The following is a 57,671-nucleotide window of genomic DNA, read 5'->3' as shown; positions in this document are numbered from 1 at the left end:
AGAAGTGGACACCTTAATTGCCACGTATTTGATGGATTCTATGGATGACATGGGGTTTATTCGACTAGATATCGATGAGCTATTGCAAAGCTTTGATACCATGGCAAACTTCTATCAGTGGGATGAGCGGGTTGAGTATGACGAAGTCATGGCGGTGCTGCGTGTCATTCAATCTTGCGATCCATTGGGTGTGGGTGCGCGCCATCTGAATGAATGTCTGGCAATTCAGTTGTCCAAACTCGATACAAATACGCCATATCTAAAAGAAGCACACGCGCTATTATTGGCCAGTGAGCATTTGGTCAGCAATAATATCAAAGCACTCACTGAATGCACTGGTCTTGCACCTAAAGACATCACACCTGCGCTCAATCTACTACGCACACTAAACCCCTCGCCAGGCCTGTTATTTCAGAGCAATCAGCCAGACTATACTCGCTCGACTGACAGTTATGATATTCCTGATGTGTTGGTCACGCCCATTCGCCGCCGCGATAGTAATGGCGACTCAGAGGCCCAAGAAACGGGCTGGCATGTGCGCCTCAACCCTGATACGTTGCCAAAACTACAAGTCAATCAAGAGTATGCCAATCTAGTCAGACGCGGCGATGATAGCCCAGACAATCAATATCTACGTGAACACCTTACTGACGCCAGGTTGTTCATTCGCAGTATCGAAGAGCGCAATCAAAACCTACTCAAAGTCGCAACCAGCATCGTTCGTTATCAACAAGATTTCTTGCAATACGGTGCGACGGCAATGCAGCCCCTTATCTTAAAGGCTATTGCAGAAGAAGTGGATTTACACGAATCCACGGTCTCACGTTTGACCACCAGTAAAACCATTTTGACGCCGCAAGGATTGTTCTCCCTCAAGCATTTCTTTTCATCTCATGTCAGCAGTGCAGACGGTGACATCTCATCGACTGCCATCAGTGCAATGATCAAAAAAATGATCACCGATGAAGACCTCAAAAAGCCCTTATCAGACAGTCGCATAAAAGATTGTTTATTGGCAGAGGGAATTGATATAGCCAGAAGAACAGTGGCCAAGTATCGTGAAGCAATGAATATTGGCTCATCTACCCAGCGTAAACAGAAATATTAATGCTGATAAGGTAATGAATTATAAGCCAATTTGTCCTATATCTATTGATAAACCAGTCAAATATAAAAAATAAAATTTTTTGATTATATAGAAACATTTATGAAACAACAGCGTTTTTTACATTTAATTACAACTTAGCGTCTTGCTACTATTTCAGTTTCATGACAAATTAGAGCCATACCAACAATGAATCGCTAATCATTGTTCTACAGTAATAAAGAAAGCATGACGAAAGGAGACGTCTTTCTTATATTCCAAATGTTTAGATTATTGTTGGTAAGGCAGGATGACAAAGGCAAGAACGCTGGCTCATCTGTTGATTAAAAGTAACAATGCAAGTAATAATAAAAGGACAATAATATGAATGTTTCTATCAGTGGTCACCATATCAGTGTTACCGAAGCTATGGACACAGCGGTTCGCGAAAAGCTTGTAAAAGTTGAACGACACTTTGATCAGATACAAAGTATTCAAGTGATCTTATCTTTAGACAATAGCGGCGCGAGTGATGGCGGTCAAAAAAGCCATAAAGCTGAAGCGATTATGCGAGTCTCAGGTCAAGAAATGTTTGTCCAAGCCTGTGAAGATGATATGTACAAAGCTATTAACGAAATGGCCGACAAACTTGATAGACAGGTGCGTAAGTATAAAACGCGTCAAGAACGTAAGAAGACTCAGGGAGCAGGGCGCGATCATCGTTATGAAGACTTGACCGTTGCTGATGCTGAACCAGCCGTCTGATTATATTGAGGTTTGGGAATATCAAATGAGTGTGGGTTAATAGTATAATAAGTATATAAAACCCCGTGTCATTTTAATTTTCGAGACCCCAATATCTACAAAAGACCTCAAACGTACAATACGTTGAGGTCTTTTTTTATTAGTGACTTTTGATTAATATGGCTTCTGATTAATGTTATTCACTCTTAATACTGTTCAATAAATAGTCGTGCAGAACACTTATTCAGCAAATATACTCTACAGTAAACAATACGGTCGTGGCTTAAGGCGACGTATAAACTTGATCCAGTGATTAGCCACCACCGACTGCTTGGACGACTTCGATATTCATACCTTCAACGATATGTAATTGGGTCAGCTCGCTTTTAGGAATAAGCTCACCATCGACTTCTACCGCATAACGGCCTTGACTCAATCCAAGCTCATTAATGACCAATTGCACGGTCTGATGCGTGGTTTGTAAGTGTTTGCCATTCACACTGATATTACTCATACAACGATCTCCTTGATAATTTGGTAGTCCTTATTGCCAATCCGTTCTTACCATCGACTTGACCTAATAGCGAATCAATTAACTGCTGGCGTGACCCAAACGAAAAGCCGATACGGCAAGCCATAGCCAACCTGCAATCATCAAAATACCACCAATAGGGGTGATGGCACCAAACCAGCGCGGTGCACCCAGCGTCATGGCATACAAACTACCAGCAAATATAATAACGCCAATCTGTAATAACCACGCTGTGGTGTGAGAGATATATTTCAATTGAATCAATAAACCCACGAGTAGCAAACCAAGTGCATGGACAAATAGATATAAGGTTGCCGTATGCCACCATTCAAGCTGCTGAGCACTAACCAAGCTTTTTAACCTGTGAGCACCAAAGGCGCCTAGAGCGACTGCTATCGCCATATTGATCGCAGCAATACCTATCCAATTTATCATGGCAACACTCATATTATCTAAAAGCCGGTAATAGCGTATCAATATATTCAATGTATACAGCTCAAAAGGTCGTTAACCGCCACAATCATCGACAGTTATTGTCCAAACCTAGCGATGACTGCTCCTTGCTACTGAATGTCTTCTGGCAAGATAACACTATCGATGGTCATCGCGTCACGAATTTTATCCATGGCGTTTTTCTCGATTTGGCGTACCCGCTCTGCCGAGATGGAGTAGACCGCTGCCAACTCATGCAAAGTAGATTTTTGCTCAGAGAGCCAGCGCTGCTCGACGATATCACGCGAACGATCATCCAATGTGCCCATCGCTGCTATTAAGGCGGATGAATTGTTTTCTTCCCAGTCTTCTTCTTCTAACTGTTCAGCAGGATCAATACCATCTTCTAAGAACAGCTGCGGTGCATAGCGGCCATCGTCATCATCACTCGATTGTGCTTCAAACGATGCATCGTAAGAAGTAAGGCGAGATTCCATTTCGAGCACTTGCTTACGCGTTACATTCAAGTCAGCAGCAATCGCGTCCGCTTCTTCCAACGTCAGTTGGTTGTTGGTTTTTTTGAGACTACGAAGGTTAAAGAACAGTTTGCGATGCGCTTTGGTCGTCGCAACTTTAACAATGCGCCAGTTACGAATGACGAATTCATGAATTTCAGCTTTGATCCAATGGACAGCAAAAGAAACCAGACGCACGCCTTTATTTGGGTCAAAGCGCTTGACTGCCTTCATGAGTCCCAAATTGCCTTCTTGAATCAAATCTGCTTGCGGCAAGCCATACCCTGAATAGCTACGGGCAATATGAATCACAAAACGCAAATGCGACATAACCAGCAGTCGCGCAGCTTCCACATCACCTTCATCGTAATAGCGATGCGCCAATTCCTGTTCTTGTAACGGGGTCAAAATTGGGATTTGATGCACAGTATTGATATAAGCACCCAAGTTGACGCCAGGCGCTGACAAATGAGTCGGCATAGCCGGTACTAAATCACGAGTACTGGTGTCGCCAAGCGCGCTCGCATCATAAGGGGGTCGCTGGGCAGCGGCTTTTAACGCGGCGTCACGTGCGTCATTTTTTATGGGTGCTGCGCTGTCTTTTTTACTCGTTTTTGCAGCATCAGTAGTAGTATTAGCCATATTCTTGACCTTGATTAGATAGTTACACAAATAGTCAGATAAAAATCTTTATAGTTCTAATTGTAAAGGATAGCAACGTTTAGTTGCTATCAGTTTTGGTAATGATGAAGTGATATATTGTATCGAAATGCTGGGTTAAAGAGCCATCAGTCGGCGGCTCATTAGTGTACTTATTCACAGTTAATAATAACGGGTTTTCTGTATTCGATTGCTGGCTTTGACGACAAAAAGCGGTGATGTCTGCTTGTGAGTTGGCATCAGTGGCGACTACATATAAAGATTCGCCATTTACAACATCGCGCAGTCCCACCTTAGTCTTTAGTAATGGCATCGGACAGGCAAGTCCTCGGCCATCGACAAAGCGCTTGATAACGATAGTCTGTTGGTTTACGTCCGCGTCATGGCTTGGCGTATTAGTCGCTGCCTGTAACAATGCTAGTAGGCCATTGACCTTTTGCTCGTCAGCGTCAGACAAAGTGGCTGCCAAGCTGATAGAGGGTAGCGCGTTCGTGGTGGATAACTGACTATCAGTGGACATAAACTAAACCTTATAAATATCAATCAGTTGGTATGTGTTACTATGCTTATGAGCAGTATTTGGGGTTTAGGGTGGCAATGTTTATAGTAACCATATCACTGTCTGATATCAGTTGTTATAGTGCATTGAAGTATTATCCCTAATCAACCAGCAGTCTGACCCTATTGCTATTATACCAAAGAGCCGATACGCAATTGCAGTTGAATATTATCAACACAATATTCGGTTCATTAGAATTACACAGTCATGTTTCACAATAGTGACGCGCCGCTAAGTGATTGGTAGTTAAATGCATATGAGAATTGACCTAACATAGGCAAACTCGTATAGTCGAAAAACATCTTTCACTTGCATAGGATGCGTACTTGTCCCGAGCTGATAGACAGTCGATATTTGGTGGAGCAACCATGAATTTTTTCAATACATATACGATTACCAAAGGCTTGCTAAAAACCACATCGCCTTTATACAATCGACAAAAAACCCGTCTGTCTATGGCAGTATCAAGCGCTATCAGGTTTGGTGTGTCCTCAGTATTGTTGGTAGCGACGAGCGCCAATAGTAGCGATATCAATAATGTCATTAGTAATAATGATATGAGTAATAGCGGTAATAACCAAGCATCATCATTTGCTTATAATTCATGGAGCACCACTGACCCAAAAGAGTTAAGTTTACCGAGCTTACGCGGACAGGGCTTGAGCTTCGATGAGCAATATCAAAATAAATTGCTCGGTGAATGGTCACTACGAAAAGCCAATAGTCAAATCAAGATGGAGCACGATCCTTGGATTCAAGAGACGGTAAAAGACATGACGTGGCGTTTGAATGCGCAAGCGCGGCAGCAAGCACCAATGGCTGTGGTGATTATCGATAGTCCAAGTATCAATGCGTTCGCAGCACCAGGCGGGGTCATTGGTCTCAACACAGGGACGATACTGGCCGCCAAAAGTATGGATGAGCTTGCCAGTGTGGTGGCTCATGAGGTCGCTCACATTAGCCAACATCATTATGAGAGTGGGGCAGATGAACGCAGAAAGGCCATACTCATGCAGCTGGGCGGTATGCTGGCTGCTATTGCAGCATCAGCGGTCGATGGCGATGCAGCTGCGGCAGTCATGATGGGCAGTCAAACGGCTACAATGAATAGCAGTATGGCGTTTAGTCGTAGCAATGAGCGTGAAGCCGATCGCGTAGGCATGCAAATCATGACCCAAGCGGGCTATGACCCAAGAGCCATGCCACGGTTTTTTGCTACCATGAATCAACAAAGTCAGCTCAACCAAGTCGAAAATCGGTTTTTACCCAGTTTTGTTCAATCGCATCCGCTCAGTAATGAGCGTTTGAGTGAAGCACAGAGTCGCGCGCAGAATTATCCTTCTTTATCATTGAAACAGCAGCAGCGCTATCAGACCTTGTTTGATTTGCTCTACTGGCGCGTAAAAAGTACGGGTAAGCATGCTTCTGAGACAGAATTAATTACGGCTGCTAAAAATAGTGTGGGTGCGAAGTTGGCACTAATGCATTGGTATGGTGAACAACAACGCTTTCAAGATGCCAATGAGGTATTGGCGAGCATCAACGCATTGCCAGCGGTGCAGCGTCAAGCCTTAGAGCCTTTGCTATCCATTACCCAGAGCCAAATTTTAAGTGAACAAGACAAATGGACACAGGCTGCTGACATTTTGGAGAGCCAGCAGCGTTTATATCCTGAGCGTCGTGATTTACGTCTTTATCTCGCAGAAGCGCTGACCAATAGCAATGAGCCAATGAAGGCTCAAGCGTTACTCAAACCATTGACGCAGCAGCAGCCAAGTGATCGTTTTGCTTGGCAAAGCCTACAGTTGGCCAATGAAAAACTTGCTAAAACCACAACCTCGCCAGAGCTTGCCAGTATCGCGACTATCAACGCGTTGCGCTATCGCAGCCATGACCAACTATGGAGCGGTCGCTACGAGCGCGCCCTCACGTCGCTCACACAAGCCAAACAACTGGCGGAGAACTTGCAAAATACGCCTCAAGCCAATAGCGCACGCCCGTTACTCGCCAATATAAATGCCGAGCTCAAAGCCATAAAAACCGCCAAAGACTTTGAGCCTTAGGCGGTCATTTTCATAGTACTGTCTTTATGAACGCATTGGTTTATTGCAGACTGTCTATCGCTCTACCCTTGGAGTGCGTCTTTTACCAGTTTTGAGATCAAAGCTGGATCCGCACGACCAGCCGTTTTATTCTTCAATACGCCCATGACGCTGCCCATATCACGCATTGATGTGGCACCTTGTTCAGCGATTTCGGCATTGACTAAAGCACTGATCTCGTCATCACTCATTTGTTTTGGCATAAACTCATTGATGATATCAATCTCAAACTGCTCTTTGGCCGCCAAATCATCACGACTGTTTTCTGTAAAAATAGTCAGCGACTCTTGACGTTGCTTGAGCTGTTTTTGTAGCACTTCTAATACTTGCGCATCGTCAAGCTCTGTTTGACGGTCAATCTCAATTTGCTTGATGACGGCTTGCACATTGCGCAAAACTTTAACACGCTCAAGCTCACGAGCTTTCATAGAAGTTTTGATGGTGTCTGATAACGTCTGTTTAAGTTGGCTCACTGTTATTATCCTTGTACGTTAAATTTTATTTGATACATGCTATTTGTGAATATTTGGCTAAACGCCTGCTGATGCGGTTTTTAAGCAAAATGATATAAGCAATAATAACAAAAATTGTAGCATAAAAAACGCCACTGATATCGATGGATAACAGTGGCGTTAGTGTAGCGCTTGTACTTAACTAATCAGAGTATTGATTAGTACATACGAGTGGTACGAATAGTTTCGCGTTGTAACTTTTTCTTATAACGCTTTACAGCAGCTGCTTTTTTACGCTTACGTACTTGCGTTGGTTTTTCATAAAACTCACGCTTACGTACGTCTGATAATACGCCAGCTTTTTCACAAGCACGCTTGAAACGACGGATAGCAATATCAACTGGTTCGTTTTCTTTAACCTTAACTGCAGGCATGAAGACTCCTCGATTAGGATGAGATATAAGGGCATTAGTTTGGCTGTGTATTAGTATTTAGCCGTAATATCTCAAGATTACAGGCATCAGCTCAAACTAGGACAATCTTGCGCATTGGTGCAAGGGCACGTATTTTAATCAAAAATACCAACAAAGTCAATGATTTTAATGGATTAATCCCTATTTATCATTAAGTTGCAGAAGAAGATTGCGACAATCATAAAGGTGTATGAGAGGTATGAAACTTCTAGAGTATGGCTTACAAATGCACGAAAAATAACGGAAAAGGATGGTGAGTCGTCTGATAGAGCAATAATAAAAAACCCTACTGTCTATAACGGTTTGTCTAGACTTTATGCTATGATATTTGCAAATAGTAGTCAGCATATCAACCGTTTTATATGCATTTTATTGAGGATGTTGGAATGAGACAATCTGTACTGAATACGGCACTAAGCACCACTCTTATCGTCATGCTTGGTTTTGGTGTGAGCGCTTGTAGTAGTGACAAAGAAGGTGAACATGAGTCACATGAAGTATTAGCAATAGATCGCGTAGATGAAGCAGCTGAAATGGCTCGTGCAAAGGCGCCTGAAGCCGAAAAGATGGATTTTCCAGAAGCCGCAGCGCCAATGCCAGCAGCTGAAGGGGATGCGGCAGCAGGCACAGCAACTACAGATATGGCCACGACAGAAACAGGAACAGCTGATACCGCGACTGCTACTGACAGCACAGATGCAGCCATGACTGGTACGGACGCTGGTGCTGCTACAGATAGTGCTGATACCGCTGCTACTACTGAAACGACAACAACTGACGCGGCTCCTCAATAAGCGCTAGATGCGTATGTTAGATAAGCGTGGCATAAGCCAACATTATGATAAGCAGTAGCCAATATGAATGATCGAATAGAGATGTCAGCATGAGACAGAAATCGGGTACACACATATTTAATTTATCTGCTGTCGGTATAAGCGCGCTACTGCTACTTAGTGCCTGTAGTAGTGATAGTGGTAATGACGGTAGTGATCAGCCTGCTGAAGACTCGACCGCGTTGAGTGACTCTGTCGCTACCGCTGAGGTGACAGAAGCAGCACCGACCGCTGAACCCGACACTGCTATACCTGAAGCTGACGCAGAGCCTGCTGTCGAGCCTGTCATTGAAGAAGCGGCAGAGCAAGCTGAGCCTGAAATGTTGGCTGCGGATGCAGGCGCGACTCTATATGAGTCCAACTGCAAAGTGTGTCATGACGCAGGATTGTTAAATGCGCCCAAATATGGTGACCAGATGGCATGGTCAACGCGTCTGACCAAGGATAAAGAAACCCTTTATATGCATTCTGCTAAAGGGTTTAATAAAATGCCTGCACAAGCGGTAAACGGTGTCACGGACGCGCAAGTAAAAGCGGCTGTTGATTATATGCTGGCGTCGGTCAGCTGATACGGTGTATATAGAGTATATCAGCCATTGAAATTTGCTAAACTGACCGTCATTGTGACTGACAATGACGGTTTTTTTAAGCCCGTTTTTATCAATGCCTTGCTCACAAATGTCATCGGCAGTTTTAAACGCATTTGGTGTAATAACTGTGATGATGACACTCATTTTTTTACTACTGAGATGTTAGCAAATGGCATAAAATAAAAAACGCGGCACAAGACGATACAAAGGCAAAAGTATGAAGGTATTGGGGTTAGAAACATCGTGTGATGAGACGGGACTTGCGATTTTTGATAGTGAGCAGATGGATAGAGACAATCAAGGTTTGCTCGGTCAAGTGTTGTATTCGCAAATAGAGCTGCATGCGCTTTATGGTGGTGTGGTGCCTGAGCTTGCCAGTCGTGATCACATACGTAAGCTTGTGCCTTTATTAAATGAGTTATTAGCACAATGCAACATTAGTAAAAATGAGATTGATGCGATTGCCTATACCAAAGGGCCTGGATTGATTGGGGCTTTGATGACGGGTGCGTTATTTGGACGTAGCTTGGCATATGGGTTAGATATTCCAGCGATTGGTATTCACCATATGGAGGGGCACTTGCTTGCACCGCTGATGGGCGCCAATCCGCCAGCATTTCCTTTTGTGTCGTTATTGGTGTCGGGCGGCCACACTTTGCTGATCGCTGCTCATGGTGTGGGTCGCTATGAGATATTGGGCGAATCGATAGATGATGCTGCAGGGGAGTGCTTTGATAAAGCCGCCAAGATGCTTGGCTTGCCGTACCCAGGTGGCCCCAATATCGCCAAATTGGCCGAAACTGGCAATCCAAATGCTTACGACTTACCGCGTCCCATGCTACATCGCGGCTTGGATTTTTCTTTTAGTGGTATGAAAACAGCGGTACATAATCTGATTAAAGATACTCCACTCTCAGGCGGCTCAGGAAACAACGGCTCTGATAGCGACCCACAAGTTCGTGCCGATATTGCTGCCAGCTTTCAACATGCCGTGGTCGATACCTTGGTAAAAAAATGCGTCAAAGCGCTCAAGCAAGCAGATATGAGCCGATTGGTGATTGCCGGCGGTGTCAGTGCCAATACGCATTTGCGTGAGACGTTAGAAGCTGAGCTGGCTAAAATAAATGCCACGGTTCATTATGCGCCGCCTGCCTTATGTACTGATAATGGCGCGATGATTGCCTATGCAGGTTACGAGCGCTTGCAAGCTGGGCAGTCAGATGATTTGGCGGTAAGCTGTGTGCCTCGTTGGCCAATGACCGAGCTACCGGCCGTATAGCTGCTTTATTTGGCCATACATTTATTAATGGTTATTTGATTTAGGAACCGTCTATGCAGTGGCTCGCTATTGGTTTGGGAGCAGCATTTGGTGCTTGTTTGCGTGCGTGGTTGTCGCGCTTTAATGCGTTACACAACTGGATACCACTTGGCACGCTCGGCGCCAACATTTTGGGCGGACTGCTGATAGGACTAGCATTGGTATGGTTTGAGCGTATGGGAAGTGGTCTGTCTGATAACGTTCGTGTGTTTGTGATTACTGGGTTTTTGGGTGGGTTAACCACCTTTAGTACGTTTAGTGCTGAGACCTTTGCTTTGATAAATGATGGTCGTCTATTGTCAGGCTTGATGCTAATAGGTCTGCACGTTGGACTGACGTTGCTGGCGACCGCGCTTGGTTTTTATTTCTTTAAGTGCGTACTTTGAGCTTTTATCGATATCACCTGCTTAATTAGTGATCTGTTTTAAGTAGTTACCGAAATACAGTCTGTTTTAAATGGTTTGTCAGTAAGTTTAAAGGGCAAAATGACTGGTTCCGTTGGGGTATACCTTAGTTAATTTTTAATACACTACATAATCTGCAATATCTGCTGTTTATAATTACTGCTCAATTCCCTGCGGATCGCATTTTTTGATCTTGTACTATCTAAGCTAGCTACCATCTCAACTGCGCCACCTCTATCTCTATGACTAATAACTCGTCCTATACCTTTCATATTTGATAATATTTTGTGAAATGTCTCTATCTCTAATTCCGTATTAGATTGTTCAGTTGAAGGCTTTTGGAAGAGAATATGTATGGTGTTACTGATCTCATTAATCTCGTTGCTTTCATTATCAAGATCTCTCGTCCTATCTTGAGTACCGCGACTTCTCATATTAAAATCTCTAAGAATAAGATGTCTAATAGACTTCATCTCTTCCATAAGAAGATCTTCTTTAGTAACCTCTTCTGTCTCAATTTTTGCTATTTTAAAAGTTCCAAAGTGTTTTAAGAAAGTGCTGTAATCCTTATCGTTCACTGATTTTCGATAAGTACTTTCTATTTTACTTGCTAGTTTGTCTCCAAAGTCTTTTATCTTAGAGAATCGTAAATCTCTAGGGTATTCTAAATGTTCAATGGGAGATGTATCAAAACTATAGCTAGTCTTATCATCTTTTATAATAATAGTGGGCTTATCAAAAGCTAATCTAAGTCCTAACTCAAACATGACATTTGGATTTTTGGCACTGACATCACATACAACAATAGGATTTTCATATAGATTTTGGACAATACGTTTTTGTATTACTCCAATATCTTCAGAATTACTTACAAGATTAGGTGTGAAACCAGCAGATTCAATTGAATCTGAAATAATAGTGTAAATCTCATCCCAATGTGACTTAGGTAATCCCTCTATTTCGGAAATCGGCATAACAATACCGCATACTTTTTTTTGATTTATATTTTCTTTTTCATCACTTGGAGCTTTCATTTTATCATTGCTCATAAGTAGTCCTTAGTCTATGGATTCATGAAATGGCTGATCGCATCAAGAAAGATCCCGATTTTTCAATAAAAAATGACCAACCTGTGGATATCTTAAAGGTTAACAATATATAAATTATTTATAACCCAAACTTTGTATAAGCACTTTGCGAGTAGACGGTAAGTGCATGTAAATCGTTTTTCTTATGAACACTGAACTGGGCTACCGCATCAAAGATAGGTAGTTTTTTGAAAGGTATATGAATGCATTTAGCTGTGTTATTTTCAATACCTACTCTCAATTCGTGAGGCCAATAGCCTTCTAAGAAAGCAGGTTTATGTATTGGCTGCTGCACACTTGCATAACAGACAATAATAGGAATACCTAATTCAATAGCCTTTTTTATCTCGTAGTTCAATAGCTCCCGATTGGGTCTTGTATTGTCAGTTAGTATGAGAATCATGTTCTTAGAATGGCTAAACCGTGTTCTCAACACACTTTTTAGGTGATTTATGGTTGCATAATCCCTTACTTGATTGGTCTTCTTATGACTATCACTAAAAATAAAATCAGCAGAGTTATTAATCTTCCATCCTTTAAGCAAGTTAAAATACTTGATATCACCTAGAATAGGACTTGTAGTACCTAGGCCATCAAAAGCTACGTATGTTCCGTTCCTATAAGCCATTAATTAATCCTTCAATACTAGTCAAGTTAATAGTTTTCATTTTTTCAGGGTAAATCACTATCGTTAGCTTTGCTGGGTGAGTGAATTTCATTTCGCTAATCTTAAAAGTCCAAAGCATGACCCCTGCCGTCAAATCCGTACAACTAAACTTGGGAGATTTTAATTACGCAGCCTGACGATAATAGTCAAACCACACCTGTCTTGGCGTTTTATAGCCCAAGCCCTTTTGAATTCTAGTTTGGTTGTACTCAAGCTCAATATATTTAGTGATATCGTTGATGGCTTCGAATCTTGTTTTATAGTCTTGGTGATACACCAGCTCATTCTTTAATATGCCCCAGAAGCTCTCTATGGGCGCGTTATCAAAGCAGTTGCCTTTACCACTCATCGAGCCTGTAAATTGGTGGCACTTAATGATCTTATGATACTCATTGCTACAATACTGACTGCCTCTGTCAGAATGTAAAATCAACCCTTGGCTAGGTCGCTTGTTTTTGATTGCCATATTAAGTGCACGGCATACCAAATCAGCGGTCATGCGCTTATTGATGACATAGCCGACGAGCTCTTTAGTATATAGGTCTTTAACACCTGCTAAGTATAGCCAACCTTCATTTGTCCAAATATAAGTGATGTCACTGACCCAAGCCTCATTAGGACGATTGGCATTAAATTTCTGTTCTAGACGGTTTGGATAGACCAGCTTGTTGTGATTAGAGTTGGTGGTGACTTTAAAGCGCTTGTGACGACGGCATTTAATGCCGCATTCTTCCTTTATACGTCTAACCATATACTTACTTATGGCATATCCTTGCCCTGTAAGGTAAGCATACAGTCGCTCATAGCCATAGCGCTGCTTAGTCTCATCATGAGCCACTCTGACTAGCAACTCACACTGATTGCGATGGATCTGCTGATTACTGATGCCACGATTTATCCAGTTGTAATAGCTTGATGGCTTAACATCTAATACGTGACACATGCAGGTGATGCTAAATATTTTCTGGTTATCCTTGATAAAGACGTACTTCATCAACTGTGCTTCGCGAAGTACGCCGTCGCCTTTTTTAGAATGTCTCGCTCCTCCTGAGCAACCTTGAGATCACGTTTAAGACGTTTATTCTCTTCTATAATGGCCATGAGTTCAGGATCATATTGCTTAGTGCCGACAAGCTTGCCTTCATTCGCTTTATTCTGCCAGTTAGATAAGGTCTGCATCGCTATACCTAGCTGCTTTGCAGTCGCTGAAACATTGCCATTATTATCTGCTATCTTTTTGACGGCTTCAGCTTTAAAAGCTGCACTGTAGGTTCTGACTTTCTTAGTCATGATAAACTCCTGTGAATACACTTAGTTTACCAAGTTTGGTTCTATAGTTTTTTCAGCATAGCTCAGCATTATTCTTAATAAATGCTCATCTGTTGTGTTCTTATGCTCCTTTATTCTTGTTATACCTGAACCAAATATAGGCACACTTACAGATCTTGCCGCATAAATTGTATTAACCTCATCCCAAAAATTAATTAGAAACTCAAGATACTCTGGCATAGTTAATCTAGCTTCATTTCTATCATTAAATTTTGCAAAAGCTGTTAGGATGTACTTGTCCGCATACAGACATACAGTTCCTGTTTTATATTTTTGCTTATTACCTCTAACTCTGTTTACTACTTCTAGCTTTTGCCTACTGTCAATATTGCTCTCAATAAATAAGTCTAGAGCATCAACACTACCTTCTAAAATATTGTTTATAAAAAGCCCGTTTAGGGACTTTTTTGCAATGATCTTGTCATCTACAATCGTGTCGAAATACTCGTTAAAGGCTATAACTATAAGATCTTCTTCCTCAAACAGATCACCTGCTTTAATAACAACATTAGTAGCATCAACTTTAATTGATATTTTCTTTAACCTGTTTGCTTTATACCACATGAAGATATAAGCAATAACCAAAAGAGTAACTACAACTATCGCAGCCGAACATTTAGTATTTATAGCTATATTTTTGGGTAGAGTTATACTTTCAGGAAGATCGATAAATAAGAAAGCTAGCCCTAAAGTTCCCCCTACAGCTGTAAAAAATTTGTAAAACTTATTTCTTAGATAAACATCAAAAAACGCTACTTTGTATTTTTCACTCAACTTTTCCTCCCAAGTTGTCCTACACAACTGTTTATAAATAGCTATTATAATTTTTTACGCACACCTAATGTCATTATTAATCATCACTCTATTTTTGTATTAGATGGTTGCGGCCCCCTGCGTAAGGGCGAAATAACGATTCTATCTGCTTCTCTAGACTTTGCTTATCGGGCAAGTTCAGTTTATATTCTTATATAACTATTTTATTTATGTTCAAAAGGACACTGCTATGTACACTGAGCTGCTACAAATAATTTAGAGTACTGATAACAATAGCGCATAGTTAAAGGTTCAAGCCCTCACTAGGGAACCATCATTGCTCCCAGCGCCTATCATAACGTAGGAAAGCGGACGATATATCATAACCAAGAAATGTAATAAACAGTGGAGTATTAAACTGGCTTTACGATTCCTGCCAATAAACTGGCAAATCCTTGCATGTAGGCAATATCCTGACTAGCGGTACGTGTGGCGGCATAAAGCTGGCAACGTACGCCATCGCCCAGTTTTCGTGAGACCACCCAACCTTTTTTCTCATATTCGGCCACTACCCAATCGGGCAGGGCAGCCACACCGCGCTCACTCGCAACCAATTGGATAAGCATGGCGGTCAATTCCGTTGTGCGGATACTCTTAAAGCTTGCTTGCGCGGGTGTCATAAATTTGGCAATGATATCGAGACGCTTCGCTTCCACTGGATACGCAATCAATATCTCATCAATCAAATCTTCAGGGTTAATATGGTCTTGTGCTGCCAGATCATGGGTGGGTGAGAGTACCAAGCGGCTTTCATACTCAAACAGGGGCTGATAGCTGATACCTTCTATTGGCAAGTCACTGGTGGTAATCAGCAAATCAATATCCCCCTCCATCAATAAGTGGTGCGGCTCAGGTTCAAAACCAGTAGCAAAATCCAGCTCTACATCTGACCATTCGCGGCGATAATGATTGAGAATCGGCATGAGCCAGTCAAAACAACTGTGACACTCAGACGCGAGGCGCAATCTGCCTGCTTGACCATGAGCCAAGCGTTTCAGATTGGATTTGGTACGAGTCACCTGCGGCATGATACTGTCTGCCAGTGCCAATACCATTTTGCCTGCGGGTGTAAAAGTGAGTGGGCGGGTACGACGGTTGACTAGGCTAATGTCGTAATAATTCTCTAGCTCTTTTAGCTGGTGTGAGACAGCAGAAGCAGTCACGTGTAACTCATCGGCGGCCGCGGCAAGCGAGCCGTGTGCTCGTAGCGCTGTTAAGGTATTGAGATGGCGGAGCTCTAACATAAGATAACCTGACCACTAAGATGAGAAGTATTCATTATAGTCCATATAGCGCTGACTTTCACTCAAAGCTTATGGCTGATAGCCGTTATTTAATTGGTTAGCGTCGACGTAACAATAGCTGTGAGATAATGACCAGCACTAAAGAAGCAGCAAGTAGCAGTGTTCCGATAGCATTGACTTCTGGTTTGAGACCCACGCGTACCATGGAGTAAATACGTAGGGGTAAAATCTCATAGCTAGGGCCTGTGACAAAGGTCGACACCACCACATCATCTAATGATAAAGTAAAGGCAAGCAACCAACCGGCCATGACGGCTGGTAGAATAACCGGAATCAGTACGGTACGTACCATCGTTGATTCACTAGCACCCAAATCGCGTGCCGCTTCCATCAGACGCTCATCCAAACTGCTCAAGCGAGCAAAGACCGTAATGACCACAAAAGGTAGGCAAAACGTGATGTGCGCCAGCAGTAGTGAGACAAAGCCCAACTGCATACCAATCAATAAAAACAGTGCCAGTAAGGAGATGGCAAGGACAATCTCAGGCGACATCATCAACACAAACAGCAGGCCGTTAAGCAAACCTTTACCATGGAATTTGTACCGATGTAGAGCAAGCGCGGTCAAGGTTCCAATCAAGGTTGAAACAGTGGCAGCAACCAATCCGAGCACAATAGAATGCCAAAAAGCGTCAAGCATGGCTTGATTGTTAAAGAGCGACTCATACCACTTTAAGCTGAACCCGCCCCAGTTATAGCCAATTTTTGACTTATTGAATGACATCACCACCAAGACAATGATGGGTAAATATAATAACGCGTAAATCAGTCCCAGATAGCCTTTTGCTGCCATACTGCCGATCTTGAACGAGCGTTTGTGTTTGATGGATGTGTGACTAGGCGAGTGGTGTAATGAGTTATTCGACATCAGGCCACCTCATTAAAGTCAGTTTTACCAATACGGCGACTGCTGGCGCGATAAGCCAGTAATAGCACTGCCATCGCCACTGTCAGCAGCACGCTAGCCGCTGCCCCAAACGGCCAATCGCGCGCATCCAAAAATTGGTTTTTGATGATATTACCAACCAGTAGGTTGCGTGAACCGCCCAAAATATCGGCCACATAGAACATACCCATCGCCGGTAACAATACCAAAAGTACGCCTGAGATAATCCCAGGCGTGGTCAAAGGCAGTACCACATGCCAAAAGGTTTGCGTTTTTGACGCGCCCAAATCTTGTGAGGCAAGCAGCATATCGTTGCGCAAATCCGTAAACACCGCATACAAGGGCAGTACCATAAAAGGAAACAGTAAATAGGTTAGACCAGCAATCACGGCCCCTTGCGTATATAAGATATCAATAGGTGCATCGATTACACCGATGGCCAATAAGGATGTATTAATCAAACCGTTATTGGCAAACAGCAATTTGAGGGCATAAGTCCGTACCAACGAGTTGGTCCAAAACGGCAGGATTAATAGCATCATGAGCAGAGGCTGCCAGCGCACTTTTGCCTTGGATACCAGCCATGCAAAGGGATAACCCAGCAATAAACAAATAACGGTTGTGATACTGGCCATCCATAATGAGTGGACAAACACTTCAAAATACAGCGGATCCATCATACGGATATAGCTATCAATGCTGACCGGCAAGCTGATAAATGCACTGCTGTCACGCGTCAAAAAACTGACCGCTATGACCAATATGTTGGGCAGTAGTGCAAAAATCAGCAACCACCCCCAAATCAGCCAAAGAGTCGCCGTACGAAAAGGACTTTTATTGCCTAAGCTAGTACGTGCCATTAGCTGCCATCCTTTTGTACGGTTAGGTTTTGTCCATCACCTATTTGCTCAGCATTAGGATCGTCAGGCAATACCCACTCCCAGCCGTCAACCCACGAGACTTTGACCGCCTCATTCAGCTTATAATCAAAACTTGGATCGTCTTCATCAAAAAATTCAGACGCTTTGATAACATGACCATTTGCCAGTTCAATAATCGAATCTAAGGTGCTGCCTTTATAGTTACTCTCAATGACGTGACCCAGTAAGCCCGTATGCGTCAGATCTTTGGGATCATAAATCCGTAAATCCTCAGGGCGCAGTAGCAAGTTTACGATATCGCCCACTTGCACCCCATTCGCAAAATCAGGAAGACGTAAGTTGCGTAAGGTGGTTGGACCTTCTTGCGCTTGTGCCTCGCAGACCTCGACCTCGATACGTCCATTGGTCACTTTACCATCACGGTCAGGCTGGTCTGGATACACGCCTTTGACCTCTGCTTTGAAGAGATTGGTCTCACCAATGAATTTAGCAGTAAATAAATTGGACGGTGTTTCATAAATCTCAATTGGTGTGCCAATTTGTTGAAACTTACCGTCTTTCATCACAGCAATGCGATCTGACATAGAAAGCGCTTCTTCTTGGTCATGAGTCACAAAAACAAAAGTAATGCCAAGCTCGCGTTGCAAACGCTTTAGCTCTGATTGCATTTGTAGGCGTAGCTTATGATCGAGTGCGGACAAAGGCTCATCTAACAATAAAAGTTTGGGGCGATTGATGACGGCACGTGCAATGGCAACTCGCTGCTGCTGACCACCTGATAAATCTTGTGGCTTACGATTGGCCAAGTGCTCTAGCTGCACCATGGCCAGCATTTCACGTACGCGAGTTTGAATCTCATCTTTGGGTACTTTTTTGAGCTTAAGACCATAGGCCACGTTTTGAGCGACGGTCATATGCGGAAACAGAGCATACTGTTGAAACACCGTATTAACGGGTCGTTTATCCGCTGGTAACCCTGCCATCTGCGCGCCATCCAAATAGATCGCTCCAGCATTTGGCTGCTCAAACCCTGCAATCAAGCGGAGCAAGGTGGTTTTCCCGCAGCCTGATGGACCAAGCAGGGTCAAAAATTCACCATGCCTAATATCAAGGTTGATATCGGTCAAGACCTCAGTTTGGTCATAGATTTTTTTGAGACCAGTTAGCTGCAACAGCACAGGACTTGCGCCTGCGAGCGCAGAGGCTTTGTGTGTGTTCAAAGATGAGTTGGTCATAGTATCTGTTCCTAAGCCGCCAATATGCCAGTGCAATATTTAACATAGATTGCTGTAATATCGATAAAGGGCATGAGCATGAGCGTGGTCGTCTGATTGCTGCGTATTATAACAAACCCGTGATATAAATCAGTGCAAGTTCGTTAAAGTAGTACGATCGACGATGAGAGGGCGCTTTTAGTTTATGACGTTGTTAACACGTATTGATAGGTCAAAGAACGTTATGGCATTTGTATCTCTTGCACGATTAGTGATTATTGTCAGCATATAGCCAGTTTTAAAGACAATAAATGCAAATATGATAACGGTCCACTGGTATCAATTTTCCTTGCTTGCTGTGCGCTTCGCATTCCAAAGATGTCGCAAAAGTGATACCAGTGACGCTGTATTTACTGCATAGTAGATCGATTATATAACGACATTAAAACAAAATTTTTTGTCATTTTTTGGCTTTTGATCCTATACAATTACTTGGTGGCTAAGCCATATAGTAAGCCTTTACGCTTTATTAAATCGTATCATCAAGATACTAAGAGATAAATCTTAAAGCAAAATTAGAACCATACATTATTTTAATTGTCTGATAACAAAGGATTTCCCATGCCTAATGATAAACGCCCAAACACAGGTCAAGAAGCACTTGAGCTTTTAAAAGAAGGTAATGCACGTTACGTTGATAGCCTTAGCAGCACAGACGTTTTGATGCAGCGACGTCCAGAATTGGTCAAAGACCAAGACCCATTGGCTATTATTTTGGGTTGTTCAGATGCACGAGTGCCAGTTGAGATTGTATTTGACCAAGGTTTGGGTGATTTGTTTGTCATTCGGGTTGCGGGTAATATAGTAGCACCTTCACAGATCGGCTCGATTGAATTTGCCGCCGAAAAATTCGGTACAAAGCTGGTTGTTGTATTGGGGCATTCACATTGCGGTGCAGTCACGGCTTGCGTAGATGCGCTTATCAACCCAGAACAAAACTACTCTCCTAACTTACAATCCATCGTCGATCGTATTCGCCCAAGCGTTTACAACTTGCACGAACTGGCGACTGCCAATGGCCAAGATGTTGATGCCGATGAGTTGGTTGATCGCTCTATTCGCGCCAATGTCCGCATGTCAGTCAGTCAGCTCAAGCATGGTTCGCGAGCGCTAGAGGATTTAACCAACAGTGGTCAATTGCTTGTCGTTGGTGCAGAGTATGACTTAGAGACAGGAAAAGTGCGGTTCTTAGACAGCTAATGTCGCTGTTATATTAGTGCTATCAAATGTATTTTCTTACAAAACCCCCATCAATCTTTTGTCTATTTTTTATTATGATGACAGGGTCAAGCGAGTCATGACAGACATGGCTCGCTCGTTTTTCACCTTTATATTCTGTAAAAACTAGGATAATGACCATTATGTCTACTTCAGTGACCGACAATAATAATCAAACAAACATCGCCCAGCCTGAGAGCAGTATCAAGGCCGAAGGCGTCCAAGCTATCTCTGCTCAAACCACGGGCTTTACGTTCAATCACACCATGCTACGAGTCAAAGACCCTGCAAAATCCTTAGCGTTTTATACGGGTGTGCTCGGTATGACGTTGCTTGCCCTAAAAAAATTCCCTGAGATGGGATTTGACTTGTATTTTTTGGCCAAGCTTACGGAGAGTGAGAGAGAAAACTTACCGACAGGCGATAATTTAGAAATTTTTGCCTTCCGTCAGCGTGGTATTTTAGAATTGACCCATAATTATGGTACCGAAACCCAAGCGGATTTTAGCTATCATGATGGCAATCAAGACCCACAAGGTTTTGGTCATATCTGCTTTAGCGTGCCCAATCTAGAAGAAGCAGTGGCTTGGTTTGACAAAAATGACGTCGAGTTTAAAAAGCGTCCAGAAGATGGCAAGATGAAAGGCATTGCCTTTATCAAAGACGTTGATGGCTACTGGATTGAGATCGTACAAGCCGAATTGATGCGTTAAAATAAAAACAGACTGAGCCATGCTTTTGATGGCAATTTTATATAGCCAGTAAGTACAAAGTAAACGAACCAAGCAAATCGAGGGAGTAACGTTGACATGCCTACCTCTGAGGCAGAAACAGCAGCCAATGTTTCGACAGCGGTCGAAACCGTACCACCTGAGGCGCTGACCTATCACAGCATCATCAATTCAGCAAATGAGATAGTGGTTGGCTTTCTTGAACGTATTCCTTATTTTGTAGCATCAATCGTCGTTATCCTGATTTTTTGGTTTTTATCGATTATCTTTAAAAAAGTGGTGCAAAAAGTTTTAGGCAGTCGCATTCACCATCAAAACTTGGTGAAGGTGTTTCAGCGTGTAGGCGGTGCCCTGATTATCTTTGTGGGTGTGATGATTGCTATGGTAATTGCGGTGCCAGGATTCACTCCTGCCAAGTTGATTGGCGCACTTGGTATTGGCTCTGTGGCGATTGGTTTTGCTTTTAAAGATATTTTTCAGAACTTATTGTCAGGTATCTTGCTACTTATCTCAGAGCCGTTTCGTATCGGCGATCAGATTGTGTCGGGAGAATACGAAGGGACCGTTGAGGACATCAAAATTCGTGCTACAACCATCCGGACTTATGATGGGCGACAAGTGGTGATTCCCAATTCTGATTTGTACACGTCAGCATTGACCGTCAATACTGCGTATAAGCAGCGCCGCTTACAGGTCGCGGTTGGCATTGGCTACGAAGATGATATCGAGGCGGCAAAAGCGGAAATCATACAAGCACTTAATAAGGCTGATAGTGTCTCTAAAAAAGCAGAGCCGAGTGTAATAGCAACTGGTTTTGGTGATTCCACGATTGATTTGATGGTGCGCTGGTTTATCGAAGATGGTACGCAAGCCAACAAAGTTGCCTCCATTCACGAGGTTATTGTCGAGATTAAGACAGCCCTAGATACTGCAGGAGTGAACATACCATTCCCTATTAGGACGATTGATTTGAGTGATCCATCAGTGACAGCCATTGTCAAAAAACTCAATGACGAGCGTGCCATCAATCATGAGCAAAATACGAAGAGTGATAAAGATGCGAATGAATTTGCACTAGATTGAATTGTTTGGTACAAAATAGAATGACAAAAACCGCTGCATCACACGATGGAGCGGTTTTTTAGTGAGCGTAAACAAGGAGCATTTAGTTGGCTTTGGCTCGAAACTCTGTATGACAAGATTTACAGCTTGCACCCACTTCACCGAAAGCAGGGGCGACATCATCAACACTGGTCGCTGTCTGTGCAGCAGCGCTTAGCTCCGCCGTGACTTTTTGGAAGTTGCCAGACTCAGCACTGAAGCCATCGGCATTAGACCAGACTGCTTCAGTTGCATTACCCGCAGCTTCTTGGTTTTCAAAGTGACTCCAAGGTGTTGAGGAATCTTCTGCCAAAAAAGCGGCTTGTTCTTTAAATACAGCAGCGTCAAATGTATCAGGTGCTTTCACCATATCACCCATAACACCCATTGCATCACCCCAGCTTTTCATACTGTCTTGACGGGTTTTTACGTCAGTATCGGTTGGGCTGCTACAAGCGGTGAGACCTAAGGCAGCTGTCATCAATGCAATACTAATAACAGACTTCAATGATTTGTTGGTATAAACCTGTGTCATATAAATTACTCCTTTAAACATGACTGATAATAGGCGGGCTATAAAGTGCTGGCCTCATGTCAAAATATTATTATAAAAATGCTATTTAAACCTAATCTAGAAGCGCCGTCACTCCTACATCATTTTTCGAGAAAATATAGGCCATTGTAACCATTATTGACGCAACAATAGTTAAGATAGTTGTTATATCCTCGTAAAATTTACACCAGTGATAGGGTCATTAGGGTTAATTTAAGTTGACTATATTCGAGGTTGTTGAAGCGACTATCATTATTGAAGCTACTATCATTATTAAAGCGATGATAAAAAGACCCGCTATAAAAAAGGCCAGCAATAATAGCTGACCTTATATATTTTAAAAATACTGATGTTGATGACTGTTATGCAAAGTAACTTTTACCCTTCAGAGAGTGATGCTAACTATGGTGTTAACCAATCACGCGGTTTTAGATAGTAATCGGTTAATTCAAACTCAGGGGTGCCCTCAGCAGGTTCTAGACGATAATGCCAGCTGGCGAGAGGCGGCATACTGACAAGTATGGACTCAATACGACCATTGCTTTGCAGTCCGAATAAGGTACCACGATCGTAGACGAGGTTATATTCTACATAACGTCCACGACGATAAAGCTGAAACTCACGCTGCTCATCGGTATAAGGGGTGTTTTTACGCTGCTCAAAAATCGGTAGGATGCCATCAAGATAGCCATTACCAACGGCTTGCATAAAATTAAAGCAAGTCTCAAAGTCCCAGCCGCGACTGTCAGTATTGACATCATCATAGAACAAACCACCGATGCCACGCTGCTCATCACGATGGCGCAAATGAAAATACTCATCGCACCACTGTTTGAAATCTGCATAGACATTGTCACCAAAAGGCGCACAAAGATCATGACAGACTTGATGCCAATGGACGCAGTCTTCGAGCACCGGATAAAACGGCGTCAAATCAAACCCACCACCAAACCACCATATCGGCTCTTCACCCGCAGCTTCTGCGACAAACAGTCGTACATTGGCATGACTGGTAGGGACATTTGGGTTGATGGGATGAACCACCAATGAGACGCCCATGGCCTGTGCTTTACGACCAGCAATATGAGGATGACGAGCAGTAGCGGAAGCAGGTAAGTTGTGCACATGGATATGACTGAACATGACGCCCGCTTTTTCAATAACTTTGCCACCTGCTAATACGCTTGATCGTCCACCGCCTCCCTCAGGGCGCTCCCAATCATCAGGGACAAAGGTTGCATTGCCACCACCCGCACGCTCTTGCGCTTCTAACGCTTGGCAAATACGGGCTTGTAAATCGACTAAAAATTCACGCACGCGCACGATATCACTATTAGTGGGTGTCGTCGCGTCATCTGCTGCTGGCAGATTTTGCTTATTATCTAAAGTTGGCATACTCATAACATCTCTGCCTATTTATTAAGGTGTAGGGCGGTATTGAAGTCTTTATCCAGCAAATGTCCCATGCGGTCACGCTTGGTCGCTAGGTACTCAGCGTTCATATCATTTACCCCAACCAATAATGGCACGCGTTCAACAACATCAATACCATGTTCAGTCAGATATGCCACTTTGTCTGGATTATTGGTAATGAGTCTGACTGCATCTACACCCACATGTGCCAGCATCGGTCCACACATATCATAGATACGCGCATCCGCGGGCAAGCCCAACATGAGATTGGCATCTAACGTATCATGGCCTTGATCTTGAAGAGCGTAAGCACGAATTTTATTGGTCAGACCAATACCGCGGCCCTCTTGACGCAAATACAAAATAGCCCCGCAGCCCGTCTCTTGTATTGCTTGCATGGCAGTATTGAGCTGTGGTCCACAGTCGCATTTTAAGGAGCTAAAAGCATCCCCAGTCAGGCACTCTGAATGAATGCGAATCAACGGAAGCGGTCGCTCTATTGGCGTGTCATCTTGACGCACGTCTGGGATATGATCTTGGTTTTGGTCGACCGCAAACAAGCCAACGGTCAGCATCACATGCTCTTGACCATCATCGTTTTCAAAGATATGAATATCAAACTCGCCATGACGAGTTGGTAGTTTGGCGCTAGTAATAAATTGATATGACATTAATGTCCTACATAATCCGATAATCGTGTCGGTAAAGGGTATGTTATCACCACATTAAAATAGCCATGTGATCCGAGACATCTTATTTCCAAGACACATTATTATAGTTATTAAGGTTAATAGTATAACCTGTTTGTAGAGACAGCGTGCTGATTGTCTTTGTGATGAAAACACACAAAGTTCACAAACGACGCACGATGATTAAAGCGACAATTAAAAAAAAATGCTATTATGCCATACTATTTTGACGGATACAGTGACAAGTCTTTGTCCTTACATTACTATGTCGTCACTTACATCCGATATTGATGCCGATGAATTCAGGCATAATATCAACCATCGGCGTTGAAGTATCATAGCTATGATTCATTACTGTCCACTATGACAGTGTATTTATGTTAAAAAAGCACAGATAGCACCCTAGTATTTGTAGGCACGTTGAAAGAGGCACGTTCCACGTTGTCCAAATAATTATATAGTCAATTACATCAATAATGATGTAGATATTATTGACGTCGCTTAGTCCGCATTATGCACTAAGACAGCGTCTTATCAGCAGATTGGTAGGTATCGTACGGTTTATGCAGCAGTCACCTTCTTCCCCACAGTCTCATTCCGTATCTGCGTCAGCGTTTGATTCTGCTGCCCAGCTGTCGAATTTACAGCAAACTTATACTGTTATTCCGCGCGTGCGTCCTGAAACGCCTCTGCTTGATGGTATTGCTACACCCTCTGATCTCAATGATTTTACAACGGCTCAATTGATCACGTTGGCTGATGAGCTGCGTCTGTTTTTGTTGTATTCAGCAGGACAAAGCGGCGGGCACTTTGGTGCCAATTTAGGGGTGGTTGAGCTGACCATCGCCTTGCACTATTTATTAGACGCACCAAAAGACCAGATCGTTTGGGATGTGGGACATCAAGCTTATGCGCATAAAGTACTAACGGGACGCCGTGAGCAGATTGGTACTATTCGCTCAAAAGATGGCTTGACTGCCTTTCCTGAGCGAGCAGAATCCGCTTATGATACTTTTGGGGTTGGTCATTCATCGACATCCATATCAGCGGGTTTGGGTATGAGTCTGGCGCTGCGTTATCAAGGCCTGACGCAGACCGTTGCTTGTATTATTGGTGATGGTGCAATGACGGGCGGGATGGCGTTTGAGGCCATGAACGACGCGGTACAGCAAGACGCTGATCTTTTAGTTATCTTGAATGACAACGATATGTCGATATCGTGTTCTATTGGCGGTTTTTCACGGCATTTAGCGATGCTTTGGGAGTCGGGTTATCAGGTAGATATCTCTGACGCAGGCGAGCCTATTTTATGTCGTCGCCCTGATATGCAAACGTTCGATCGTCGCAAACGTCATAAAGAGATGCGCGATGTGCCGCAGCTAGAAGACAACTTATTCAAAGCAATTGGTTTTACGTATTTCGGCCCTTTTGATGGTCATGATATCCCTGAATTGCTGCGCGTATTATCGATTGCCAAGCAGCTAAAAGGTCCCGTTTTAATCCATATTTATACCACTAAAGGCAAAGGTTTTGCGCCTGCTGAGCTGGATCCAGTCGGTTATCATGCGATCAGTAAGTTGCCTGTGGAAACTGAGAACGAGGCACAGAGCAAGGCGACAGAAGCTTCAGACATAACAGCTGCTTCAACAGTAACAATGAAACCTGCTTTGAAATACTCGCAAGTATTTGGGCAGTTTTTATGTGATAAAGCAGTTACAGATGACAAATTGCTAGCCATTACGCCTGCTATGGAAGAAGGCTCTGGCATGATCGACTTTGCGCGTCGTTTTCCAGAGCGCTTTTTTGATGTGGCGATTGCTGAGCAGCATGCCGTCACGCTGGCAGCTGGCATGGCAACGCAAGGTGTCAAGCCTATCGTAGCGATTTACTCGACGTTTTTACAGCGCGGTTATGATCAGCTGATTCATGACGTAGCACTACAAGATTTAGATGTGATGTTTGCCATTGATCGTGCAGGCTTGGTTGGCGAAGATGGGGCAACCCATGCAGGGGTGTTTGACTTAGCGTTTTTACGCTGTGTGCCTAACATGCTGATTGCTGCGCCAAAAGATGAAAATGAATGCTACCATTTGCTCAACACCTGCTATGAATACCAAGGCTGTACGGCCGTACGTTATCCACGCGGTACGGGTACAGGAGCCGTTATTACTCAGCCGGCACAAACGTACAACATCGGTGAGGCCGTAGTAGAGTCGATTCTTGGTAATGATACTGCACCCAAAAAACTGGCGTTATTAGCGTTTGGTACGACCGTGGCAACCGCTCAGCAAGCCGCCCAAAACCTTATCAGCGAGGATGTATCAGCAGATTATCAGGTGCAAATCGTTAATATGCGCTGGGTAAAGCCTTTGGATTCGGCATTGCTAGAGTTCTTATTGGCGCAAAGGGTGACTCATATTGCGACGTTGGAAGAACATGTGATTATGGGCGGCGCGGGTAGTGCGGTGAATGAGTATTTGCTCAATGAGTCGCCATCTTTTAAACGCCATCATCCGATTATTTGCAATATTGGTATTCCTGATCGCTTCATTGCCCATGGTTCGCCAGCAGAGCAGCTTGCTGATTGTGGTTTAGACGTTAATGGTGTGGTTAAACAACTCAAGCAGCTATTGTCGTAAGCAATATTTTTAAGACATGTTTTCAAGATTTGCCATGCGTATTAAAAGCGTGGGTTTTAATAGAAAAAAGCTCGATAGAGCGAACGCCTACTAGCCGTAGGTGCTGACTTTTTTACAACTTGGGCAGTATGTGATGACCATCGAAGTATCGGTTGGTTTGATGCGTATGGTGGTTTTTTCGTTTTTTTCGGACAATTTTAGTATAATGCGATGATTCTTTTAAGAAGAGCGTTTTAAAAGGCTCTTTTTTAATCGCATGAATACAGTGTGTGTTAGGTACGATGTGATGCAACGGCTCATTGGCATGTTGTGGACACAGATTTGGTCTTATCGTTTTTATATTCATTCATCAAGCAAATAGGTTATTTATGGAACCCATGGTCGTCATCGCAGCACGTACTGCTGAAAAAGTTGGTAAAGAAATTTTATATGCGCATCAAAACCGTCATAAAATTGAATTGGACATTGAGTCTAAAGGACTGGATGGCCTAGTCACGCGTATTGATCGTTTTAGCGAAGAGCTGACGATTGAAACCCTAAAAGCCAGCTACCCAAATCATTCATTTTTGGGTGAAGAGTTCGGTATGCAAGAAGGTCGCGGCGAAGATGCGGACTGGTGCTGGATTATCGATCCATTAGATGGCACCAAAAACTTCGTCCATGGTGTGCCGCAGTTTTGTGTGTCTATCGCAGTACAGCATAAAGGTGTCACGCAACATGGTGTTGTCTATGACCCAGTTCGTGATGAGATGTTCTCTGCGAGCCGTGGTAAAGGCGCTCGTCTGAACCAGCGCCGCATCAGCGTGAGCGAACGCAAAACCATCGACGGTGGCTTATTTACGACTGGTCATCCTCTTGAGCGTAAGCGCAATGGTGAAGTAATCTCTTATGCAAAACAGCATTTTGAGAGCCTACAAAAAGTCTCTGAAGCGGGTGGTCAAATTCGTCGTCTAGGTTCAGCGGCATTGGATCTATGCTATGTGGCTGCTGGTCGCTTCGATGGTTATTTTGAGATGTCTATCAAGCCTTGGGATATCGCAGCGGGCGAGCTTATCGTAACAGAAGCACGCGGTGTGGTGGTCGATCATACTGGCGCACACAACTCTATGACTTCAGGCTCTATCTTTGCTTGTAATGTCAAATTGTTGAAACCATTGATGCAGACGGTCGTTCCTTCGTGGGGCGATGCATTATAAGTACGAGTGTTTAAGAACGCTGGTATGTGAGTAAAAGCACAACCCCTAAAAAGCTGGTTCCATTATGGAGCCAGCTTTTTTGTTTTTCTGGTGCATTTATCTTCAACCGTGATCCCTTGAAACTCAAGCTCTTTACTCATCGTCTCTAACAGTGTCAACTCGTTTTCTATAAGCGCCAGCATATCTTGTACGTGTGGCAAGGCCTTACTGCAAGCGGTAATGCAAAACTCAATCTTATCCAAATAACTGGCTAAGGTAATGTTCATTGCTTGACCATTGAAGACGATAGAAGCAGGGTATAGGGACTGTAGGCGTGCCCCATTCCAATACAGAGGTTTTTCAGAACCGGGAACGTTGGAGATGATAAGGTTGAAGGCTTGCTTTTTAGGAAACAGCCCCGTTGCCACGTTAATTCCTTCCCAAGCATAAGCGATCACACTGTAGTTGATGACTTGCGCCTGATTCATACGGCGAAACCGGCGTTTGCCATTATTCATACTGCGGTGAATAAGCTCTATCCTACGTAGTGGGTTATCCAAATGGGTGCCTAAGTTTGCCAATACAAACGATAACTGATTGCCTGCAATACTGTTGTCAGTACGCAGTGACATGGGCACAAAGGCAATTAAAGGTTTGCTTGGTAGCGCGTCCATGGCTATCAAATACTGACGAATGGCACCAGCACAAACGGCCAGTACGACATCGTTTTTACTGATTTTTAATCTTTCAGCAATAGCGTTGAAGCGCTGTATGTCATAAGACTGTGCAGCAATTCGCCGTGAGGCTGAAATTCGCGTATTCAACACACTCATTGGGGCATCAAAAGTGCCGACATAACCATCGTCGCCATAATTTTTAAAATTGTCGAGCAATTCGGTAAAGACAGGTTTGATGGTAGAGATTTGCTCTTTGATGATGCGCTGTACAGATCGCTTGGCAGGCAGCATAGCATTGACCTGATTGCGATGGCGCGTCATCAATGACCACACGGGCAGCGTAACTGGCTCATCTGGCGATTGCGAGAGAGATCGTTGTACCAACCGCATGGCTGCTATGCCATCGACCAGCGAGTGATGAATCTTAAAATATAATGCAAACCGCTCAGGGCTGTGCTCGTTTTCTGGTTGAATGCCTTCGATGATGTGACATTCCCATAGCGGCATCGCACGATCTAGCAGACGACCATGCTCTCTTGAAATGTACATCAGTAGCTCGCGAATACGACCGGGACTTGGTAGCGCAACATGATGAAAATGATGCTCGACATCAAAGTTTTTGTCTTTTTTCCAAAAAATCAGATGCTCTAAAACCTGATTAAAAGGAAAGCTTGGCGGTACATCGGATTCTTGCATTTGTTTGACTAACTGATAAACAAAATCGCTGTCCGCCGCTTCTGGTTTTTCAAATAAGAACAAACCACCGACATGCATAGGCTGTTTACGCGACTCAATAAGTAAAAATAACTGATCAACTGCGGTGAGAAGTCGCATAATAAATCCTTTTATGATGATAAGTTGAATGAGAAGTCATCATTGATAAATCTCCATTAATCAATTCTCAAATGGTTATTAAAAAGAGCGTCTTGATATAAATAAGTCTTATACCGTTTCTTTATTATTATTTTATAATTGCTCTTTTCTCTAGAGAAATAGAGGTATCAATCTATTGAAAAAAGTAGCCAGTCTGCGGTGAGCTGGCTGTTGCCATCTTACGCATAGGCATACGACCGGCCAAAAAGGCGGCACGACCTGCCCATATAGCGTGTTTCATAGCATGACCCATCATCACTGGATTTTGCGCATTGGCAATGGCTGAATTCATCAATACGCCATCACAGCCCAGCTCCATTGCCAGCGCTGCATCAGACGCAGTACCCACGCCTGCATCAACCAATACGGGTACTTTGGCATTTTCAATAATTAAGCTAAGCGTGTGACGATTGAGCAGACCCAAACCTGAGCCAATCAAGCTACCAAGCGGCATAATAGCAACGCAGCCCATGCTCTCTAATTCTTGGGCAACGATAGGGTCATCTGAGGTATACACCATGACTTCAAAACCATCATCAATCAATACTTTGGCAGCTTTTAGGGTTTCGGTCACATTGGGGTAAAGGGTTTTTTCATCACCCAACACTTCAAGCTTGACCAAGTTGTGCCCGCCTAATAGCTCGCGCGCAAGCTTACAAGTACGAATCGCTGTCTCTGCATCAAAGCAGCCAGCCGTATTGGGTAAAATGGTGTATTTGTCAGGCGAAATCACGTCAAGCAAATTAGGCTCATTGCTGTTTTGTCCAATATTGGTACGACGAATCGCGACTGTCACAATCTCTGCTCCTGAGGCAGCAATAGCGTCACCCGTTTCAGTCATGTCTTTATATTTGCCCGTACCTACCAACAGCCTAGAAGAGAAGGTGCGACTGCCTACGGTAAAAGTATCTTGTAAAAGGGGTGTCGGTTGGATAATGCTAGCGTTCTCTGACATAACGAAAAATCCTAATAGCGGGCGGGCAAGGTAAAAGGCAAACAATATGCCATTTAAATGTGATAAAAATACGTGCTGTGGCTAATCATAACGTACTGTTAGGAAAAGGACTACCTGTACCTATGCACGCCACTTCTTTGTATCAAATTCAAATGGCATTGACGGTGATTTTTTTGTGAATATGCTAAAAATAAACGGAAAACGATGGGTCTACAACGCCTTCTATATAAAGTCATACTCATTTGAAACAAAATGCTATTATAACAAACTCATGCAATCTTACTTACACTCTTTTTGGGTCAGCCAGCCAAGCACAATGCGTTTGCGCTACTTATATAGTTGGGTCGAAATAAAATAGATACGTGAATAGTCGCGTGCTACTGGTATAAATGTTCCTTGTGTGCTGCTAAACAGAGGCTGCGCAACATTCATCTCAGTAGCAGGGTATCGGTTTTAGAGTAAATAGATTATATGATGCTTGGACACGATTTTTTCTGAAATCATTTTCCTTTATCAGGCCGTCTTTATGCTGCAATTACCATACAGTTTCGCAAAACGTCATCAAATTCTGGTCATGCTGGCAATCGATCCTGAGCTGCCGCCGACATTGCTACTGACCAAAGCCACTCCTTTATCCGCCATCAATGAGGCGGTACGATTTTTACAGCAGCAAGGCGTGCGCGCTGTACCAACTTACGAAAGTGTCAACGCAGACGACTTTGAAAGGCGCATGAACGCCGCCTACGCCGGTAATACGGGAGAATCACAGCACATCGCTGCTGGGCTAGAAGATCATCCCGATCTTGATAGTTTGGCAGACAGTGTCCCTGAGACGGAAGATTTGATGGATCAGCAAGACGATGCCCCTATTATTCGTCTGATTAATGCGCTGTTGTCTGAAGCCATACGCCTGAGTGCCTCAGACATTCACATCGAAACCTTTGAGAAGCGATTGGTGGTACGTTTTCGTGTCGATGGGGAGTTAAAGGAAATCATCACCCCAAAACGACAGTTGGCACCATTATTGGTCTCACGTATTAAAGTCATGGCCAAACTGGACATCGCTGAAAAGCGTGTGCCGCAAGATGGGCGTATTAGTTTAAGATTGGCAGGTCGTGAGGTCGATGTGCGAGTATCGACATTGCCTTCAAGCTTTGGTGAACGAGTGGTCATGCGTTTGTTAGACAAGCAAGCAGGGCGTCTCAATATGACGTATTTGGGGCTGTCTGATAATGACTATAGCGAGCTTAAACGTTTGATTCATCGGCCACATGGCATTATTTTGGTGACAGGGCCGACAGGCTCAGGCAAAACCACGACGCTGTATTCGGCATTGACGGACTTAAATGATCAAACCCGCAATATCTTGACCGCTGAGGATCCCATTGAGTTTCAGCTCGATGGTATCGGGCAAACGCAGGTCAATAATAAAGTCGATATGACCTTTGCCAAAAGTTTGCGAGCGATGTTGCGTCAAGATCCAGACGTAGTGATGGTGGGCGAGATTCGCGACCTTGAGACAGCAGAGATTGCCGTACAAGCGTCTTTAACAGGACATTTGGTATTATCAACGCTGCACACCAATACGGCCATTGGCGCAGTCACACGATTGCAAGACATGGGCGTTGAGCCATTTTTATTATCGTCGTCGCTCATTGGCGTGGTAGCGCAGCGCTTGGTTCGCACGCTTTGTACGCATTGTCATGGCTGGCAAGCAGCCGACACAGAGCAAGCCAAGTTGTTTACTGAGATTGGTGTGGAGATTGAGAAGGGAGTCGATAGCGCTATCCAATTGCCCAAACCTATTGGCTGTGATAAATGTAATCAATCAGGTTTTAAAGGGCGTACGGCGATATATGAAGTCGTGCCTATTGATGACACGTTACGTCGCATGATTCATAGTAATACCGCTGAGTACGAGCTAGAAGAGTACGCGCGTTTGCAGACACCATCGATTCGCGCCGATGGTCTGCGCAAGGTCATAGAAGGGCGTACCACGTTAGAAGAGGTACTGCGAGTGACCAAAGAAAGCGCGCTCACTGACGAGGCGATTATTAGCTAACCGTGCTTTTCTAGGGCGATATTATTTTACTGCCATACACTCAATCTCGACACTAGCACCAGCTGCCAATTCTGACACGCCAAAAGCAGAACGTATGGGATAAGGTCTGGTCATCTCAGCTCTATAAACGTCGTTAAAGTCGTCAAAGTCATCCATGTCAACAAGCATTGCCACACACTTGACGATATCTGATTTTTGATAGCCGTATGTTAATAAAGTGGCATTGATATTGTCTAAGGTTTGTTTGGTTTCAGACTTGATACCGCCTTTGACCAGCCTACCTTCTCTCATACCAATCTGACCAGATAAGTATAAGGTATTGCCGACACGCACCGCTTCTGAAAAAGGATAATCGCTACCTTCGCCAAGAAATACAGGGCCAAATTTTGTGGTAGTGGCGGTGGCTGTTCCTACTGGCGCTGCATGGGTCGCCATCGTAAATCCTAAGGCGCAGGCAGTAAAGAGCACCGTCTGAGACAATGTTTTAACCAATACTTGAGCTTTTTTGGACATCACTGTCTCCTTCATTATTATTATTTTTGATTATCGATACACCAAGTACACGCTATCGAACTATTGGCGCATGGCTTTTATAGGTATGAAGCGAAAGCCTGCTACTTATGAGCAGCAGGCTTGGTCGAATGATTGAATCACTTTTAAAATCAGTAACGGTTTTTAAGACGGTTCATTGTTTTTGCCTTGGCGACGCGCTTCTAATTCCGCTTTAGGTATCCATGCCCACGTCATCTCAACCACAATAGGATCGCGCTCACTATCAGACTCGCGATCATGAATCACGCAAGGAATCACCATCTCACCCTTTGGAGTGTTTAAAATATCTAGACGCTGCTCATCCGATAAACTGGCGATGGCGGCTATTTGTCCTTTTTTGATTGGACGATAAAAATTGACCGAATACGACTTAATTAGTAGCACGCGATCGGACGGCAGATTTAAACCCAAAATAAAACCTGTGGCGGTCTCTGCCAGTAACGTGATGGCCACAGCATGAATAGAGCCGATATGGTTTTGAACCGTTTTGGTATTGTTTAAGCTGACCACGACTCTATTGGGCTCGACGATTTCGTAATAAACCCCCGTCGTTCCTACGTAGGGCACCACTTTACCAAAGGCTTTAGACAAGATGCTAGAACGCGCGCTGTTAGGCAAATATTTGGTGACAGATAAGAGCTTGGTGAATTGGTTACTGATTGGCTTAAGCGTACTATTTGGTTGTTCGACTGGCAATCCTGCATTGTCAGAAACTTTGGTTGACGATTTTTTTGCCAGTTTGATAGGCAGTTTTTTTAATAGTCCTGACATACAAAATTCCTTAAGGTGAAGTGGTTTTAACGTGTTATTGACAGGGTATAGTCAGCTCAATATAAAAGAGCGCTGCGTGCGACTAGGATTTGTTTTTTCGTGCTGCTAATACAGAAACTACGCAAAATTTATCCCAATCGCACCGTCTCTTTTTTAAAGTCAATCGGCTATCGTTCAGGTAAGCGGCGCTCATGAAAAGTTGTACTCAAAACGATTAAAAAGCATAACCTTACAAGCTTTATCCTAACAGCTATTTGGACTATGTTACATTAACGCAGGTATCTCGACCATTATTACCTTGAACTGCTGCGCTCATAAAACTGTAGTCATGCAATGCGATGGCTGAGCCATACTCTCTAGACAAATACATAACATACAATTAAGCCAAGTAAGTACAAAAAATGGCTCAGTCACACCAGTCGCTCACGTATCGGCACTACTAGATGCTAGATAGCGAGCCGCGCTATAATAGTGAGATTTTAGCGTGCTGTATTTGTTTCTCACGCGATTGTTGACTGCTGGATAATACCATGCCTGATATGTTTCCTCATAAGCCCATCAATATCATTTATACAGGCGTCGCTGGTACGGGTAAAACCTACCGACTGCTACAAATCGCTAAAGAATATACTGATTACCTGCCTAAAACCAATCATGAGGATTTGCTGGTACAGCTCTTACAAGAATTGAGCTGGCGCGAAGTAGTATGTTTGATATTTTTGGAGTTTCAATCCAGAAAGCAAGACTTGGTAAAAGTGCCTGAGCTTGTCAATCATGAGTTTTATATTGCAAAAGCCTCGCTAAATGCCCGTGACAATCACTTGAGAAACACGGCATGGGCGGTGCTACAAACACACAGTCCTACCGATTCCAAAACAGTCGTTTCTAAAAATCGAGCCAGCCAAGCTTACTTTGATAAAGATCATAGCGGCGCGTGGTATTTGTTGCCCGACAGCCTCACACTATTAGAGGATTTGTCGCAGCAGTTGGCCGAATTTCAGCAGGCGCAGCGTGACTGTCATAAAAGTCAAGATCAGCATTTTAGTCAGCAGCGGTTTAGTATGGTTAGCTTTCATCAAGCCTATGGTTATGAAGAGTTCGTGGAAGGGATTCGCCCCGTTATGACAACCTCTCATTCCCATAAAGACAGTCATATACAGGCCAATAATATGCCTGCCCAAATGAGCTATGCTATCCAAGAAGGCGCATTTTTAAAGCTCTGTCAGCGCGCGGCTAACGACCCTGAGCAGCGTTATGCGGTGCTGATTGATGAGATCAATCGTGCCAATGTCTCACGAGTGTTTGGGGAGTTACTTAGTCTGATTGAGCCAGATAAACGGGCCGGTATGCAAAATGCGATGACGGTCAATCTTGCCTATTCTGGACGTCCCTTTAGTTTGCCTGCTAACGTCGATATTTATGCCACGATGAATACGCAAGACCATTCGTTGGCACCACTTGATATGGCGCTGCGTCGTCGTTTTCGTTTTGTAGATTGCCCACCGCAGCCCGAACTGTTGCCTATCATCAGTCTTGGCACAGAGGCACAAACTGATGATGCTGTAGAGACCATTGATTTGTCCAAATTATTGATGAATTTAAACGCCCGTATTACTCAAATATTAGGGTCAGAGGCACAGCTCGGACATGCTTTTTTATGGTCGGTGAACACCCTTGAGCAGCTACAAATAGCGCTGTGTGAACAAGTTATTCCACAATTGGCACAAGCGGCAGGTGGACAAGTGGCCGTCTTACAGTATATTTTTAAAGATGAGCCGCAGCCGCTGAGTGCGCAGTTTATTCAAGACCATCAAGCGCTGATAGACCATGGTGCAAGTCATCATATGGATAGCCAAAATAATAACGCTGCTCAGCATCCAATGTTTTCAGGACATAACGCTTTTCTGACGCAGTCGATGACTACAGGTAATTATAGAATCAATACGGATCTCATCACCAAGACAGGCGAATTTGCCAAGCCTTTTGTCTATCAGCGTTTGTATGACTAAGGGTGTGTCGTAGTGATAAATAGCCAAGCGTCCTATCAGAATCCTACGTTGAGGCAAGCGAGTCGCACCCATATTGAGGGGCTTACTACCAACAGTCATGGCAATCATGTCATTACGGTGTTTGAGCATCAACGTCTGACAGCACAGGACTTTATACACAGCGCTGATTTTTATTGGCTGATGGCACAAGAGTTTGCAGTATTTACTATCAAGCGTGAGCAAGGGGCGTGGCAGTTAAAGGTTGGGCATTATATCGGTATCGTCTTACTACCGAGTGGCATGATGCTTGAGATATTGCCAAAGCTGGCGGCTGATAATGAAAACCCTCGTAGGCAGCTACAACCTGGTCATACCGCCTCGCATCAAACCCAGATAGGAAAAACCCGTCAATGGGTGCAAAATATGTTGTCTGATCTGACTCATGGTAGCGATCATCCTTACTCTAAGTTACCAAATACAAAAAATCTGGGTCAACTGAGTCATCATTTGACGGCTTTGCCCATAACGACATTGGCACTGCCTGATTGGCTGATTGAGCAGTTCTTGCAGCGATTGGTGCATTATCAACCCACCAAACACTATCAGTCACAGACGCATAATCAAGCTTCATTACAAGGCCGTTTGCTCATCAAGGAGCAGCTGCATCATAATAGTATGCAGCCACATAAATTTATGTGTGAGAGCAGCGTGTTAAATCAAGACATGCTAGGCAATCGCTTGATTAAAAGTGCCTTGGTTTTATTGGCACCTATGTTTTCTAAATCTATGTCACTCAAATGCCTACAAGCGTGGCAAAAAGTGCCTATGCTGACCCAGCATGAGAGGCAGCAGCTAACGTCAATTTACCAGCGAGCAAAGCGGCAGATCGAGATACAGCCACTACAAGCGAAGCTATTACAAGCGGCGCAGCAATTATTAGACTTGGCATATTGGTTATTACAGCAGTCAGATATGGCAGCGGGTAATGGTATTGACCCAAAAAAAACCTCTAAGAATAATCTGTCTCAACCGCGCTTGTGCCTGTTGCTTGATATGAATCAAGCGTTTGAACAATGGGCAAGTCAGCGCATTGCATCGACATTTATGCAGGTAAGTAGCCAATATCGACCGTTGTACCAAACGCAGCGGGTTTGGCTCAGTGACGAAGAAGGGCAGGCATGCTTGTCCATTCGTCCAGATTTACTAATGTATGAAGCAGCCACTAGCCATGAGCATTACCACAGTCAGAACCATAAAAACGATGTACCTAATGCGAAAGCGTTAGGGCGTTATAGTCATGTCATCGATATCAAATGGAAACCGCTATCCCATGCAGCTGCGATTAGCGCAAGTGATGCTTATCAATTGACAAGTTATGCACAGGCGTATCAAGCACAGCAAGTGTGGCTGGTTTATCCTGTTCAAGATGATGAGCGGCAACCCATTGCACTCAAACAAGTACGGTATGAGAACGAAAATGCTGATAATGAACCCAGTCTTGCTCAGTTATGGCTTATGCCTTTCAATGTCCTGACAGGGTCGATAAACAGCGACTTGCTTCCCGCATTAGATGTAGTATAATCACGCTACGGGCGATGGCATATCATGGCTGGTAAGGTTTTTTGGTTTCACGTATTTTGATAAATGATGCGTATTTTTCAAATAATTGCGAATTATTTTAAATTAATTAAAAATAGGTGTTGACACAATAGGCTTTAACCCTTAATATGTGCACCTCGATAGCGAGGAACATTAACAAGTTAGCGGCATTGCCAATAACCAGTTAATCAACAAACTATCGTGATAATAGAGAATTTCGGAGTGTGGCGCAGTTTGGTAGCGCATCTGGTTTGGGACCAGAGGGTCGTAGGTTCGAATCCTATCACTCCGACCATCTATTTTAAGAGCCTTACAGGCTTTTTTTTATGTATAATGATTTAGTTTAGAGTATTCCTTAAACTGATGTAATATATAAAAAGCCCCTAAGAGCGCCTGTAGCTCAGTTGGATAGAGCACCTGCCTTCTAAGTAGGTGGTCGCAGGTTCGAGCCCTGCCAGGCGCACCATTTAGCCTGCATATTTTGCCAGTCCTTGGCAACAGTTATGGCGGTTGTAGCTCAGTTGGTAGAGCCCCGGGTTGTGATCTCGGTTGTCGTGGGTTCGAGTCCCATCAGTCGCCCCATTTTTATTCTGCAAAAACTCCTCTCTGTTTCTATAGATCCTATCTTATTACATAATGTGCTATTGTTATCAGCCCTTGCCATCTTTGGCATTTTTGCGTGTCTGATTGGTTTTACATTAAATTCTATATATTCGTATTTATGAATATAATGAGTATTTGCTTATTTTAATTTATTAATTTCCTTATGATTCGCACTTATCACAGGTCCATAACGAGTGTTGCTGCGTTTTTTCCCATTATTTGACAATCACTTTCACAAAAAGCAACAAACGGTCAAGTGTTGTATTAGAATAGAACGGTAACCCAATTGAATACCCATACTTTGTTAATTGATATAAGATTCAACCGCTATCATATGAGTCTTAATCGAACTGGTGCAAAAATATAATGGAACATCATATATTGAACATTGAGCGAGTTTAGGGCGGTAGCAATTAGTAGGTAGGTGTTTGCTTATTTTTTACAAGCTACTACTGACCTTGTACAACTAAGGAAGTGATTGATGGACGCATTAAGTGTATTGTTGCAAAACGTGCATTTGTTTGAAACCAAGTATTATCGTTTGAATGGTAATGGAAATTGGTCTTATTCTATTACCAGAAAGGATACCCTTTTATTTTACTTAGTCATGTCTGGAAGCTTTTGTATTGATGTTGGTGATGGCCTAAGACAGGCACATGCTGGCGATATCATTATGATTCCAAATGCCTATCAGCATGTCAGTTACGCACTCAATCACAATGGCAATGATGCTAAACCGTTAGATGAGATGCTGACTCATTGTAAAGAGCACACGCTTGAAATCGATGGCGATGGTGAGCCCAATTCGTCTTTGATATTGATAGAATGCAAATATGATAAAGAGATGATTCGTCCTTTATTGTCTATGTTGCCGTCTATTTTGCCTGAGCTTAATGATAAATCAGGCAGGTTTGAAGTCATTGATGTTGAAATCAAGCTTCTGACGTTGGAGGCAGAGAGCGAGCGCATGGGCAAAACAGCCATTATCAATCATTGGGCAAGCATTATGATGATTGAATGTTTGCGTGTATATATTGAAAAATTGCCAGAGGCGACAGAGAATTGGTTAAAAGCCATGAAGGATCCTTTTTTGACCAAAGCACTGGCAGCGATGCATGAAGCGCCGAGTCAAAACTGGACCATCCATAGACTTGCTGAAACGGCAGGCATGTCGCGCTCAAGCTTCGCCCAGCGTTTTAAAGATACGGTTGGTGTGCCACCGCTGACGTATCTTATCGATTACCGTTTACGGCTGGCAGCGCGGTATCTGCGCTTGCAACAAAACAGTATCAGTCGTATCAGTGAGCTGGTCGGGTACGCTTCTGACTCTACGTTCAGCCAGGCCTTTAAACGTGTTTATGGCGTATCGCCAAAAGCGTACCGTCAGCAATATCGTTAACAAAACATCGCTTAGCTAAGCAAAATCAGATATCTTAGACTATAGACAGGCATTAAGGCAGTTACTGCACCCTTAATGCCTGTTTTTGCATATGCGCATGACTTTTTGATAAGGTTAGCAATCTGATTCTGACACGTGGTATTTTGATGATGCACAGCTGACAATGTGTGTGTGTTCAGGTACTATGGAGGGATGAGTCATTTAGACAAAAATGTTTGTGAGCGCGCTATAGTTACTGATAGCGCTGTCTGATAGCATGATCTAGACGATGTTTATTTTTGCTGCTGATGGTACGTTATGACTGAACCGACCGCAAAGCCAAACGCACACCCGAATAACCAACAGGGCAATGCTGCGTCTGCCAAAGAACCAAGCAAGACGAGTGACAATCATACTGAGATAGAAAATAAGGACAATCAAGATTTGGTAGAGCCTTCGCCAAAGGGTCACATGACTGAAACGCTCGACAAAGCGGCGTTATTGGCATTGTTTATATTACCAGATACTGAAGAACACATTACTGGACAAACCAGTGCTGAAAATACCAAAGTTCGAGAAAGTGCAGAGTCATCTACTGCGCTGACTGAAAGTAGTATCGCTGAGCAACGAGTGGCGCTTTATCACACTCAACATGAGCGTACACGGTTACTGTACCTCGCATCAGCTGCCATACGTCCCACTTATTTGGTCCAAACACTCAAATCGCAATTTGCAGAGTATCATCAATATCTACTAGCCCAGCAACTTGATAAGCGTGGTCTGATGGATACGGATGGATTGGATCGTTTGTGGCAGCAGCTGCACGTGGTCGATGATATCATCGCTGACATTGTGCGCCATATGCCAGCGCAGCAGCCAGCAGGGTGGCAACTCACTATTCAAGATGGACACAATCCACTGTGTCTTGCGACTGTCGGTAAGCTCAAACATGGCAAACCGATTCGAGATCAAGGCAGTTTAAATAGCTACGTACTCGGTCATTTTGGTGTGAGTAGCTTTACCTATGATCGCGGCTACTATATAGGGCATGTGGTTGGGTATTTATTCAGTTGCTATTTTTGCGCCCATCTGTCGATCAGTTATGGTGTCTCAGCGCTTGGTCAGCAAGTGATAGCAGATTATAACTATGCCAGTCTGGAAACCCCGCATATGGTGAGACTGCTACAGGGGTTGGATGGTTATTGCAAAAAACGCATTTATCAACTGGCGGTTATCTGTGCACGTTTGAGTGTGTTTGCCAGCGATAAGCGTATCGAGAGAATGCTGATTGCAGAAGTCAATGATTTTGATAAAAAGCTGCAACAGCAGCATTTAGACGTCTTGTTATTACAAGGGTTAATGCCAGACAGTAATGATTCTACCCCACTATTTTGAACATGCTATACGCTAGGTAAAGACTCTCTTAAAGCAGGTACTTAAACCTGTACCTTTGTTTTTTGACCTTAGGATATCTGCTGCTATGCCCGCTTATCATTTTAAAGCGCTTGACGATCGCGGCGGTGTCCAAAAAGGCTTGCTCGAGGGTGACTCTGCGCGGCAAGTGCGTCAGCAGTTGCGTGACAAGCAGTGGACGCCTGTTGAAATTAGCGCAGTTAATGATCGACAAAGCCAACATAAAAGCCGCTACAAAAAACCCTCTGCTTATGAGTTGGCGTTACTCACACGCCAATTGTCTGTCTTATTGGCAGCTGGTATTCCGCTTGAAGAAACTTTAGCAGCGGTCGCCAAACAGTCTCCAAAAACCCATATCAAATCGTTAATGCTGGCGGTACGCTCCCATGTTTTAGAAGGGCTTAGTTTGGCGCGGGCATTACAACAAGCGGCTAGCTTTCCACCTTTATACATTGCCACCATTGCGGCTGGCGAAAAATCAGGACACTTGGACCTAATTCTCAACCAGTTGGCAGATTACACCGAAAATCGCTTTGCCTTGCAAAAAAAGATTCAAGGCGCGATGGTTTATCCCATTGTACTAATGGTGATGGCGGTCGGGGTGATTATGGGTTTGATGAGCTTTGTGGTGCCCAAAATTGTCAAAGTGTTTGAGCAGTCTGAGCAAGCATTGCCGCTGATTACTCAAGTGGTTTTGACGCTTTCAAACATTATCACCCAGTGGTGGTGGTTGATGCTCTTGGTATTGGGAAGTATGGCGTTTTTATTTTATCGGTTTGCTCAGACCAATGCAGGCAAACTGACCATCGATAGCGTTGTGCTGAGATTGCCGATACTGGCAAGATTGTCTAAAGGACTCAATGCCGCGCGCTTCGCCAGCACGCTTGCCATATTGGTGCGCTCAGGTGTGCCACTGATTGAAGCGCTACACATAGGCGCCGCCGTAACGACCAATTTGCATATCAAGCAGACCATTATTGTGGCCGCTGACCGAGTGACTGAAGGCTCAAGCCTATCGAGTCAACTTGAAAAATCACCATATTTTCCACCAATGATGGTACAAATGATCAAAAGTGGTGAAAACTCAGGCGAGCTTGAAAACATGCTCAGTCGCGCAGCCAACATGCAAGAAGCAGAAGCCACTAACTTTATCAGCACGCTACTGTCATTACTCGAGCCTTTAATGCTGGTACTGATGGGGGTTGTGGTAATGATTATTGTGATGGCGGTCATGCTACCAATCGTCAATATGAACGATCTGGCAGGTTAGCAAATGGCTAATATCACATCTGATTTATTGCCGTTCTGCCTCTATTAGAAAGTAGATTCATTGCTTATCTGATTTTCTACCTATCTTTTATTACCTCTATCTTGCTAAATCTTGTGTTAGCTTTCTTAAGATTTGCTTACTGTAGTATATTTTTGATGCATACACTTTTTTGCTACTTTAACTACCGCTATAAAGCTATAGTAAACGCGAACGCAAACTTGCTTTTAGTGGGTGTGTTTTATTGTGACGATTGTTCATAGTAGACGCTACTAACAATCCACTGGCAGCGCTGGATAAAACCAAAATCATGGTTTATAGTGATAATTGTTTCAATGCTCATTATGATGATGCTAATGAGTGCGACTTGGACGCTACTTTTACTATGTATACAACCGTGATGACAAAAGTTATGACTGACACAAACCATGTAAATACGATGCCAAAGCTCACCGTTAATACTGCCAAAATTCAGGTAAACGATGTGAGCGATAATAAAACCGTTTTTAAGCAACGCCGTTTAGTAAGCCGATCCAATCAGTCAGGGTTTACCCTTATTGAGATTATGGTGGTCATTGTTATTTTGGCCATTCTTGCGGGCTTAGTGGTACCAAAGGTAGTTGGGCAAAGTGATAAGGCTCGCGTTAAAACGACTGAGACTGCGCTGGCTACTGTCTCAAATGCGCTCGATATGTATAAGGTGGATAATTCACGTTATCCGACCACGGCACAAGGGCTTGAAGCGCTTACTACGCCACCCGCCGAGGCCAAAAACTATCCGGATGGTGGCTATATCAAAGGCGGTTATCCAACCGATGGCTGGGAAAACGAACTGCAATATGTAGCACCAGGCGGTGAAGGTCGACCTTACGATTTATTTTCATTGGGAGCAGATGGTCAGCAGGGCGGTGAAGGTCAAGATGCTGATATTTATGCCACGTTATAAGTTTTAGACTCGTCAATGCTAAAAAGGTTTGCAGCAAAGGCTTTCTGATATGTGGCTTGTTTGCTGACTCAGTCATTTCTGACAATCGCTATACATCAACCAATCATACGTTATTGGTTGATGTTTTTATCGGTAGATAAAATAAGCGCCATTTCATATATTCTTGTGTATTAAGACAGTCCCATTCCTATCAGCTTTTAGGCGTTGATGCCAACTACCTCGCTATTGCCAGAGTAGTTAGGCTTTAACCAACCGTCATTGTAAGTAGACATTAAGGTAGTTACTCATGTTAATTCAAATGCCCACAACGAAACCAACCACTACAGGTAAATGTCATTCTAAACAGTCTGGTACGTTTGCCATTGTGAGTGCCGCGTTAATGACGGCCTTATCGATGGTATCTATCAATACTCAGGCAGCAGGGTTAAACGAGTTATTTGGCAAAAACAATGCGGCGCAGTCCAAGTTTTTGCCAGTAGAACAAGCGTTTCAAGTAAGTACCATGACCAAAGCGACTTCTAAAGGTACGCAATTATCCATTAATTTTGATATCACGCCTGGTCATTATGTGTATAAAAATCAGCTGACTTTAAAATTCCCTAAAGGAGTGAGTGCAGCGCCTTTTACTTTTAGCCAATCGCCTGTTTCTATTGATGATCCTACGTTTGGTAAAGTGCCCGTATTTACGCAAAAAAACATGGTAGCGACTACTATACTAACCACCAATAACGGTAAAGCTGCGAAAAATGTACCCGTTATGATTGGTTGGCAAGGCTGCGCTAAAGCAGGATTGTGCTATCCACCAGAAAAAATCAAAACCACAGTCAATATTGCTGTGACACGCAAATAAACATTGTGTAATTCGGCTCAAATATTAGTAGGAAATCGCATGTTAGCAACAAAAAGGGAGCCTGCCATGTCTACCAAATCAATAGAACAAACCGCATCGCTAACGGCAAATCGTCCCTCAAAAAGATCTTATCTACTGGCATTTGCTTTAAGCAGTAGCTCACTGCTTACAGGGCTGTTACCAACTGCGTTTGTCGCTACAGGGTTGACTGCGACCTCGACCATGACGCAAGCCGCGGGATTAGGTGATTTATTTGGCAAAGAACAGAGTGGCGCAAAGTCAGAGTTTTTGCCAGTAGAGCAAGCGTTTCAGGTCAGTAGCAGTAGTAACGCTGCTAAGTCTGGTACGCGCTTGGCCATCAACTTTGACATTACCCCAGGTCATTACGTTTATAAAGACCAAATTAAGCTGACTTTGCCTGCCGGCGTGAGCGCAGCACCTTTTAGTTTTAGTCAGTCTCCCATTTCAATTGATGATCCAACCTTTGGCCAAGTACCAGTATTTGACCAAGCCAACATGGTTGCCACCACGCTTTTGACCAATAACAGTGGCAAAAGCTTAAACAATGCGGCCGTGGTGATTGGGTGGCAGGGCTGTGCCAAAGCAGGACTTTGTTATCCACCAGAAAAAATCAAAACCACGGTCAATATTGCTGCGACTGGCGAGATTCGTGCGGACAATGCAGCAGTAGATACTGTAACGCCCAATTTGGCCGATGCTGGTAGTCTAGATTCTGAAGCAGACAACGCTGAAGTAGGTAGTGTGGCAGATGACGACGTTATTGATTATGCGTTAATGGATGACGTGGCGTTAGAGGGCGAGCTTGCAGCAACCAGTACGATCTCTGGTGCTGATAGTGAGGTAACCAGTAGCAGTACGACAAACAACGCTGCGACAAACAATGCCACCCTTGCTTCTCAAAATGCGGTCGATGGTGACCCCTTTGGTTTGGCGTCTCATCCTTGGTTGGCTTTGGTATTATTGTTTTTAGCAGGTCTGGGTTTGGCTTTGACGCCATGCGTGCTACCAATGTTGCCTATCGTTGCCAATATTGTTGCCCGTGAAGAGAACCCAACGGTAAAACGCGGTGTTATTTTAACCACCAGCTACGCCATCGGGGTGGCTATTGCTTACGGTATTTTGGGTGCGCTTATTGCCGTGTTTGGTGAGTCATTGGGCATCATTGGTTGGTTACAAAACCCCGTTATTCTTATTAGCTTTGCCGTTATCTTCGTTCTATTGGCCTTATATATGCTGGGCGTATTTAGCATTCGCTTACCAACAGCCATCAGTAATAAGATGCAAGGCTTGAGTCAAGCGGGTGATAGTAAGCTTGGTAGTGCAGGCGGCAGTTTACTCGCTGGATTCTTATCAGCCTTGGTGGTGTCACCTTGTGTGTCCGCACCGCTGTTTGGCGCGCTTTTGGCGGTGTCTACGATTGGTAATCCCTTGCTTGGTTTTGCGGCTTTATTCATGCTTGGTTTTGGCTTATCAGCACCGCTTATCTTAATTGGCGCGACTCAAGGCAAGATCATGCCAAAAGCTGGCGAGTGGATGAACTGGGTCAAGATCGGTTTTGCTCTATTACTCTTTGCCGTTGCACTATTACTGATTGAACGGGTCTTTATTTCGCCTGTCATGCTGATGGTGTGGGCATTATGGTTTATGGTCGTCGCGACATGGGCGTGGAGTTGGTTGGGTAAAGGTCGTCTGCTTACTCAAGCGCTGGGCTTGGTTGTCGGTATTTGGGCGGTTTGTTTGATAGTGGGCGCGGCATTGGGGAATGATGATAGCTTACATCCTTTGGCCTCATTAAGTGCAGCACCGATGATGCAATCGACAAGTGGTCAGCCCTCAATCAGCAATGGCGCTGCGGACAAAAACATTACCACGCTTGCCGAGCTTGATTCGATCATCGCCGAAAATCCCAAAGTAATCGTTGATTTGACAGCAGACTGGTGCGTTGAATGTCGAATTATGGATAAGAATTTATTTCACAATCGTCCAGCACAAATGCAAGATTGGCAATTGGTCAAACTTGATATCACAGAAACGACTGAAGATTCTAAAGCGGTGCTTGCTCGTTATAAGCTGTTTGGGCCACCTGCCTTATTATATTACCGAGATGGTCAGTTTGTTCAGCAGCAAGTAGGTGAGATTGCTCGTGCTGATTTTGAGCAAACGCTGACGAGCCTGAACTAATACTTAACAAGACTCGTTAAGCTGTATATAAATCTAAAGAATATAAGAGAGCCAATACACCATCAAGACTGTGTGCTGGCTTTTTTATTTTGTCTAAAAATTTATCTTCAAACATATGGTTTAGAAGCCATTTTATCTATTTACCTCTATATTATGTAGCAATAATGCTAGTATAGTGTCTATCTTTTCACTACAATAAAGCAACAATACTGAAGGAGCATTACACATTGTAATGACCACCTTTGATGTCCATATATCATTGATTTTTAGCTCTAGCAATGCTATCGATGGCCATATTCATTATCTTATATACTCTGCTGGCGATACGGTCAGTTAGATAAAGGACACTTATGTTTTCCCATATTATTCCGCAGCGTCCGTCTATGGATATTATCAAAACACGCAAAAACAGCTTACCTCAAATGAATAAACATCATTTGAGCATCGCCGTTGGGATAGCGCTCAGTTGTTTTGCCGTACAAGCACAAGCTGCTCAAACTTATAATGAGTTACCAATACCAGAAACGGCACCTAAATATGATAATGATAGTTTGGCACAAGGCGCTACTCAGCCATCAATGACTGCTAAGCCCGTAACAACCACGCAGAAACGCCAAATGCTTGTTGATCAGCAAGCTAAGTTGTTTTTTGATTGCACCCAAGTTCAAACCAGCGCTGCGCGCCTGGCTTGCTTTGACAAAGTAGCGGCAGAAGGCGCCACACCGAGCTATGTCAATAACAAACAAGCAGTCGATTTGGCAAAAACCTTTAAAACGACGATTTCAGGCAATCCGCAGTTTGTTTTTAGTGAAGAAAATACGACAATCACTAGCGCGAATAATGACGCTTCTGATGCGGTTGGCAATGGGGCGGCTACTGACGGTCTAGATACGGTTGGACTGACGCAAAGAGAAGCAGAAGTATTAGAAGATGTAGGCGTAAGCCAGACGGATATAGAAAAATATACACCGCTTAGCTTGTCCTATGATCTTGATAAAAACAGTGAGCGCGGCACTTGGACAGTTCGACCATACCGCCCAACCTATATATTGCCATTGTTTTATACCTTTGATCCGAACTTAGGGCCGAGTACGCCATCGCAGCCTGAAGAGCCTTATACCTCTAACGATGTACGCAATACGGAGCTAAAATTTCAGTTGTCTTTGAAGAGTAAAGTTGCTGAAGATTTATTCGATACCAACGCGGATTTATGGTTTGGTTATACGCAAGAGTCGCATTGGCAAGTCTATAATGAGGACAATTCTCGACCTTTCCGTGCCACGGACTATCAGCCTGAAGTGTTTTTGACACAGCCAGTGACGGCAGACTTGCCATTCGGTGGGCGCTTACGCATGTTAGGAGCGGGGGCAGTTCACCATTCTAATGGTCAAGACGATCCATTATCACGCTCATGGAACCGTGCCTATCTGATGGCAGGTGCTGAGTGGGGCAAACTCTCAGTGATACCGCGTCTATGGACTCGAATAAGTAATGAGAGAGCCAATGAAGATGACAACCCAGATATCGAAGATTTCATGGGTTATGGCGATGTCAAATTCTTATATGATTTAGCGAATCAGCAGAGCATTAGCGGTACTTTACGTTACAACCCAAGTACCAGTAAAGGCGCAGCACAAATTGATTATGTATACCCGTTGACCAAAAACGTCAATGGTTTTGTTCAGGTATTTCAAGGTTATGGCGAATCTCTCATAGATTATAATCATGAAAATACGTCTATTGGCTTTGGTATCGTACTCAATGATTGGAAAGGTTTTTAATCGCATCAACGTATAGAGTGAATGATGCGTTATTTAGCCCCTTATCAAACAGGATTATGGCTGGCAGAGTATCTCGATATACGCTGCCAGCTTTGTCGTATCTATCGCAGCACACCGCAAGCTCAGCTTGCACACGCTTACCCATCACAGAGTGTGGAAAATAGGGAGGATACGGCTACCCAATTTTTATCAACTCGTCCTTCTTTGATTACCAAATATCGCCAACAAATCAACCAGCGTTTTGATAGTGGGCTGCTTTGCAAGCACTGTCATCATAGTATTGCTTGGTTACCCAAACCTTTTAATGTCGACATTGCTGCAGGCACTATCTTACCGATTCAAGCCGCAACATATTACGACTACCCGATACGGCAAGCGATCAGAGCATTCAAATATCATGAGAATATGACCAAGCTGCCATTGTTGCTACATACCTTACGCCAGCTACCACGTCCTCATGGCTGTCATAAAAACAATAGTGTGATTGTTGCTATGCCAACGACTGAGCAACGATTGGTCAAGCGTGGCTTTGACCCCGTTCTTGTTTTGGCGGCCCAATTGTCTAAACATTGGCAAATACCACTATGGCAAGGCGTATCGCGTATCGACAATACGGTCAGTCAGCAAGGGTTGACACGGGCTGAACGCTTAAGCAATTTGGATAATGCTTTTGCTTTGACCGAAAAACCCCCTGTTAAGCGTCTGTTATTGTTCGATGATGTGGCAACCACAGGGGCCAGTTTGCAGGCGTTAGGGCACGCTATATACAGCCAAACAATGCCTTCAACCATCGATAAATCACATGCTACAGACTACTACCATATTCGTGCCTATGCTCTAGCCCATGGTAGCCAATCTTAATATCATCTTATACTTTTCATACCTACTATTATGTTGCTAAAGCATAACCTAAACGCTATATTATAAAATTTAAATATATCAATCTGTTATCTATTAGCGTCAAGTTTTTTGGCCTATTGGATAAACATTTAGATATGCATGGCAAATTCTAGAATTTCTGTATTATTCATTCTACTCCTTATATCTCCATAGGATGTTTCTTGAATATTATGGAATAAATATTGCAAGGTATATTTTAGATATATAGTAGTAATGACCTATAAAAAATAGCATTACTACTATCCTTCACAAAGAGATATTGATAATAAAAGATTGTGACAGCTACCAATAGGGATACGATGTGAACGCATCTGCGAACAACTTACCAATGAAGCAACAAATGACCAGCTCAGGATTTACCCTGATTGAGCTGATGGTAACGATCGCTGTGCTTGCCATCATTGTTAGTATTGCCGCGCCCAATATCAGTACCCAATTGGCCAATCAGCGCGTGAAATCGACAGCGGCTACACTGGCTAATGCGTTGAAGGAAGCGAAGGTTGAGAGTGTAGTTCGTCGGCAAGATATTCGGGTGATATATAACGACTCTATTACTCCTCGTACCATTACTATAGAAAATCCCACCGCTGTCCTAAATACATACGATATAAGCGATGACATCACTATAAATGTTACTCCTAGCCAAGTAGTTGCAGTTACTTTCCGGCCAAACAGAGTTATTTCTGGTGATGATGAGGTTGTGTATTCTGTATGTGACAACGGTTCTAGTAATGAGATGCTTGGACAAGTGAAAGTTAATAAGATTGCTAATATTAGTGCTACACATTCTGGGAGCTGCTGATGATAACCAAGTCTGGACAGATAGGTGTGGGCCTAATTGAGGTTATGGTTGCGCTATTGTTATTAACAGTAGCTGTGCTGGGCTATACTGCTTTACAAGGACAAGCCATCAAATCAACAAATGAGGCATATGAACGTTCTCAATCCTTGGTAATAATGCGAAATATAGCAGAAAAAATTCATGCAAACCCTTCTGCTATTACAACTTATGAGTCTGAAATTAATGATGTGGATTCTATCACTGCCCCTACTAATCAGTGTGGTTTAAATGGTGCTGCCGTAACTACGCTTTGTACAGCAGTAGAGCTTGCAGTAGTGGAAAGCTACAAAATCAAAATAGATTTACAGAATTATGACTTTCAGATACAGATGCATCCTTGTCCCAACACTGGAGGTACAGGGAGTGATGCCGCTACTAATATCATGTTCTCCTATTGTTTAATTTCTGCATGGGGAGACACAACACCCACTATCGGTAATGATGAAGATGTAAATTGTCTAACAGAAAGAGTAGCTGATGGTGATGAGATAGAAGAGGCAGGTGGCAATTATCATTCTAAATCAACATGCATGATGATGGAGATATGATATGAAAGTACAAGATCACAAACTAAAAATTTTGCATGTACCTTATCGTACCTTTAATTCTAAAAGTTTTGAAGCAAGTAAAGGGTTCACATTGATTGAACTTATGGTTGCTCTTGTATTGGGTTTGCTCATCTCTGCCGCTGCATTACAGATTTTTTATACCAGTTCAGTTAATAGTCGACGTCAAGAAGCAAGCTCGCAAATGCAAGACAACGCTATCTTTGGCTTTTCTCAAATACAACAACATCTAAGGCGAGCGAACTATGGTGCTAAATCAACCAGTGCATATGATGAGTTTTTCATGAATCATTTAACTCCGCAAGGAGGCGTAGTGCTTACTAGGCCAAGCGGTGTTGCAGGTAAATGGCTAGAAGGTAACTTGTCTGGTTTAGTTTTGAATAACGCAGCTGTGCCAAGTAACTTATTATCAAGTAACGCCTCGAGCAATAGTATAAGTAACTTAGAGGGTATCGCCAATAGCGATCAACTAACGATTCAGTATAGATCGGACAGAAACGACGCTTTTGATTGTGAAGGTTCTACGATTCCCGAAGGGTTTTACGTGATCGAGCGATATTTTGTGCGAATGGATAATACAGTTACACCCAATGCATCTGGATTAGCTTGTGCTTCGGCTATTTATGATTATGATGATACGGATGCTGGAAGTGTATCTGGCATCGATATAAAAGACTATACCGTGCCAAGTGAGGCAGCTGCAAAAAACAATAATCTAGCAGGCGATGGTACTATTATCATACCTAATGTTGATTATTTTAGAGCGAAGTTAGGTGTATCCCCAAATAGAGATTTTGCTACAGACCCTGAAAACTTAGTAATTGCTTATATACCGATTCCTACTACCACAAACCTTACAACAGTTCTTAATAATAGGCGTATTGTCAGCTTGCAAATTGGTATTCTAGCACGTTCAAATAACCCAACAGCGACTACGCAAGCCAATAGTGATTTGGCATTCACAGTTTTAGACAGAGCTAACGTGGGGCTTAATAATGCGGCTATAACTGGACCAAAATATTTGCGCAATGTTTATGAAACGACAGTACTGCTACGCAATGCTAGGGGAGGTCTGTGATGGAATCTAAAACTACGAGTCATCCTAAATTGTCAATAAATTCGTATAGTCAATCTGGAGCAGTATTGATTGTAGTATTGTTAGTTTTGATTTTAATTATGATAGTAGGGGCGATCGCTGTTAGACAAAGTACGACGGATCTCAAAGTGGCAACTGCTGATCAAGTAAATAAACTCTTGTTTCAAGCCAATGATGCTGCTCTTTTAAAAGTTGAAAAAGAAGATCGGATCTTGAGTACTGCTAGCCGTGAGAGAAATGATACTCTAAAAGGTTATATGTCTAGTAGCGAACGTGAAGGTCACAAAGTCAGTTTTTGTGTGAGACCTCGTAGTACCAAGTTATTTAGTATTCTTGAAATCAGTGAAGTTAATAATAAAAATGCGTTGTTGACAGCCAAAAATAATGGTTACTGTAACCCTGACAATAACGATGACTATGTCAGTGAAGGTAGGGTCATTACTCAAATGACTTTTGTACGACCCGAAAGTGCAGGTATATTTTCCCAAGAAGGTTCAGGTACCTCATCTAATGATGTCGATCCCGCAACAACAGGGGTCAATGCGGCTATTGGCTGCACTACTTTTGTAGGTTATGTGACGTCGATCATACCTGCGTTATCTAATGCGCCACTAGGTAATGCAAGTAGCAATGATACAACGACTATAGCAGGTTGCCTTAAGCAGCCGCGTACAGGTAATGACACAGTAGATAGCTGCCTAGCTGAATTGGGCGCTCCTTATCAAACTCAACAACAGACTTATATCAATCAGCCTGTTGGCGTTACGTGTATATCTGGAAACTAAAAATATAACTTTTCGCAGCACTGCAAGAAAAGAGTCAAATTTTTATAACAGTAATGAATCTATATGGGCGGTTATTATGAAAGTTTCGAGTAGAATCACGGTTAATAAGGCCCATCCTATTAGTACAGGCTGGTCTCTAAAATTACTATCGACTGTAATATTAGGGTTGATGGCAAGCAGTGCTGGTCATACTACTGACTTAGAAATATACCAAGCGGCAACTTATGGTAATGCTTCTATTATGATGATGCTAGATAACTCAGGGAGTATGGACTCTCGTAGCATTAGTGAAGATTACAACGTAAACGGATTAACCTTAACTACTTTTCAAGGGACGTTATACTGCACTAGAAACGGCAATATCGTGAGTAATCCTATCAGATCCGATAATTTGGTTCAAAGACTTTACGATGACGCTGGTAATATAACTTCTGAAAGTAAGAATTACTCTGTCGACTATTGCTTAGTAAATGGATCAAAATATTACGATCGAATGTCACGTCTGAAAATGGCGCTTATTCCCTTGTTTGCGAACCCCAAAAGTACAAATGGTTTTGGTACAGATGTCGATCTGACTAAGTATAAAATCGGATTAGGCAGCTTTTTCTTCCAATCTCAATCTGAAGGCGGAGGTAAGATTGAATCACCCGTATTAGATTTAAAGCTTGATAATAGAAAAAAGCTAATCGACAAGGTAGTTGGACTAAGGCCGGAAACGAATACACCAATAGCTAATGCTTACGCTGAAGCAGGCGCCTATATGCTAGGTACACGTACTTATAAAGTAGAAAATGAAACAAGATATATAGAAGCTGGGTACTATATTGAGAATTCCAATAGGTACGATCTGTATGAATGTAAAGGAACCAGTTCAGACTTAAATACAGCTGCTGGTTTTAAGCGTTATGAATGTAATGCTGGTTATACTAGGCGCCAAAATTATGTTAGATTTGATGATTTAAATCCTAGTTATTATTTAGGGATAAACAATTCTGACTATAGATATGATTTAAGCAATGGGGGTTATTATTATAAAAAGGTCACAAAAGATTGGACTGACTATAAAGGAAGTGGTTTTGAGCGCTCAGTATCCGAATCAAAGTTCAAGCCAAATGAGTTGACCTACAAATCTCCTGTTAGTAGTGCTGCGACACAATGCGATGGCTATGGTATTTATTTCTTGACTGATGGTGTGCCCAATAACGCTGATAGTAATACTTTAGGATTGATGAACAGGAGCCTAGCAGGAGGCTCGACTGATATGGGTACCTCTTGTAATTCCAATTTATCAGATACAAATAGTGCTTCTGGTTGGGAATGTTCAGGAGAATACGCAAAAAAACTTTATGATAAGAGTAATTCTAAAGGCGTGCCCATTGCAACAGCAACCGTAGGCTTCGGTAATGTATTCAAGCAACTTACGGCACAAGGCAAGGTTACCAAAAGCATCACGCGTCCTAGTGGTGCTGTTGAGACCGTACAAGTTTATCAATGCGACATTCCTGGTATTGATGCCGATGCCAAAAACTTATGTAAACTTGGGGAAAAAGGTGAAGGCTATGGCAATGGTGGGTTTTACTATACTGAAGAGTCGGTAGATATCGCCAATAGTGTGAGAAAGTTCATTGAAGACGTCAGTACTGCCGAAATTGATCCAATATCAGCTGGAACAATGGCCGTGCCTCTTGATAGTTTGGGCGGTTTAAGATCGCGTCAATTCGCTTATCTACCGATATTGGAACCTATCCCTAACTCACCATTATTATGGAAAGGTAACCTCAAAAAATACAAAGTTAGAAACTCAACTATAGTAGGTAGTGATAATAAATTTGTTTTTTCTAATAGTGCAGGCTTATTTGCAAGAAATACTCAAGATGAGTGGAATACTATTATCAATACCAGTCGACCCGATACCTTAAGACCTGATGGAGGCGCTCCGCAAATTGGCGGTGCCTATCAAAAAATCTTCGAAAATGCGACCACACCTGCGGCAGGTAATAGAAACTTATTCGTCGATAATGGCAGTAGCCTTACTAACCTAAAAGTAGATGCAAGTAAAAAACCAGTGAACTTCAATGGTTTATCAAATTATACTAATAAGCAAAAATTGGCATTACTCAATTTCATGGGTTATAGCGAACCTGCAGCTACAACAGTGACCGATGGTGCCGTACTTACATCTACCAAAGATAACTTCTTAAAGAATATAGGTGGTGTTCTACACTCCATACCACAGCTAATCACTAAAAAAGTAGCGGTCGATGCTGCTGGTAGGTTTGATACTAGTCAGCGTACAGATTATCTTCTATATGGTTCTATGGATGGAGCATTACATATGCTCGATGATAGTACTGGTAAAGAAGTCTTTACTTTCATACCCAAGCAGATACTTGATCTACAACCTGATGCTATTAGTAGTAGAGGTACAGCCAAAGATGGTAGCTATCCTTATGGTGTTGATGGTCCTTGGCTAACGTATGTCTCTTATACCAATAAATCTACAACTACAGGCACAGGTGCGACAGCGACCACTATTAATACTTATGAAGCCGATCAAAGCTTTGCCTTAGGCGGTTTACGTATGGGTGGATCTACATACTATGCATTGGATGTCTCGGATGTAACGAAGCCTAAAATGATCTATGGTATCGGATCTAATTATGCTAACCGATTAATGGGTGATACGACAGCTTTGAGCGGTATTAAAGGTAACGTCACTGGTAATGCATCTGCAGAACAAAAAGCTTTTGCAAACATGGGTCAATCATGGGGTAAACCTGCCATTGGTTATGTCAAAAGCGGTGGCAAACGTGTCATGGTTAGTTTTTTACCAGGCGGTTATGATACTTGCTATGAAGATCCGACATTTAAACTAAGCACAAATTATCCAAATAATGCTAAATGTAGTAACAAAAGTACGGCTCAAGGCAACAGCGTTTATATGGTACAAGTAGGTGAAGTAAAAACTAAGACTAATAATGAAGAAGAAGTAGATATATCGCAAAATAACGGTAAGCTTCTTTGGTGGGCAAATAGTGAAGGTACAGGTAGTAATAGTACCTCTCGCTCTAACTTGTTGCAGTATTCTAAAGCTACAGAAATGAAACACAGTGTAGTAACACAAATTAGAACCTTAGATCGGAACTATGATGGTCTAGTAGATCACATTTACTATGCCGATTTGGGTGGTCAAGTGTGGCGAGTAGATATCAACAACAATGCAGATACCGATAATTTTAAAGTAGATCGAGTAGTAAAAATATTGGATGTCAGTGATCAATCAGGGACTGGCGATGCGCCACCGCGTATTTACGAGCGCCCATTGATTACTTTCTACAATGGCAAATATGGTTATAGAGATGCTGCGAATGAAGTAGGTAGCGCTAGTGGTGTACAAGCTATGGTGACAGTAGGGACAGGAGATCGCAGTAATCCGGTAACAGCAACTAGGAGTGTTCCGGACGCGCTATATAATATTATAGATAAAGATGTTGCACGTAGTGACTTGTTCTTCTACGGAACAGGTACAGCGCCAACCATAAATTTGCGTACACCAACAAATAAAGTAGCAGGTACTACCAGTAGAAATGATAAATTACAGAAATTGACATTTTCAACTGCAGATATTAATGAAACAGGCATTAAACAAAGGATGGAGAGCGGTGCAATACAAGGATGGTATATGCCTTTTACTACCTGGTTAAATGAAACGCCGCAAGCTACTGGTCCTTATAAGATGAAAATGTTTAATGAACCAGACGCTCTAGCAGGAGTACTAACCTCTTCTTCATACAATCCTGATAAGGGACAAGCTATCTTATCCTGTAGTGCGGGGGTCAAAGGTGCAACCCAACGTGAGCGTACTTGTTTGCCTTTTGGTGCTTGCTTGGATAGCACAGGCAATGACGTGTTAACCACACGATCAACTTTCAACGCAGGTTCGGGTATCGTCGATAATATTGTCACCCAGTATAACGATACTAGTATATTCAGTGGACTAGTTAACCGCTGTGAGGGCGATAGCTGTAAGCCTGACATTATCGGTACTGAGTGTGTTGGTCCAACTTGTACTGTCTTAGACGGCTTTAATAGTGATAAACGTATTAACCCATTGAGTTGGATCGAGCACTGATATGTCTAAGCTCTTGAACAATAAGACTATTCAGCAAGTAGGATTTACCTTAATAGAGCTGATGGTCGTTGTAATGATAATCGGTATCCTAGCGGCTATTGCGATACCGAGCTATCGCGCCTATGTCATTCGCAATGCTGAAGCAGATGTGCAGCGCAAAATGCTATCACTCTCAAATGAGCTTGAGCAATGGCGTGCAAAAGCATTGACTTATAAGGGTTTCAAACCTCAGTTAGATAATATCGCGAACAATACAGGGATAATAAATCAACCTAGTCCTGATCCACGCTATATTATCAAGCTTGGACATATTACAGGTAACACAACGACGTTTAGTACACTACACGAGGGAGGTGGACGCGCAAACAATTGGATAATGATGGCAACACCAGTTGATCTCACAGGTGCTGATAGCTTTTTGCTCTCAAGTCAAGGACTACGTTGTGCAAGTAGTAGCAGTTTTGATATTACAGACGCTGATTGTACAGGAGCGACGATATGGTAACGTTGTCAGTAGAAACAAAACATTTAAAAGTAGAGCCACGATCATCTACTAAGGTAGCACAACAAGCAGGTTTTACGCTCATAGAGATGATGATTGTAGTTGCTATCATAGGTATATTAGCAGCTATTGCCTATCCAAGTTATCAAGGCTATGTCGAGCGAACCAATCGTGCGGATATGATGAGTGAGATACAACAGATAGCAAGCCGTATTGAGTCGAATAAAATCAACTACAAGCGCTACGACAGGGTTCCATTATCTTCTGTATTGTTAGGGGCAGTGGCTGCTGACGGCAGTACGAATTTCCCCGCTACTGGTAATGCCTTATATACAGTCACAGTAACACCAAATAATACCACTACCTTAACGGATAGAAATTGGACTATTACAGCCACTCCTATAGTTGGTAATCGAATGGATGGTGATGGCAATCTGACATTAAATAATAACGGTCAGAAATGCAGGAATACC

51 protein-coding genes and 3 tRNA genes (2 of these 54 only partly in view) are annotated in these 57,671 nt (G+C 43.1%); 33 read left to right on the top strand and 21 right to left on the bottom strand.

Features of this window, described 5'->3' with window-relative positions:
- Positions 1–1,108, top strand: the 3' portion of a protein-coding gene (rpoN, locus tag CIK80_RS05995) for an RNA polymerase factor sigma-54 (RefSeq protein WP_095569220.1). 557 nt of this gene lie to the left of the window's left edge; 1,108 of the gene's 1,665 nt are visible here — the last part of the coding sequence; its start codon lies off the left edge, out of view; it ends in the stop codon at positions 1,106–1,108.
- Between the two features lie 360 nt (positions 1,109–1,468).
- Positions 1,469–1,849, top strand: coding sequence for a ribosome-associated translation inhibitor RaiA (gene raiA / locus CIK80_RS05990; protein ID WP_062843668.1), 381 nt, complete (start codon positions 1,469–1,471; stop codon positions 1,847–1,849).
- 292 nt (positions 1,850–2,141) lie between these two features.
- On the opposite strand, the gene thiS is transcribed toward raiA, so the two are convergent.
- The 4 genes from thiS to CIK80_RS05970 all read right to left on the bottom strand — a co-directional run bounded on the left by thiS (position 2,142) and on the right by CIK80_RS05970 (position 4,487).
- A complete protein-coding gene (gene thiS, locus CIK80_RS05985; protein ID WP_062843669.1) occupies positions 2,142–2,342 on the bottom strand; it encodes a sulfur carrier protein ThiS in 201 nt (66 codons plus the stop codon).
- Positions 2,343–2,420: 78 nt separating this feature from the next.
- The gene (locus CIK80_RS05980; protein WP_095569219.1) at positions 2,421–2,795 is read right to left on the bottom strand and encodes a DUF423 domain-containing protein; all 375 of its coding nucleotides are present in this window, start codon (positions 2,793–2,795) and stop codon (positions 2,421–2,423) included.
- A gap of 128 nt (positions 2,796–2,923) precedes the next feature.
- Entirely contained in the window at positions 2,924–3,787 is an 864-nt protein-coding gene (gene rpoH, locus CIK80_RS05975) for an RNA polymerase sigma factor RpoH (protein ID WP_208855365.1), read from the bottom strand.
- A gap of 241 nt (positions 3,788–4,028) precedes the next feature.
- Complete coding sequence (locus CIK80_RS05970) at positions 4,029–4,487, bottom strand: sulfurtransferase TusA family protein (RefSeq protein ID WP_095569218.1); 459 nt, start codon at positions 4,485–4,487, stop codon at positions 4,029–4,031.
- Positions 4,488–4,894: 407 nt separating this feature from the next.
- Here CIK80_RS05970 and CIK80_RS05965 point away from each other — a divergent pair, with 407 nt between their 5' ends.
- Positions 4,895–6,589 carry a M48 family metalloprotease gene (locus CIK80_RS05965; protein ID WP_095569217.1) on the top strand — a complete coding sequence of 565 codons (1,695 nt, stop codon included), beginning with the start codon at positions 4,895–4,897 and terminating at the stop codon, positions 6,587–6,589.
- Positions 6,590–6,651: 62 nt separating this feature from the next.
- Here CIK80_RS05965 and CIK80_RS05960 read toward each other — a convergent pair whose 3' ends face one another.
- On the bottom strand, positions 6,652–7,101 hold the full coding sequence (locus CIK80_RS05960) for a GatB/YqeY domain-containing protein (protein WP_095569216.1): 450 nt from the start codon (positions 7,099–7,101) through the stop codon (positions 6,652–6,654).
- Between the two features lie 197 nt (positions 7,102–7,298).
- Positions 7,299–7,514 (bottom strand): 30S ribosomal protein S21, encoded by a 216-nt coding sequence (gene rpsU, locus CIK80_RS05955; RefSeq protein WP_010195908.1) that lies wholly within the window; start codon positions 7,512–7,514, stop codon positions 7,299–7,301.
- Positions 7,515–7,939: 425 nt separating this feature from the next.
- Here rpsU and CIK80_RS05950 point away from each other — a divergent pair, with 425 nt between their 5' ends.
- From CIK80_RS05950 to crcB, 4 genes are all read left to right on the top strand, one after another.
- On the top strand, positions 7,940–8,347 hold the full coding sequence (locus CIK80_RS05950) for a hypothetical protein (RefSeq protein ID WP_095569215.1): 408 nt from the start codon (positions 7,940–7,942) through the stop codon (positions 8,345–8,347).
- Between the two features lie 89 nt (positions 8,348–8,436).
- Positions 8,437–8,955 carry a c-type cytochrome gene (locus CIK80_RS05945; RefSeq protein WP_095569214.1) on the top strand — a complete coding sequence of 173 codons (519 nt, stop codon included), beginning with the start codon at positions 8,437–8,439 and terminating at the stop codon, positions 8,953–8,955.
- A gap of 238 nt (positions 8,956–9,193) precedes the next feature.
- Positions 9,194–10,255: a tRNA (adenosine(37)-N6)-threonylcarbamoyltransferase complex transferase subunit TsaD gene (tsaD, locus tag CIK80_RS05940; RefSeq protein WP_095569213.1), complete on the top strand. Its 1,062-nt coding sequence runs from the start codon at positions 9,194–9,196 to the stop codon at positions 10,253–10,255.
- Between the two features lie 53 nt (positions 10,256–10,308).
- Entirely contained in the window at positions 10,309–10,680 is a 372-nt protein-coding gene (gene crcB, locus CIK80_RS05935; RefSeq protein WP_095569212.1) for a fluoride efflux transporter CrcB, read from the top strand.
- 143 nt (positions 10,681–10,823) lie between these two features.
- On the opposite strand, the gene CIK80_RS05930 is transcribed toward crcB, so the two are convergent.
- The 8 genes from CIK80_RS05930 to potA all read right to left on the bottom strand — a co-directional run bounded on the left by CIK80_RS05930 (position 10,824) and on the right by potA (position 18,901).
- Entirely contained in the window at positions 10,824–11,747 is a 924-nt protein-coding gene (locus CIK80_RS05930) for a hypothetical protein (RefSeq protein WP_095569211.1), read from the bottom strand.
- Positions 11,748–11,865: 118 nt separating this feature from the next.
- Entirely contained in the window at positions 11,866–12,414 is a 549-nt protein-coding gene (locus tag CIK80_RS05925) for a hypothetical protein (RefSeq protein WP_095569210.1), read from the bottom strand.
- A gap of 163 nt (positions 12,415–12,577) precedes the next feature.
- A protein-coding gene (locus CIK80_RS05920) for an IS3 family transposase (RefSeq protein WP_095568611.1) occupies positions 12,578–13,743 on the bottom strand; the annotation gives its coding sequence in 2 pieces (ribosomal slippage) (positions 12,578–13,485 and positions 13,485–13,743; 1,167 coding nt in all).
- A gap of 21 nt (positions 13,744–13,764) precedes the next feature.
- Entirely contained in the window at positions 13,765–14,556 is a 792-nt protein-coding gene (locus tag CIK80_RS05915; protein ID WP_095569209.1) for a macro domain-containing protein, read from the bottom strand.
- Between the two features lie 392 nt (positions 14,557–14,948).
- A complete protein-coding gene (locus CIK80_RS05910) occupies positions 14,949–15,839 on the bottom strand; it encodes a LysR family transcriptional regulator (RefSeq protein ID WP_095569208.1) in 891 nt (296 codons plus the stop codon).
- Between the two features lie 97 nt (positions 15,840–15,936).
- Positions 15,937–16,767 (bottom strand): spermidine/putrescine ABC transporter permease PotC, encoded by an 831-nt coding sequence (gene potC, locus CIK80_RS05905; protein ID WP_095569207.1) that lies wholly within the window; start codon positions 16,765–16,767, stop codon positions 15,937–15,939.
- Positions 16,767–17,645, bottom strand: coding sequence for a spermidine/putrescine ABC transporter permease PotB (gene potB, locus CIK80_RS05900; RefSeq protein ID WP_095569206.1), 879 nt, complete (start codon positions 17,643–17,645; stop codon positions 16,767–16,769). Before potB ends, potC begins: the two co-directional genes overlap by 1 nt.
- A complete protein-coding gene (gene potA / locus CIK80_RS05895; RefSeq protein WP_095569205.1) occupies positions 17,645–18,901 on the bottom strand; it encodes a spermidine/putrescine ABC transporter ATP-binding protein PotA in 1,257 nt (418 codons plus the stop codon). The genes potB and potA overlap by 1 nt, the downstream gene beginning before the upstream one ends.
- Before the next feature lie 600 nt (positions 18,902–19,501).
- Here potA and CIK80_RS05890 point away from each other — a divergent pair.
- The 3 genes from CIK80_RS05890 (at position 19,502) to CIK80_RS05880 (ending at position 21,972) form a co-directional block, all read left to right on the top strand.
- Complete coding sequence (locus CIK80_RS05890; protein ID WP_062843684.1) at positions 19,502–20,140, top strand: carbonic anhydrase; 639 nt, start codon at positions 19,502–19,504, stop codon at positions 20,138–20,140.
- Positions 20,141–20,301: 161 nt separating this feature from the next.
- A complete protein-coding gene (gloA, locus tag CIK80_RS05885; RefSeq protein ID WP_095569545.1) occupies positions 20,302–20,871 on the top strand; it encodes a lactoylglutathione lyase in 570 nt (189 codons plus the stop codon).
- Positions 20,872–20,967: 96 nt separating this feature from the next.
- Positions 20,968–21,972, top strand: a complete 1,005-nt coding sequence (locus tag CIK80_RS05880; RefSeq protein WP_095569204.1) for a mechanosensitive ion channel domain-containing protein — start codon at positions 20,968–20,970, stop codon at positions 21,970–21,972.
- A gap of 82 nt (positions 21,973–22,054) precedes the next feature.
- Here CIK80_RS05880 and CIK80_RS05875 read toward each other — a convergent pair whose 3' ends face one another.
- The 3 genes from CIK80_RS05875 to ribA form a co-directional block, all read right to left on the bottom strand.
- Positions 22,055–22,525 (bottom strand): cytochrome c, encoded by a 471-nt coding sequence (locus tag CIK80_RS05875; RefSeq protein ID WP_095569203.1) that lies wholly within the window; start codon positions 22,523–22,525, stop codon positions 22,055–22,057.
- 420 nt (positions 22,526–22,945) lie between these two features.
- Positions 22,946–23,944 (bottom strand): oxygen-dependent coproporphyrinogen oxidase, encoded by a 999-nt coding sequence (hemF, locus tag CIK80_RS05870; RefSeq protein ID WP_095569202.1) that lies wholly within the window; start codon positions 23,942–23,944, stop codon positions 22,946–22,948.
- A gap of 11 nt (positions 23,945–23,955) precedes the next feature.
- Entirely contained in the window at positions 23,956–24,627 is a 672-nt protein-coding gene (gene ribA, locus CIK80_RS05865; protein WP_095569201.1) for a GTP cyclohydrolase II, read from the bottom strand.
- A 581-nt stretch (positions 24,628–25,208) separates the two neighbouring features.
- On the opposite strand from ribA, the gene dxs reads away from it, so the two are divergent.
- Positions 25,209–27,284 (top strand): 1-deoxy-D-xylulose-5-phosphate synthase, encoded by a 2,076-nt coding sequence (gene dxs, locus CIK80_RS05860; protein WP_095569200.1) that lies wholly within the window; start codon positions 25,209–25,211, stop codon positions 27,282–27,284.
- 368 nt (positions 27,285–27,652) lie between these two features.
- A complete protein-coding gene (locus CIK80_RS05855) occupies positions 27,653–28,480 on the top strand; it encodes an inositol monophosphatase family protein (RefSeq protein ID WP_062843690.1) in 828 nt (275 codons plus the stop codon).
- Between the two features lie 62 nt (positions 28,481–28,542).
- Here the strand turns inward: CIK80_RS05855 and CIK80_RS05850 are convergent, their stop codons facing one another.
- Together CIK80_RS05850 and CIK80_RS05845 are read right to left on the bottom strand one after the other, a co-directional pair.
- The gene (locus CIK80_RS05850) at positions 28,543–29,970 is read right to left on the bottom strand and encodes a wax ester/triacylglycerol synthase family O-acyltransferase (RefSeq protein ID WP_095569199.1); all 1,428 of its coding nucleotides are present in this window, start codon (positions 29,968–29,970) and stop codon (positions 28,543–28,545) included.
- Between the two features lie 172 nt (positions 29,971–30,142).
- A complete protein-coding gene (locus CIK80_RS05845; RefSeq protein WP_218830322.1) occupies positions 30,143–30,943 on the bottom strand; it encodes a thiazole synthase in 801 nt (266 codons plus the stop codon).
- A 547-nt stretch (positions 30,944–31,490) separates the two neighbouring features.
- Between CIK80_RS05845 and gspE the strand changes: the two genes are divergently transcribed.
- Positions 31,491–33,026, top strand: a complete 1,536-nt coding sequence (gene gspE, locus CIK80_RS05840) for a type II secretion system ATPase GspE (RefSeq protein ID WP_095569197.1) — start codon at positions 31,491–31,493, stop codon at positions 33,024–33,026.
- Between the two features lie 21 nt (positions 33,027–33,047).
- Here gspE and CIK80_RS05835 read toward each other — a convergent pair whose 3' ends face one another.
- Positions 33,048–33,539: a RidA family protein gene (locus tag CIK80_RS05835; RefSeq protein WP_257011693.1), complete on the bottom strand. Its 492-nt coding sequence runs from the start codon at positions 33,537–33,539 to the stop codon at positions 33,048–33,050.
- 162 nt (positions 33,540–33,701) lie between these two features.
- Positions 33,702–34,349: a DUF4442 domain-containing protein gene (locus CIK80_RS05830; RefSeq protein WP_062843695.1), complete on the bottom strand. Its 648-nt coding sequence runs from the start codon at positions 34,347–34,349 to the stop codon at positions 33,702–33,704.
- Between the two features lie 530 nt (positions 34,350–34,879).
- Here CIK80_RS05830 and CIK80_RS05825 point away from each other — a divergent pair.
- From CIK80_RS05825 to CIK80_RS05730, 20 genes are all read left to right on the top strand, one after another.
- Complete coding sequence (locus tag CIK80_RS05825; protein ID WP_095569195.1) at positions 34,880–36,358, top strand: AAA family ATPase; 1,479 nt, start codon at positions 34,880–34,882, stop codon at positions 36,356–36,358.
- A 12-nt stretch (positions 36,359–36,370) separates the two neighbouring features.
- Positions 36,371–37,918 (top strand): McrC family protein, encoded by a 1,548-nt coding sequence (locus CIK80_RS05820; RefSeq protein ID WP_257011692.1) that lies wholly within the window; start codon positions 36,371–36,373, stop codon positions 37,916–37,918.
- A gap of 236 nt (positions 37,919–38,154) precedes the next feature.
- Positions 38,155–38,231: transfer RNA gene (locus CIK80_RS05815), tRNA-Pro, on the top strand.
- A gap of 94 nt (positions 38,232–38,325) precedes the next feature.
- A tRNA-Arg gene (locus tag CIK80_RS05810) sits at positions 38,326–38,402 on the top strand.
- 40 nt (positions 38,403–38,442) lie between these two features.
- Positions 38,443–38,518 (top strand) — tRNA-His (locus tag CIK80_RS05805).
- A gap of 502 nt (positions 38,519–39,020) precedes the next feature.
- Entirely contained in the window at positions 39,021–39,938 is a 918-nt protein-coding gene (locus CIK80_RS05800; protein WP_095569194.1) for an AraC family transcriptional regulator, read from the top strand.
- 297 nt (positions 39,939–40,235) lie between these two features.
- Positions 40,236–41,312, top strand: a complete 1,077-nt coding sequence (locus CIK80_RS05795; protein ID WP_095569193.1) for a hypothetical protein — start codon at positions 40,236–40,238, stop codon at positions 41,310–41,312.
- Positions 41,313–41,397: 85 nt separating this feature from the next.
- The gene (gene gspF / locus CIK80_RS05790; RefSeq protein ID WP_095569192.1) at positions 41,398–42,600 is read left to right on the top strand and encodes a type II secretion system inner membrane protein GspF; all 1,203 of its coding nucleotides are present in this window, start codon (positions 41,398–41,400) and stop codon (positions 42,598–42,600) included.
- 409 nt (positions 42,601–43,009) lie between these two features.
- Complete coding sequence (gene gspG / locus CIK80_RS05785; RefSeq protein WP_275542324.1) at positions 43,010–43,543, top strand: type II secretion system major pseudopilin GspG; 534 nt, start codon at positions 43,010–43,012, stop codon at positions 43,541–43,543.
- Between the two features lie 286 nt (positions 43,544–43,829).
- Positions 43,830–44,393: a protein-disulfide reductase DsbD N-terminal domain-containing protein gene (locus tag CIK80_RS05780; RefSeq protein WP_095569191.1), complete on the top strand. Its 564-nt coding sequence runs from the start codon at positions 43,830–43,832 to the stop codon at positions 44,391–44,393.
- Positions 44,394–44,459: 66 nt separating this feature from the next.
- Complete coding sequence (gene dsbD, locus CIK80_RS05775) at positions 44,460–46,595, top strand: protein-disulfide reductase DsbD (RefSeq protein ID WP_095569542.1); 2,136 nt, start codon at positions 44,460–44,462, stop codon at positions 46,593–46,595.
- 350 nt (positions 46,596–46,945) lie between these two features.
- On the top strand, positions 46,946–48,376 hold the full coding sequence (locus tag CIK80_RS05770; RefSeq protein ID WP_095569190.1) for a phospholipase A: 1,431 nt from the start codon (positions 46,946–46,948) through the stop codon (positions 48,374–48,376).
- 24 nt (positions 48,377–48,400) lie between these two features.
- Positions 48,401–49,237 (top strand): ComF family protein, encoded by an 837-nt coding sequence (locus tag CIK80_RS05765; protein ID WP_179288329.1) that lies wholly within the window; start codon positions 48,401–48,403, stop codon positions 49,235–49,237.
- A gap of 340 nt (positions 49,238–49,577) precedes the next feature.
- Positions 49,578–50,078 carry a prepilin-type N-terminal cleavage/methylation domain-containing protein gene (locus CIK80_RS05760; protein WP_257011691.1) on the top strand — a complete coding sequence of 167 codons (501 nt, stop codon included), beginning with the start codon at positions 49,578–49,580 and terminating at the stop codon, positions 50,076–50,078.
- Complete coding sequence (gene pilV / locus CIK80_RS05755; protein ID WP_095569188.1) at positions 50,078–50,665, top strand: type IV pilus modification protein PilV; 588 nt, start codon at positions 50,078–50,080, stop codon at positions 50,663–50,665. The genes CIK80_RS05760 and pilV overlap by 1 nt, the downstream gene beginning before the upstream one ends.
- Before the next feature lies 1 nt (position 50,666).
- Positions 50,667–51,761, top strand: coding sequence for a PilW family protein (locus tag CIK80_RS05750; protein WP_095569187.1), 1,095 nt, complete (start codon positions 50,667–50,669; stop codon positions 51,759–51,761).
- Entirely contained in the window at positions 51,761–52,564 is an 804-nt protein-coding gene (locus tag CIK80_RS05745) for a PilX N-terminal domain-containing pilus assembly protein (RefSeq protein WP_095569186.1), read from the top strand. The genes CIK80_RS05750 and CIK80_RS05745 overlap by 1 nt, the downstream gene beginning before the upstream one ends.
- Before the next feature lie 76 nt (positions 52,565–52,640).
- Positions 52,641–56,696, top strand: coding sequence for a hypothetical protein (locus CIK80_RS05740; protein WP_143516783.1), 4,056 nt, complete (start codon positions 52,641–52,643; stop codon positions 56,694–56,696).
- A gap of 1 nt (position 56,697) precedes the next feature.
- Complete coding sequence (locus CIK80_RS05735; RefSeq protein WP_143516782.1) at positions 56,698–57,201, top strand: prepilin-type N-terminal cleavage/methylation domain-containing protein; 504 nt, start codon at positions 56,698–56,700, stop codon at positions 57,199–57,201.
- Positions 57,195–57,671 carry the 5' portion of a type IV pilin protein gene (locus CIK80_RS05730; protein WP_095569184.1) on the top strand. Its footprint extends 30 nt past the window's final position, so 477 of the gene's 507 nt are visible here — the first part of the coding sequence; it begins with the start codon at positions 57,195–57,197; the stop codon falls past the right edge of the window. The genes CIK80_RS05735 and CIK80_RS05730 overlap by 7 nt, the downstream gene beginning before the upstream one ends.

It is taken from the genome of Psychrobacter sp. JB193, assembly GCF_002285555.1.
Taxonomy (GTDB): domain Bacteria; phylum Pseudomonadota; class Gammaproteobacteria; order Pseudomonadales; family Moraxellaceae; genus Psychrobacter; species Psychrobacter alimentarius.
This window is presented reverse-complemented; position numbering and strand designations above follow the sequence as displayed.

Excerpts from the sequence above, each read along its gene's own strand:
- crcB (WP_095569212.1), top strand. The coding sequence starts at position 10,309 with ATGCAGTGGCTCGCTATTGGTTTGGGAGCAGCATTTGGTGCTTGTTTG.
- CIK80_RS05965 (WP_095569217.1), top strand. The coding sequence starts at position 4,895 with ATGAATTTTTTCAATACATATACGATTACCAAAGGCTTGCTAAAAACC.
- CIK80_RS05970 (WP_095569218.1), bottom strand. The coding sequence starts at position 4,487 with ATGTCCACTGATAGTCAGTTATCCACCACGAACGCGCTACCCTCTATC.
- CIK80_RS05925 (WP_095569210.1), bottom strand. The coding sequence starts at position 12,414 with ATGGCTTATAGGAACGGAACATACGTAGCTTTTGATGGCCTAGGTACT.
- potC (WP_095569207.1), bottom strand. The coding sequence starts at position 16,767 with ATGTCGAATAACTCATTACACCACTCGCCTAGTCACACATCCATCAAA.
- CIK80_RS05745 (WP_095569186.1), top strand. The coding sequence starts at position 51,761 with ATGGAATCTAAAACTACGAGTCATCCTAAATTGTCAATAAATTCGTAT.
- CIK80_RS05830 (WP_062843695.1), bottom strand. The coding sequence starts at position 34,349 with ATGTCAGGACTATTAAAAAAACTGCCTATCAAACTGGCAAAAAAATCG.
- rpsU (WP_010195908.1), bottom strand. The coding sequence starts at position 7,514 with ATGCCTGCAGTTAAGGTTAAAGAAAACGAACCAGTTGATATTGCTATC.
- CIK80_RS05800 (WP_095569194.1), top strand. The coding sequence starts at position 39,021 with ATGGACGCATTAAGTGTATTGTTGCAAAACGTGCATTTGTTTGAAACC.
- gloA (WP_095569545.1), top strand. The coding sequence starts at position 20,302 with ATGTCTACTTCAGTGACCGACAATAATAATCAAACAAACATCGCCCAG.
- rpoH (WP_208855365.1), bottom strand. The coding sequence starts at position 3,787 with ATGCCGACTCATTTGTCAGCGCCTGGCGTCAACTTGGGTGCTTATATC.
- gspE (WP_095569197.1), top strand. The coding sequence starts at position 31,491 with ATGCTGCAATTACCATACAGTTTCGCAAAACGTCATCAAATTCTGGTC.
- ribA (WP_095569201.1), bottom strand. The coding sequence starts at position 24,627 with ATGTCATATCAATTTATTACTAGCGCCAAACTACCAACTCGTCATGGC.
- gspG (WP_275542324.1), top strand. The coding sequence starts at position 43,010 with ATGACTGACACAAACCATGTAAATACGATGCCAAAGCTCACCGTTAAT.
- CIK80_RS05765 (WP_179288329.1), top strand. The coding sequence starts at position 48,401 with ATGCGTTATTTAGCCCCTTATCAAACAGGATTATGGCTGGCAGAGTAT.
- CIK80_RS05740 (WP_143516783.1), top strand. The coding sequence starts at position 52,641 with ATGAAAGTTTCGAGTAGAATCACGGTTAATAAGGCCCATCCTATTAGT.
- CIK80_RS05795 (WP_095569193.1), top strand. The coding sequence starts at position 40,236 with ATGACTGAACCGACCGCAAAGCCAAACGCACACCCGAATAACCAACAG.
- CIK80_RS05850 (WP_095569199.1), bottom strand. The coding sequence starts at position 29,970 with ATGCGACTTCTCACCGCAGTTGATCAGTTATTTTTACTTATTGAGTCG.
- dsbD (WP_095569542.1), top strand. The coding sequence starts at position 44,460 with ATGTCTACCAAATCAATAGAACAAACCGCATCGCTAACGGCAAATCGT.
- CIK80_RS05945 (WP_095569214.1), top strand. The coding sequence starts at position 8,437 with ATGAGACAGAAATCGGGTACACACATATTTAATTTATCTGCTGTCGGT.
- CIK80_RS05770 (WP_095569190.1), top strand. The coding sequence starts at position 46,946 with ATGTTTTCCCATATTATTCCGCAGCGTCCGTCTATGGATATTATCAAA.
- potA (WP_095569205.1), bottom strand. The coding sequence starts at position 18,901 with ATGACCAACTCATCTTTGAACACACACAAAGCCTCTGCGCTCGCAGGC.
- CIK80_RS05825 (WP_095569195.1), top strand. The coding sequence starts at position 34,880 with ATGCCTGATATGTTTCCTCATAAGCCCATCAATATCATTTATACAGGC.
- CIK80_RS05930 (WP_095569211.1), bottom strand. The coding sequence starts at position 11,747 with ATGAGCAATGATAAAATGAAAGCTCCAAGTGATGAAAAAGAAAATATA.
- CIK80_RS05880 (WP_095569204.1), top strand. The coding sequence starts at position 20,968 with ATGCCTACCTCTGAGGCAGAAACAGCAGCCAATGTTTCGACAGCGGTC.
- hemF (WP_095569202.1), bottom strand. The coding sequence starts at position 23,944 with ATGAGTATGCCAACTTTAGATAATAAGCAAAATCTGCCAGCAGCAGAT.
- thiS (WP_062843669.1), bottom strand. The coding sequence starts at position 2,342 with ATGAGTAATATCAGTGTGAATGGCAAACACTTACAAACCACGCATCAG.
- gspF (WP_095569192.1), top strand. The coding sequence starts at position 41,398 with ATGCCCGCTTATCATTTTAAAGCGCTTGACGATCGCGGCGGTGTCCAA.
- dxs (WP_095569200.1), top strand. The coding sequence starts at position 25,209 with ATGCAGCAGTCACCTTCTTCCCCACAGTCTCATTCCGTATCTGCGTCA.
- CIK80_RS05890 (WP_062843684.1), top strand. The coding sequence starts at position 19,502 with ATGCCTAATGATAAACGCCCAAACACAGGTCAAGAAGCACTTGAGCTT.
- CIK80_RS05950 (WP_095569215.1), top strand. The coding sequence starts at position 7,940 with ATGAGACAATCTGTACTGAATACGGCACTAAGCACCACTCTTATCGTC.
- CIK80_RS05735 (WP_143516782.1), top strand. The coding sequence starts at position 56,698 with ATGTCTAAGCTCTTGAACAATAAGACTATTCAGCAAGTAGGATTTACC.
- CIK80_RS05855 (WP_062843690.1), top strand. The coding sequence starts at position 27,653 with ATGGAACCCATGGTCGTCATCGCAGCACGTACTGCTGAAAAAGTTGGT.
- pilV (WP_095569188.1), top strand. The coding sequence starts at position 50,078 with ATGATAACCAAGTCTGGACAGATAGGTGTGGGCCTAATTGAGGTTATG.
- CIK80_RS05780 (WP_095569191.1), top strand. The coding sequence starts at position 43,830 with ATGTTAATTCAAATGCCCACAACGAAACCAACCACTACAGGTAAATGT.
- potB (WP_095569206.1), bottom strand. The coding sequence starts at position 17,645 with ATGGCACGTACTAGCTTAGGCAATAAAAGTCCTTTTCGTACGGCGACT.
- CIK80_RS05980 (WP_095569219.1), bottom strand. The coding sequence starts at position 2,795 with ATGATAAATTGGATAGGTATTGCTGCGATCAATATGGCGATAGCAGTC.
- raiA (WP_062843668.1), top strand. The coding sequence starts at position 1,469 with ATGAATGTTTCTATCAGTGGTCACCATATCAGTGTTACCGAAGCTATG.
- CIK80_RS05750 (WP_095569187.1), top strand. The coding sequence starts at position 50,667 with ATGAAAGTACAAGATCACAAACTAAAAATTTTGCATGTACCTTATCGT.
- CIK80_RS05875 (WP_095569203.1), bottom strand. The coding sequence starts at position 22,525 with ATGACACAGGTTTATACCAACAAATCATTGAAGTCTGTTATTAGTATT.
- CIK80_RS05910 (WP_095569208.1), bottom strand. The coding sequence starts at position 15,839 with ATGTTAGAGCTCCGCCATCTCAATACCTTAACAGCGCTACGAGCACAC.
- CIK80_RS05835 (WP_257011693.1), bottom strand. The coding sequence starts at position 33,539 with ATGTCCAAAAAAGCTCAAGTATTGGTTAAAACATTGTCTCAGACGGTG.
- tsaD (WP_095569213.1), top strand. The coding sequence starts at position 9,194 with ATGAAGGTATTGGGGTTAGAAACATCGTGTGATGAGACGGGACTTGCG.